61 protein-coding genes and 1 pseudogene (2 of these 62 running past the window's edge) are annotated in these 54,487 nt (G+C 60.2%); 24 read left to right on the top strand and 38 right to left on the bottom strand.

Annotated elements, in window-relative coordinates:
• From ACQY8Q_RS14330 to sppA, 3 genes and pseudogenes are all read right to left on the bottom strand, one after another.
• On the bottom strand, window positions 1-185 hold the 5' portion of the coding sequence (locus tag ACQY8Q_RS14330; RefSeq protein ID WP_428429787.1) for a DUF1049 domain-containing protein. Its footprint begins 160 nt before the window's first position; the window shows 185 of its 345 coding nt (coding positions 1-185); it begins with the start codon at window positions 183-185; its stop codon lies beyond the left edge, outside the window.
• A gap of 63 nt (window positions 186-248) precedes the next feature.
• Window positions 249-572: pseudogene (locus tag ACQY8Q_RS14325) on the bottom strand (integration host factor subunit beta); the annotation flags it as partial.
• A 114-nt stretch (window positions 573-686) separates the two neighbouring features.
• Window positions 687-1,646: a signal peptide peptidase SppA gene (gene sppA / locus ACQY8Q_RS14320; protein WP_428427184.1), complete on the bottom strand. Its 960-nt coding sequence runs from the start codon at window positions 1,644-1,646 to the stop codon at window positions 687-689.
• A gap of 224 nt (window positions 1,647-1,870) precedes the next feature.
• On the opposite strand from sppA, the gene lptC reads away from it, so the two are divergent.
• From lptC to lptB, 3 genes are read left to right on the top strand one after another with little or no spacing between them, the layout of a single operon-like run.
• Window positions 1,871-2,539, top strand: coding sequence for an LPS export ABC transporter periplasmic protein LptC (lptC, locus tag ACQY8Q_RS14315; protein WP_428427183.1), 669 nt, complete (start codon window positions 1,871-1,873; stop codon window positions 2,537-2,539).
• Window positions 2,540-2,554: 15 nt separating this feature from the next.
• Window positions 2,555-3,115, top strand: a complete 561-nt coding sequence (locus tag ACQY8Q_RS14310; RefSeq protein WP_428427182.1) for an LptA/OstA family protein — start codon at window positions 2,555-2,557, stop codon at window positions 3,113-3,115.
• Window positions 3,116-3,128: 13 nt separating this feature from the next.
• On the top strand, window positions 3,129-3,938 hold the full coding sequence (gene lptB, locus ACQY8Q_RS14305) for an LPS export ABC transporter ATP-binding protein (protein ID WP_428427181.1): 810 nt from the start codon (window positions 3,129-3,131) through the stop codon (window positions 3,936-3,938).
• Here lptB and ACQY8Q_RS14300 read toward each other — a convergent pair.
• Window positions 3,935-4,153 (bottom strand): hypothetical protein, encoded by a 219-nt coding sequence (locus ACQY8Q_RS14300; RefSeq protein WP_428427180.1) that lies wholly within the window; start codon window positions 4,151-4,153, stop codon window positions 3,935-3,937. The genes lptB and ACQY8Q_RS14300 overlap by 4 nt on opposite strands.
• A 177-nt stretch (window positions 4,154-4,330) precedes the next feature.
• Between ACQY8Q_RS14300 and rpoN the strand changes: the two genes are divergently transcribed.
• The 3 genes from rpoN to ptsN all read left to right on the top strand — a co-directional run bounded on the left by rpoN (window position 4,331) and on the right by ptsN (window position 7,416).
• Window positions 4,331-5,905: an RNA polymerase factor sigma-54 gene (gene rpoN, locus ACQY8Q_RS14295; protein ID WP_428427179.1), complete on the top strand. Its 1,575-nt coding sequence runs from the start codon at window positions 4,331-4,333 to the stop codon at window positions 5,903-5,905.
• Window positions 5,906-6,199: 294 nt separating this feature from the next.
• Window positions 6,200-6,775 (top strand): ribosome hibernation-promoting factor, HPF/YfiA family, encoded by a 576-nt coding sequence (gene hpf / locus ACQY8Q_RS14290; protein ID WP_060500852.1) that lies wholly within the window; start codon window positions 6,200-6,202, stop codon window positions 6,773-6,775.
• 176 nt (window positions 6,776-6,951) lie between these two features.
• Window positions 6,952-7,416, top strand: a complete 465-nt coding sequence (gene ptsN, locus ACQY8Q_RS14285; RefSeq protein ID WP_113246702.1) for a PTS IIA-like nitrogen regulatory protein PtsN — start codon at window positions 6,952-6,954, stop codon at window positions 7,414-7,416.
• 10 nt (window positions 7,417-7,426) lie between these two features.
• On the opposite strand, the gene ACQY8Q_RS14280 is transcribed toward ptsN, so the two are convergent.
• Window positions 7,427-8,233, bottom strand: coding sequence for a helix-turn-helix domain-containing protein (locus ACQY8Q_RS14280; protein ID WP_428427178.1), 807 nt, complete (start codon window positions 8,231-8,233; stop codon window positions 7,427-7,429).
• Between the two features lie 108 nt (window positions 8,234-8,341).
• On the opposite strand from ACQY8Q_RS14280, the gene ACQY8Q_RS14275 reads away from it, so the two are divergent.
• Window positions 8,342-9,109, top strand: coding sequence for an SDR family NAD(P)-dependent oxidoreductase (locus ACQY8Q_RS14275; RefSeq protein ID WP_428427177.1), 768 nt, complete (start codon window positions 8,342-8,344; stop codon window positions 9,107-9,109).
• 23 nt (window positions 9,110-9,132) lie between these two features.
• Entirely contained in the window at window positions 9,133-10,368 is a 1,236-nt protein-coding gene (locus ACQY8Q_RS14270; protein ID WP_428427176.1) for a D-arabinono-1,4-lactone oxidase, read from the top strand.
• Between the two features lie 139 nt (window positions 10,369-10,507).
• On the opposite strand, the gene grpE is transcribed toward ACQY8Q_RS14270, so the two are convergent.
• On the bottom strand, window positions 10,508-11,122 hold the full coding sequence (grpE, locus tag ACQY8Q_RS14265; protein WP_428427175.1) for a nucleotide exchange factor GrpE: 615 nt from the start codon (window positions 11,120-11,122) through the stop codon (window positions 10,508-10,510).
• Between the two features lie 115 nt (window positions 11,123-11,237).
• On the bottom strand, window positions 11,238-12,317 hold the full coding sequence (gene hrcA, locus ACQY8Q_RS14260; RefSeq protein ID WP_428427174.1) for a heat-inducible transcriptional repressor HrcA: 1,080 nt from the start codon (window positions 12,315-12,317) through the stop codon (window positions 11,238-11,240).
• A gap of 189 nt (window positions 12,318-12,506) precedes the next feature.
• Between hrcA and rph the strand changes: the two genes are divergently transcribed.
• The 4 genes from rph to hemW all read left to right on the top strand — a co-directional run bounded on the left by rph (window position 12,507) and on the right by hemW (window position 15,713).
• The gene (rph, locus tag ACQY8Q_RS14255) at window positions 12,507-13,226 is read left to right on the top strand and encodes a ribonuclease PH (protein WP_428427173.1); all 720 of its coding nucleotides are present in this window, start codon (window positions 12,507-12,509) and stop codon (window positions 13,224-13,226) included.
• Window positions 13,227-13,229: 3 nt separating this feature from the next.
• A complete protein-coding gene (locus ACQY8Q_RS14250; protein WP_428427172.1) occupies window positions 13,230-13,625 on the top strand; it encodes a VOC family protein in 396 nt (131 codons plus the stop codon).
• Between the two features lie 41 nt (window positions 13,626-13,666).
• Window positions 13,667-14,311, top strand: a complete 645-nt coding sequence (gene rdgB / locus ACQY8Q_RS14245) for an RdgB/HAM1 family non-canonical purine NTP pyrophosphatase (protein WP_428429786.1) — start codon at window positions 13,667-13,669, stop codon at window positions 14,309-14,311.
• Between the two features lie 226 nt (window positions 14,312-14,537).
• The gene (gene hemW / locus ACQY8Q_RS14240) at window positions 14,538-15,713 is read left to right on the top strand and encodes a radical SAM family heme chaperone HemW (protein ID WP_428427171.1); all 1,176 of its coding nucleotides are present in this window, start codon (window positions 14,538-14,540) and stop codon (window positions 15,711-15,713) included.
• A 3-nt stretch (window positions 15,714-15,716) separates the two neighbouring features.
• Here hemW and ACQY8Q_RS14235 read toward each other — a convergent pair whose 3' ends face one another.
• A complete protein-coding gene (locus ACQY8Q_RS14235; protein WP_428427170.1) occupies window positions 15,717-16,205 on the bottom strand; it encodes a MarR family winged helix-turn-helix transcriptional regulator in 489 nt (162 codons plus the stop codon).
• Between the two features lie 82 nt (window positions 16,206-16,287).
• Between ACQY8Q_RS14235 and ACQY8Q_RS14230 the strand changes: the two genes are divergently transcribed.
• Window positions 16,288-17,190, top strand: coding sequence for an EamA family transporter (locus ACQY8Q_RS14230; protein WP_428427169.1), 903 nt, complete (start codon window positions 16,288-16,290; stop codon window positions 17,188-17,190).
• Here ACQY8Q_RS14230 and ACQY8Q_RS14225 read toward each other — a convergent pair.
• The 7 genes from ACQY8Q_RS14225 to ACQY8Q_RS14195 all read right to left on the bottom strand — a co-directional run bounded on the left by ACQY8Q_RS14225 (window position 17,180) and on the right by ACQY8Q_RS14195 (window position 23,082).
• Window positions 17,180-17,968, bottom strand: a complete 789-nt coding sequence (locus tag ACQY8Q_RS14225; protein ID WP_428427168.1) for a pyrroline-5-carboxylate reductase family protein — start codon at window positions 17,966-17,968, stop codon at window positions 17,180-17,182. The two genes, ACQY8Q_RS14230 and ACQY8Q_RS14225, sit on opposite strands and share 11 nt — an antisense overlap.
• Window positions 17,959-19,206, bottom strand: a complete 1,248-nt coding sequence (locus ACQY8Q_RS14220; RefSeq protein ID WP_428427167.1) for an aminopeptidase — start codon at window positions 19,204-19,206, stop codon at window positions 17,959-17,961. The genes ACQY8Q_RS14225 and ACQY8Q_RS14220 overlap by 10 nt, the downstream gene beginning before the upstream one ends.
• A 92-nt stretch (window positions 19,207-19,298) precedes the next feature.
• Window positions 19,299-20,180, bottom strand: coding sequence for an MBL fold metallo-hydrolase (locus ACQY8Q_RS14215; RefSeq protein ID WP_428427166.1), 882 nt, complete (start codon window positions 20,178-20,180; stop codon window positions 19,299-19,301).
• Between the two features lie 10 nt (window positions 20,181-20,190).
• Window positions 20,191-20,664, bottom strand: a complete 474-nt coding sequence (ybaK, locus tag ACQY8Q_RS14210) for a Cys-tRNA(Pro) deacylase (protein WP_428427165.1) — start codon at window positions 20,662-20,664, stop codon at window positions 20,191-20,193.
• Window positions 20,665-20,667: 3 nt separating this feature from the next.
• Window positions 20,668-21,018 carry an ArsC family reductase gene (locus tag ACQY8Q_RS14205; RefSeq protein ID WP_428427164.1) on the bottom strand — a complete coding sequence of 117 codons (351 nt, stop codon included), beginning with the start codon at window positions 21,016-21,018 and terminating at the stop codon, window positions 20,668-20,670.
• Window positions 21,019-21,185: 167 nt separating this feature from the next.
• Complete coding sequence (locus ACQY8Q_RS14200; protein WP_428427163.1) at window positions 21,186-22,244, bottom strand: M14 family zinc carboxypeptidase; 1,059 nt, start codon at window positions 22,242-22,244, stop codon at window positions 21,186-21,188.
• 190 nt (window positions 22,245-22,434) lie between these two features.
• Window positions 22,435-23,082 carry a 2'-5' RNA ligase family protein gene (locus tag ACQY8Q_RS14195; protein WP_428427162.1) on the bottom strand — a complete coding sequence of 216 codons (648 nt, stop codon included), beginning with the start codon at window positions 23,080-23,082 and terminating at the stop codon, window positions 22,435-22,437.
• 225 nt (window positions 23,083-23,307) lie between these two features.
• On the opposite strand from ACQY8Q_RS14195, the gene ACQY8Q_RS14190 reads away from it, so the two are divergent.
• Together ACQY8Q_RS14190 and ACQY8Q_RS14185 are read left to right on the top strand one after the other, a co-directional pair.
• A complete protein-coding gene (locus ACQY8Q_RS14190) occupies window positions 23,308-23,805 on the top strand; it encodes a methylated-DNA--[protein]-cysteine S-methyltransferase (RefSeq protein ID WP_428427161.1) in 498 nt (165 codons plus the stop codon).
• Window positions 23,806-23,864: 59 nt separating this feature from the next.
• On the top strand, window positions 23,865-24,428 hold the full coding sequence (locus ACQY8Q_RS14185) for a methylated-DNA--[protein]-cysteine S-methyltransferase (protein WP_428427160.1): 564 nt from the start codon (window positions 23,865-23,867) through the stop codon (window positions 24,426-24,428).
• A 65-nt stretch (window positions 24,429-24,493) separates the two neighbouring features.
• On the opposite strand, the gene ACQY8Q_RS14180 is transcribed toward ACQY8Q_RS14185, so the two are convergent.
• Complete coding sequence (locus ACQY8Q_RS14180) at window positions 24,494-25,417, bottom strand: LysR family transcriptional regulator (RefSeq protein WP_428427159.1); 924 nt, start codon at window positions 25,415-25,417, stop codon at window positions 24,494-24,496.
• Between the two features lie 106 nt (window positions 25,418-25,523).
• Here ACQY8Q_RS14180 and ACQY8Q_RS14175 point away from each other — a divergent pair, with 106 nt between their 5' ends.
• The 3 genes from ACQY8Q_RS14175 to ACQY8Q_RS14165 all read left to right on the top strand — a co-directional run bounded on the left by ACQY8Q_RS14175 (window position 25,524) and on the right by ACQY8Q_RS14165 (window position 27,792).
• On the top strand, window positions 25,524-26,549 hold the full coding sequence (locus ACQY8Q_RS14175) for an NADP-dependent oxidoreductase (protein ID WP_428427158.1): 1,026 nt from the start codon (window positions 25,524-25,526) through the stop codon (window positions 26,547-26,549).
• 126 nt (window positions 26,550-26,675) lie between these two features.
• A complete protein-coding gene (locus ACQY8Q_RS14170; protein ID WP_428427157.1) occupies window positions 26,676-26,984 on the top strand; it encodes a putative quinol monooxygenase in 309 nt (102 codons plus the stop codon).
• A 121-nt stretch (window positions 26,985-27,105) separates the two neighbouring features.
• Window positions 27,106-27,792, top strand: a complete 687-nt coding sequence (locus ACQY8Q_RS14165; RefSeq protein ID WP_428427156.1) for a DUF1989 domain-containing protein — start codon at window positions 27,106-27,108, stop codon at window positions 27,790-27,792.
• Between the two features lie 26 nt (window positions 27,793-27,818).
• Here ACQY8Q_RS14165 and ACQY8Q_RS14160 read toward each other — a convergent pair whose 3' ends face one another.
• The gene (locus ACQY8Q_RS14160) at window positions 27,819-28,766 is read right to left on the bottom strand and encodes a LysR substrate-binding domain-containing protein (protein WP_428427155.1); all 948 of its coding nucleotides are present in this window, start codon (window positions 28,764-28,766) and stop codon (window positions 27,819-27,821) included.
• Window positions 28,767-28,896: 130 nt separating this feature from the next.
• Between ACQY8Q_RS14160 and ACQY8Q_RS14155 the strand changes: the two genes are divergently transcribed.
• A complete protein-coding gene (locus ACQY8Q_RS14155) occupies window positions 28,897-29,925 on the top strand; it encodes an agmatine deiminase family protein (RefSeq protein WP_428427154.1) in 1,029 nt (342 codons plus the stop codon).
• Between the two features lie 83 nt (window positions 29,926-30,008).
• Entirely contained in the window at window positions 30,009-31,118 is a 1,110-nt protein-coding gene (locus ACQY8Q_RS14150) for an agmatine deiminase family protein (RefSeq protein WP_428427153.1), read from the top strand.
• A 118-nt stretch (window positions 31,119-31,236) separates the two neighbouring features.
• On the opposite strand, the gene ACQY8Q_RS14145 is transcribed toward ACQY8Q_RS14150, so the two are convergent.
• The gene (locus tag ACQY8Q_RS14145) at window positions 31,237-32,217 is read right to left on the bottom strand and encodes a zinc-binding alcohol dehydrogenase family protein (protein ID WP_428427152.1); all 981 of its coding nucleotides are present in this window, start codon (window positions 32,215-32,217) and stop codon (window positions 31,237-31,239) included.
• Between the two features lie 11 nt (window positions 32,218-32,228).
• A complete protein-coding gene (locus ACQY8Q_RS14140) occupies window positions 32,229-32,702 on the bottom strand; it encodes a YybH family protein (RefSeq protein ID WP_428427151.1) in 474 nt (157 codons plus the stop codon).
• A gap of 110 nt (window positions 32,703-32,812) precedes the next feature.
• On the opposite strand from ACQY8Q_RS14140, the gene ACQY8Q_RS14135 reads away from it, so the two are divergent.
• Window positions 32,813-33,718, top strand: coding sequence for a LysR substrate-binding domain-containing protein (locus ACQY8Q_RS14135; RefSeq protein WP_428427150.1), 906 nt, complete (start codon window positions 32,813-32,815; stop codon window positions 33,716-33,718).
• Window positions 33,719-33,766: 48 nt separating this feature from the next.
• Here ACQY8Q_RS14135 and ACQY8Q_RS14130 read toward each other — a convergent pair whose 3' ends face one another.
• Together ACQY8Q_RS14130 and ACQY8Q_RS14125 are read right to left on the bottom strand one after the other, a co-directional pair.
• Complete coding sequence (locus ACQY8Q_RS14130) at window positions 33,767-34,237, bottom strand: RidA family protein (protein ID WP_428427149.1); 471 nt, start codon at window positions 34,235-34,237, stop codon at window positions 33,767-33,769.
• Between the two features lie 28 nt (window positions 34,238-34,265).
• Window positions 34,266-35,300: a quinone oxidoreductase family protein gene (locus ACQY8Q_RS14125; protein ID WP_428427148.1), complete on the bottom strand. Its 1,035-nt coding sequence runs from the start codon at window positions 35,298-35,300 to the stop codon at window positions 34,266-34,268.
• A gap of 111 nt (window positions 35,301-35,411) precedes the next feature.
• Between ACQY8Q_RS14125 and ACQY8Q_RS14120 the strand changes: the two genes are divergently transcribed.
• Entirely contained in the window at window positions 35,412-35,801 is a 390-nt protein-coding gene (locus ACQY8Q_RS14120; protein ID WP_428427147.1) for a winged helix-turn-helix transcriptional regulator, read from the top strand.
• A 243-nt stretch (window positions 35,802-36,044) separates the two neighbouring features.
• Here ACQY8Q_RS14120 and guaA read toward each other — a convergent pair whose 3' ends face one another.
• The 4 genes from guaA to ACQY8Q_RS14100 form a co-directional block, all read right to left on the bottom strand.
• Window positions 36,045-37,607, bottom strand: coding sequence for a glutamine-hydrolyzing GMP synthase (gene guaA / locus ACQY8Q_RS14115; RefSeq protein WP_428427146.1), 1,563 nt, complete (start codon window positions 37,605-37,607; stop codon window positions 36,045-36,047).
• A 109-nt stretch (window positions 37,608-37,716) separates the two neighbouring features.
• Window positions 37,717-38,355: a 5'-methylthioadenosine/S-adenosylhomocysteine nucleosidase gene (locus ACQY8Q_RS14110; protein WP_428427145.1), complete on the bottom strand. Its 639-nt coding sequence runs from the start codon at window positions 38,353-38,355 to the stop codon at window positions 37,717-37,719.
• Window positions 38,352-38,738, bottom strand: coding sequence for a PaaI family thioesterase (locus tag ACQY8Q_RS14105; RefSeq protein ID WP_234937238.1), 387 nt, complete (start codon window positions 38,736-38,738; stop codon window positions 38,352-38,354). Before ACQY8Q_RS14105 ends, ACQY8Q_RS14110 begins: the two co-directional genes overlap by 4 nt.
• A 116-nt stretch (window positions 38,739-38,854) precedes the next feature.
• Window positions 38,855-39,307, bottom strand: coding sequence for a TspO/MBR family protein (locus ACQY8Q_RS14100; RefSeq protein WP_428427144.1), 453 nt, complete (start codon window positions 39,305-39,307; stop codon window positions 38,855-38,857).
• A gap of 83 nt (window positions 39,308-39,390) precedes the next feature.
• Here ACQY8Q_RS14100 and ACQY8Q_RS14095 point away from each other — a divergent pair, with 83 nt between their 5' ends.
• On the top strand, window positions 39,391-39,930 hold the full coding sequence (locus tag ACQY8Q_RS14095; protein WP_428427143.1) for an N-acetyltransferase family protein: 540 nt from the start codon (window positions 39,391-39,393) through the stop codon (window positions 39,928-39,930).
• Between the two features lie 11 nt (window positions 39,931-39,941).
• Here the strand turns inward: ACQY8Q_RS14095 and ACQY8Q_RS14090 are convergent, their stop codons facing one another.
• From ACQY8Q_RS14090 to ACQY8Q_RS14045, 10 genes are all read right to left on the bottom strand, one after another.
• Window positions 39,942-41,048 (bottom strand): DUF1513 domain-containing protein, encoded by a 1,107-nt coding sequence (locus tag ACQY8Q_RS14090; protein ID WP_428427142.1) that lies wholly within the window; start codon window positions 41,046-41,048, stop codon window positions 39,942-39,944.
• A gap of 208 nt (window positions 41,049-41,256) precedes the next feature.
• Entirely contained in the window at window positions 41,257-42,246 is a 990-nt protein-coding gene (locus ACQY8Q_RS14085) for a magnesium transporter CorA family protein (protein WP_428427141.1), read from the bottom strand.
• Between the two features lie 216 nt (window positions 42,247-42,462).
• Window positions 42,463-43,590 (bottom strand): imelysin family protein, encoded by a 1,128-nt coding sequence (locus tag ACQY8Q_RS14080; RefSeq protein ID WP_428427140.1) that lies wholly within the window; start codon window positions 43,588-43,590, stop codon window positions 42,463-42,465.
• On the bottom strand, window positions 43,590-45,179 hold the full coding sequence (locus tag ACQY8Q_RS14075; protein WP_428427139.1) for a di-heme oxidoredictase family protein: 1,590 nt from the start codon (window positions 45,177-45,179) through the stop codon (window positions 43,590-43,592). The genes ACQY8Q_RS14080 and ACQY8Q_RS14075 overlap by 1 nt, the downstream gene beginning before the upstream one ends.
• Window positions 45,180-45,229: 50 nt before the next feature.
• Window positions 45,230-46,510, bottom strand: a complete 1,281-nt coding sequence (locus ACQY8Q_RS14070) for an imelysin family protein (protein ID WP_428427138.1) — start codon at window positions 46,508-46,510, stop codon at window positions 45,230-45,232.
• Between the two features lie 228 nt (window positions 46,511-46,738).
• A complete protein-coding gene (locus ACQY8Q_RS14065; protein WP_428427137.1) occupies window positions 46,739-48,028 on the bottom strand; it encodes an RsmB/NOP family class I SAM-dependent RNA methyltransferase in 1,290 nt (429 codons plus the stop codon).
• A gap of 179 nt (window positions 48,029-48,207) precedes the next feature.
• Window positions 48,208-48,600 (bottom strand): septal ring lytic transglycosylase RlpA family protein, encoded by a 393-nt coding sequence (locus tag ACQY8Q_RS14060; protein WP_428429785.1) that lies wholly within the window; start codon window positions 48,598-48,600, stop codon window positions 48,208-48,210.
• A 467-nt stretch (window positions 48,601-49,067) separates the two neighbouring features.
• Window positions 49,068-49,940, bottom strand: coding sequence for an SDR family oxidoreductase (locus ACQY8Q_RS14055; RefSeq protein ID WP_428427136.1), 873 nt, complete (start codon window positions 49,938-49,940; stop codon window positions 49,068-49,070).
• Window positions 49,940-51,100 (bottom strand): tRNA epoxyqueuosine(34) reductase QueG, encoded by a 1,161-nt coding sequence (gene queG / locus ACQY8Q_RS14050; protein WP_428427135.1) that lies wholly within the window; start codon window positions 51,098-51,100, stop codon window positions 49,940-49,942. The genes ACQY8Q_RS14055 and queG overlap by 1 nt, the downstream gene beginning before the upstream one ends.
• A gap of 11 nt (window positions 51,101-51,111) precedes the next feature.
• Window positions 51,112-51,804: a glutathione S-transferase family protein gene (locus tag ACQY8Q_RS14045; protein ID WP_113246739.1), complete on the bottom strand. Its 693-nt coding sequence runs from the start codon at window positions 51,802-51,804 to the stop codon at window positions 51,112-51,114.
• Window positions 51,805-51,982: 178 nt separating this feature from the next.
• Between ACQY8Q_RS14045 and ACQY8Q_RS14040 the strand changes: the two genes are divergently transcribed.
• Complete coding sequence (locus tag ACQY8Q_RS14040; protein ID WP_428427134.1) at window positions 51,983-52,789, top strand: undecaprenyl-diphosphate phosphatase; 807 nt, start codon at window positions 51,983-51,985, stop codon at window positions 52,787-52,789.
• 97 nt (window positions 52,790-52,886) lie between these two features.
• Here the strand turns inward: ACQY8Q_RS14040 and ACQY8Q_RS14035 are convergent, their stop codons facing one another.
• The 3 genes from ACQY8Q_RS14035 to ACQY8Q_RS14025 form a co-directional block, all read right to left on the bottom strand.
• A complete protein-coding gene (locus ACQY8Q_RS14035) occupies window positions 52,887-53,051 on the bottom strand; it encodes a hypothetical protein (RefSeq protein WP_428427133.1) in 165 nt (54 codons plus the stop codon).
• Window positions 53,052-53,300: 249 nt separating this feature from the next.
• Complete coding sequence (locus ACQY8Q_RS14030; RefSeq protein WP_428427132.1) at window positions 53,301-54,281, bottom strand: complex I NDUFA9 subunit family protein; 981 nt, start codon at window positions 54,279-54,281, stop codon at window positions 53,301-53,303.
• Window positions 54,282-54,402: 121 nt separating this feature from the next.
• Window positions 54,403-54,487 carry the 3' end of a DUF1330 domain-containing protein gene (locus tag ACQY8Q_RS14025; protein WP_428427131.1) on the bottom strand. It continues 203 nt past the right edge of the window, so 85 of the gene's 288 nt are visible here — the last part of the coding sequence; its start codon lies beyond the right edge, outside the window; its stop codon occupies window positions 54,403-54,405.

Genomic DNA, 54,487 nt, shown 5'->3' with positions numbered 1-54,487 from the left:
ATCATGCCGAAGATCACCGCGAGAAACAGAAAGACGAAGAAGGGGGCCGAGGCCGACAGGACGCTATCGGCGGGATTGAACGGATTGAGCGCCAGCGTCACCGTCTGCCGATTGGCGACCGAGAGCACGATCAAGACGATCGCGACCGGAACCAGCACCACGATATTCAACAGCTTCTTCATCACCATTCCGCGTCTCCGTCATGCCGCCTGCCCGGCGCTATCTGTTACCGGGCGGATCACCACGGCTTATTCATCATCTTCGTCATCGGCGCCAGGATTAAGGCGCTCGCGCAATTCCTTGCCGGTCTTGAAGAAGGGAACCCACTTTTCCTCGACGAACACACTGTCGCCAGTGCGCGGATTGCGGCCGGACCGCGAAGGCCGGTTTTTCACCGAAAACGCGCCGAAACCGCGTAATTCGACCCGGTTTCCGCCCGCCAGGGCATCTGTAATCTCATCGAGAACCGCATTGACGATATTTTCGACGTCACGGTGATAGAGATGCGGGTTGCGCGCCGCAACAATCTGCACCAGTTCTGACTTGATCACTGTCGCCCCCTGTTGTGAATTTGCATGTGATCTTAAAGCGTTAAGCCCCTCGAACGGCCTTGTCCACCTCTTGTGCGGGGTAGCATGCCGTTTTCAAGCCTCCAAAATCGGCATGCAAAAGGTCATCGTGTCTTTTCAGTCGCCGCCAACCTGCCAAACGGAAACCAGACCGTCAAGAAACAACTTCTCGCGGCCCAACTTTTCGAGGGCTCCCAAAGACGGAAAAGCGTCATATCCCAAGGATTTGGCCACGGCAGCAGCGGCCGATCCAAGCCCGAACGGCAAGGACGAACTCGGTGCCTTCCACTCGATAACGTCCAGTCCCTTGCCAACCTTGCGGCTATCGAGGAAGGCGCGGATCTCGTCATCGCCCCCCAGCTCATCAATAAGATTGAGCTTCAGCGCCTGGCGGCCGGTAAAGATGCGCCCGTCAGCAAGCTTGAGTGCCTCCTCGCGTGGCAATTTCCGCCGGTCGGCGACGAGATCGACAAACCAGTTGAAGCTGTCATCGATCATCGCCTGGATCACCGCCTTGGCATCGTCGCTTGGCGGATGGAACGGCGACGGCTCGGCTTTCAGCGGTGCGGATTTGATCTCCTCCAGCGAGACGCCGATCTTGTCCATCAGGTTTTTGAACTGCGGATACTGGAAGATCACGCCGATGGAGCCGGTAATCGAGCTATCCCCGGCCACGATGTGATCGCCGGCAAGTGCGATCATGTAGCCGGCAGAGGCAGCCAGGGTGCGCACGTCGGAAACAACCGGCTTCTTGGCCGCGACCTTGCGGATCGCCTTGAACAGCACTTCGCCGCCATAGGTGGTCCCGCCCGGCGAGGAAATGGTGACGACCAGCGCCTTGACCGCATCGGTCTCGGCAATGGTATTCAGCCGCTCCAGCAATTCACGGTCATCCTGGATGATGCCGGAAATGTTGACGCGGGCGATATGCGGCTGGCTAAGGCCGCCCATCCGGCCCGCACCGAAATAGATATAGGCCGCAACGCCCGCGCAGAGCACGAGAGCGATGGACACAAGCCGCCAGAAACCGAGCTTTCGCCGAAGTTGGCGCCGGTCGGCGATGGCAAGCTGATCCATGATCTTTCCTCCAGTTCAAGGGCATAGGGACACACTGCCCACGCGAAAAACGCATGGTTTAATAGCCGTAGCGCGGTCCTGTTGTAACCCGGCTTGAACAAAATTCGCGCCTCACATTGTGGTGGAACAAAAAAATCTCCATATTCGCGCTCACTCACATCGCTTGACGGACAGGGCCTAAGTGCATTTGCGCCGCGATTGATTTTGAATAATGGGTTTATTTCATGCTGAATGACGTGCAATTTTCCGGCGCCTTGCCGCATTCGGGGCCGGTCCTCACCGACGCCTACACGGTTGCAGCCCAGCATTCGCGGCGGGTCAGACGGCTGAAAATCGTGCTCCCGTTGATCGCGGTGCTGATCGGCGTCATTTTCGTTGCCGTTTCCGTGGTACGGGCCTTTTTGCCGGAAAACCTGACGATCGAAAACGCGACGATCGAGAACGGCAAGATTGTCATGCAGAACCCGGCAATTTCCGGGCGCAACAAGCAGGACATCAGCTATTCGATGAAGGCGAAACGGGCGCTTCAGGATATCGCCAATCCGGACATCATCACCCTTGAGACGATCCATGCGGAAATGCCTGTGAATGACACGCTGATGGCCACCGTTGAAGCCATCAGCGGCATCTACGACCGCGGCCGCAACACGCTGGATATGGACGCCCCTTTCACGATCACCATGAACAATGGGCTGATCGCCGACTTCGAAGCGGCCTATCTGGATATCAATGCCGGCGAGATGGAAACGAAGAAGCCGATTGCAATCAGCATGAAGGGCGGTTCCATTGTTGCACAGACGTTGAGAATGACGGATAAGGGACGCATTGTTACATTTGAAGGCATGGTGAAGGTCATCGTTGATCCCGCAACCATCCGTAAAACCGCCAACTAGAAAACCGGGGCACATATGTCGGCCACTTCAGCCTTTTCCTTTCGGCTTGCCGGAACAGTTATTCTCTTGAGCCTTTTTGCCAGCGCGTCCTTTTCTCCCGCCGCCGCCCAGGCGACGACGAGCAAGATGAAGGGTATGCAGCTTTCCAACGATGAACCGATCCAGATCGAAAGCGACAAGCTGGAAATCAAGGATGCGGAAAGCAAGGCCATGTTTACCGGCAACGTGAAGGTCGTTCAGGGAACGACGACGCTGCAGGCCGGCAAGATGGTGGTTTTCTACAAGAAGGGCGGCGGCTCGATTTCCGGCGGCAATGCCGAGATCGATCGCATCGAAGTCGACCAGAAGGTATTCCTGCAATCGGGAACCCAGCAGGCGACTGCCGACACCGGCGAATTCAACATGACGGCGCAGACACTGGTGCTAAAGGGCAAGCAGGTCGTTCTGTCGGAAGGCAAGAACGTCTTTAGCGGTTGCCAGTTGAACGTTCAGATGGATACCGGCGAGGCACAGCTCGAGGCCTGCGGCGGCCGCGTGCAGATTCAGCTCGACCCGAAGTCCCAGAAAACCAATTGATGCAGACGCCCACGTGAAAATTCCCTTTCTTCACACACGCAAACGCGGCGCCAAGCCTGAAACCGCAGCACCTGCCCGCGCCGTCGACAAGGCGCGCTATGAAGGCACGCTGATCGCGCGCGGCTTGACGAAGGCCTATCGCGGGCGCCGGGTCGTGGACGGGGTATCACTTGTGGTGCGCCGCGGCGAAGCCGTTGGCCTGCTGGGTCCCAACGGTGCCGGCAAGACCACCTGTTTCTATATGATCACCGGTCTTGTGCCGGTCGATGAAGGCTCGATCGAGATTAACGGCAACGACGTCACATCAATGCCGATGTACCGCCGTGCCCGACTTGGCGTCGGTTATCTGCCGCAGGAAGCTTCGATCTTTCGCGGCCTCACGGTGGAAGAGAATATTCGAGCCGTGCTTGAGCTTCACGACAAGAACAGCGAACGGCGCGAAAACAAGCTCAATGAGCTGCTTGGCGAATTCAATATTTCCCATTTGCGCAAATCACCGGCTGTCGCGCTTTCGGGCGGTGAACGGCGGCGCCTGGAAATTGCCCGGGCGCTGGCGACAGACCCCACCTTTATGCTGCTCGACGAGCCCTTTGCCGGCGTCGATCCGATTTCCGTTGCCGACATCCAGGCGCTGGTGCGCCACTTGACCTCGCGTGGTATCGGCGTGCTGATCACCGACCACAATGTCCGTGAAACGCTGGGCCTGATCGACCGCGCCTATATCATCCATGCCGGCGAAGTGCTGACGCATGGGCGGGCCAACGATATCGTCACCAACCCGGACGTCCGCCGCCTCTATCTCGGCGACAATTTCAGCCTTTAAAGCTCGCGTTCCAGCGGCAGAATAAACGAAACTGGCGGCGGCAGACGAAATCCTGCCGCTTCTGGGATAGGTTTTACTTGACCGGCAACAGGAATTGCGCAAGTTTTTCTTACGCAGGTAGAGTGCATCGCAACGTTCTTTCGCACTGCTGGATGGGCATATCCAGCCTGCCTTGAAGAGCCTTCGATCGGGCTAGGTTGGCGCAGTTCGCTCATATGAGGCGACCCCTGCACATAAAATGCGCCACGCGCCCGATATTCACCTTATTTGTCGTCGGCGCTTGACCAAACCCCATTAATAAGCAATTTTTGGGCCAGTTGACGAACTGGCATTTTCACCCCCTCAAAAAGATGAGAGCCGGCTCCGATCATCAAGTGGAGTTTTGCGTCAGAATGGCACTTTCAGCCAGCCTCTTCCTGCGGCAAAGCCAGACTCTGGCCATGACGCCGCAACTGATGCAGTCGATCCAGCTGCTGCAGATGACGCATTTTGAGCTGAACCAGTTCATCGAGCTGGAAGTCGAAAAGAACCCCCTTCTCGAATTCGCAGCCAATGACGACGCGCCCATCGGTTCCGACCGGAACGGCAAGGACGACCTGCATTTCAGCCAGGACGAGCGCAGCGACCGGGACAACGCAGACGGCGCGGCATTCGATCCGCTGGGTGACGTCTACGACAGCGCGACCTCTGCGACCGGCGAACGGATGAGCGAACAGCTCGACGCCAATTTCGAAAACGTCTTTCCCGACGACACAGCGCCGCAGCGCGCCGATGCACCGGAACTGCTCAGCCAGTGGAAATCCATGCCCGGCGGCGGCGAAGGCGAGAGCAGCGACGGGTACGACCTCGATGACTTCGTCGCCAACCGCGTGACGCTGCGCGATTTCCTCAACGAGCAGGTTCCTTTCAGCGTGCATGGCGCAGCGGACCTGCTGATCGCCCAGCACCTGATCGATCAGCTCGATGAAGCCGGCTACCTGCACGCCGACATCGCGGAGATGGCCGAACGTCTTGGCTGTGCAACGGTTGATGTGGCCCGGGTGCTGGACAGCCTGCAGCAGCTTGATCCGCCGGGCGTCTTTGCCCGCACGCTCAGCGAATGCCTGGCGATCCAGCTCAGGGGCCGCAACCGGCTCGACCCGGCGATGGCAGCGCTGCTTGACAATCTGGAACTGCTGGCGCGGCGCGACTTTGCCAGCCTGAAGCGGATTTGCGGCGTCGATGAGGAAGATCTCCTCGATATGCTTGCTGAAATCCGCAAGCTCGACCCCAAGCCCGGCACCGGTTTCGAGGCAAGTCCTTCGGAGGCGATCATGCCGGATATCGTCGTGCGGCCGGCGCAGGACGGCAGCTGGGCGGTCGAGCTCAATCCCGATGCCTTGCCGCGCGTTCTGGTCAACCAGACCTATTACGCCAAGGTCTCGCGTCATGCCCCGAAGAACAGCGCCGACCACGCCTTCCTGACCGAATGCCTACAGACCGCCAACTGGCTGACCCGCAGCCTCGACCAGCGCGCCAAGACGATCATGAAGGTGGCGACCGAGATCGTGCGTCAGCAGGATGCCTTCCTGATCAACGGCGTCGATCATCTGCGGCCGCTGAACCTCAAGACCGTCGCCGATGCCATCAAGATGCACGAATCGACCGTCAGCCGCGTCACTTCGAACAAATACATGCTGACGCCGCGCGGACTGTTCGAGCTGAAATACTTCTTCACCGTCTCGATCGGATCGGCGGAAGGCGGCGACAGCCACTCGGCGGAATCCGTACGTCACCGCATCCGCAACATGATCGTGCTGGAAAGCCCGCAGGCCGTTCTTTCGGATGACGACATCGTCGATCTTCTGAAAAAGGGCGGCGTCGACATCGCCCGCAGGACTGTGGCGAAATACCGCGAAGCGATGAATATCGCCTCCTCCGTTCAGCGCCGCAGAGAGAAAAAGGCGATTGCCAAGGTCTCCGCCTGACCGTTTGCAGTGCTTGACCACAACCCCGTCAATTGCCCATGTTTATCCCCGATATCCCGGCAATCTCCGGGCTTTCGGCCTCGAATTCTGGTTTTCTTAACTGTTTCGTTGACTCCGGCAACAACCAGTAGTATGAGGCGGCCGCAATGAGTACGGGCATAGAGCCTGCTTAAGCATATCCCTCCAAATCCAGGCCGTTCTGACGCAAATTTGTTTTGCGTGCGTGAAGTGCTTGGATGACGGATGCGGTTGGAATAGACTGGTTACGCAAATCACGAAAAGAGAGGAAACTCCATGAGTGTGCGTGTATCCGGTAAACATATGGAAATCGGCGAAACGTTTCGTCTGCGGATCGAAGATCAGATAGAACAAGCCGTAACCAAATATTTTGACGGAGGATATTCAAGCCAAGTCACTGTGGAAAAGTCTGGATCCCGCTTCAGCGCCGATTGCAAGATTCACCTCGATTCTGGTGCAGCCTTGCAGGCGAGCGGCGAAGCGAACGACCCGCAAGCTGCGTTTGACGCAGCGTCGGAACGGATTGCCAAGCGCATCCGCCGTTACAAGCGGAAGCTCAAGGACCACCACAATGGTAATGGCCATGCTGGATTTGCGGAAGTAGCCTACACCGTGATGGATTCTGTGCCCGACGAAGACGATGAGCTTCCGGACAATTATGCACCGACGATCGTGGCGGAGAGCTCAAAACAACTGAAGACGATGTCTGTCGCAAACGCCGTTATGGCGCTCGACATGACGGACGACCCCGTTCTGATGTTCCGTAGTCCTGGCAATGAACAGTTGAATATCGTCTATCGACGCAACGATGGAAACATTGGCTGGATCGACGCAGCCAATATAAAGAGCTAAGTGGATGATGTCCCGGGCCGGTCAGCCGGTTCGGGACAGTCTGCTTTTTCTGGTGGTTTACGCATGGAAGACCGTTGACGGTCCGCCGGTAAAGCGCCGAGAGAAAGATGGATGGGGACCGCCGCCCGGCATTTTGCCGGACGATGCGGTTTCTACCTGCGAACGAGGACAAAAGAATGGCATTGGCAGGCTTGCTGCAGCAGAATGCGATACTTCCGGCCATGAAGGCCAATTCGAAGAAGCAGTTGCTTCAGGAATTGGCGGCAAAAGCATCCAAGATCACTGATCTACCCGAACGTGAAATTTTCGACGTTATCCTTCAGCGCGAACGACTGGGCTCGACCGGTGTCGGCAATGGCATTGCCATTCCGCATGGCAAGCTTGGCCATCTGTCGTCGATTGTCGGCATTTTTGCGCGTCTGGAATCGCCGGTCGATTTTGAAGCGCTGGACGACCAGCCGGTCGATCTGGTCTTCCTGCTGCTCGCGCCGGAAGGCGCCGGTGCGGATCATCTGAAGGCCTTGTCGCGGATTGCACGCGTGTTGCGCGACCCGGAAATGGTCGCCCGCTTGCGTGCGACGGATTCCGCCTCCGCCATTTACGCCTTCCTCAGCGACGACCAGGCCTCCAACGCGGCCTGATAAGACCGCCTCAATACAGTTTGTGCTGATTGAGGTGATCGATGAAGATGCGAAACAGCTCCGCCTGGCTGGAAATGGCCAGGCGCTTGTAGATGTTCTTGCGGTGGATACGCACCGTGCCTTCCGAAATACCGATGCTTTCCCCGATCGAGCCATTGCTGTGCCCGCGCAGGATGAGCCGCACGATATTGCGCTGCTGCAGCGTCAACCGCTCGGCGCAGAGTTTTTCGAACGCCTCCTCCATCAGGTCATCGCGCCCAACTTGAGCAAGCACCGGCCTTTCTGCCGCATGCTTCCAGCTTGCACGGATGGCCGCCTGCACGATCGGCTCATAGGCCCGCAGGTTCTCCAACTCCGTATCGCTAAAACCCAAATGGCCCTTCACCCGCATCAGCGAGTAGGTGGCCGTGACGCCGCCATCCAGCGGCACCAGAAAGCCGACCTCCTCGACCAGCGACCCCGATTGCGTCGAAACACAGGGGTGAACTTCGCGTGAGGTGCTGAACTGCGTATCGAAAAAATCGTCCGGGGCCAGATCCCGCATCCGCCAAAGGCCGGCCGGATGGCGGTTGTTGCAGGCGACATAGAAGGGATCGAGCAGGTAGGCGCCGCCGAGATAGGCGGCCCAGGCCTGCGGCGCCACATGCCGCGTATAGCCGTCATGCAGAAGCAGTGGCCGTGCATCATAGGGAAAGACGAAGACGCCGGACAGATCGAACGCCGCCGCCCGGCGCAGCATCGCATCAAGCGCCGCGCCGAACCCCGGCGTCGAGAGACCATCTATCAGCGCGGCGATCTGGCAGGATTCGTCTGGCAACAAAAGGCGGCACCTCATTCTTCGGGCGATCTATCCCTTATGGGATATCGACAGCCCCCATTGCGTCAACAATAATCCTTGGAAAGCAAAATCACGAGGAGAACGGCGATGGCAGGCAGACTATCCGGAAAGACCGCGTTGATCAGTGGAGGTGCCGGCGGATGTGGCCTTGCCGCTTCCCAACTGTTTGCCCGCGAAGGCGCCCGCGTCGGCATCGTCGATCTTCCCCGCAGCAAGGGCAAAGAGGTTGCCGCCCAGATCCGCGCCGAGGGTGGCCAGGCATTCTTCGCAGCTGCGGACGTGTCGGTTTCTTCCGAGGTCAAAGCGGCCGTCAAAGCCGTGGAAGACACGTTCGGAGCAATCACCGTTCTCTTCAATCATGCCGGCATTCTGGCCGTTGGTCCGTTTCTGGAAACGGAAGAGGACGAGTGGGACCGGCTGATGGCCGTCAACGTGCGTTCGATGTTCCTGATGACCAAGGCTGTACTGCCGGGCATGCTGGCCGCCGGGGGCGGCAGCATCGTCTCGACCTCGTCGATCTCCGCCGTCGCAGCAACGCCGATGGAGGTACTCTACGACACGACCAAGGGCGCCTGCCACATGTTTGCCCGGGCGATTGCGGTGGAATTCCGCGACCGCGGCATCCGCTCCAACGCCGTCTGCCCCGGCTTCATCGCAACCGACCACGGCAAGCGCGAACTTGTGGGTCTTGCCAAATATGGCGTCGATGTTTCCGACGCAGCAATCGCCGCCCAGCAGGGGCGGATGTGCGATCCGATGGAAGTGGCGCAGGCTGCCCTGTTCCTGGCGAGCGACGAATCCAGCTTCGTCAACGGCACGCATCTGTTCGTCGATAATTGTTTTACGGCGATGTGAAGAACAAAGGGGAGAACGGGAACATGATGCAATCAGGTGGCCACTGGCGCAACTGGGTGGGAAATCAATCGTGCATCGTCCGGCATCGGGGCGCTCCGGACAGCGAGGCGGCTCTGGCGAATATGGTGCGCGAGGCAACGTCGAACGGGCTGAACGTACGTTGCGCCGGTTCAGGCCACTCGTTCACGCCGGTGGCGCTGACCAGCGGACTGCACCTGACGCTGTCCGGCCTGCAGGGCATCAGTCATATCGACACGGCGCGCAAGCGGGTCTCCGTGCATGCCGGCACGACGATCAACACGCTCGGCAAGGCCTTGAAACGCAGCGGCCTGTCGATGATCAACCAGGGCGACATCGACAGCCAGGCGCTGGCAGGCGCGCTGACCACCGGAACACATGGCACCGGCCTTACGCTCGGCAACATGGCCTCGCAGATCGTCGGCATGCGGCTGGTGCAGCCGGATGGCAGCATTCTGGCGATCGACGACAGCGAACCGGATATGCTGAACGCCGCCCGCGTTTCCATCGGCATGCTCGGCGTCATCTCCGAAATCACCCTGCAGGTGATGGACAGCTACAATCTGCATGAGAAGCTGTGGCGCTGCACCTTCGACGAATGCATGGAGCAACACGACGATCTGGCCGCCAACCACCGGCATTTCGGCTTCTTCTGGTGCCCTGTGCCAGAGAGCCGCCATTGCTACTGCCTGCCGGATACATCCTCGGTCTCGACCACCACAAGCCTCTCAGACGTCTGCGAGATGAAGACCATCGACATCACCGATGCGCCGCCGATGCAAAGCGCGTTCGAAAAGATCGCCTATTCCTCGGAAATCTACCCGATCGAATATGTGCCCAACTTCCACGAGCTGGAATATGCGGTGCCGGTCAAATACGGCAAGCAGGCCTGCACCGAAGTGCGCAAGCTGATGCTGGAGAAGCACCCGACCTGCATCTACCCGATCGAATACCGCTTCACGGCCGGCGACGGTGGCTGGATCAGCCCGTTCTTCGAGCAGGATTCGATCACGCTCTCGGTGTCGGGCCAACCGGGCACGGACTACTGGAACTACCTGAAGGATGTCGACGATATCCTGCGTCAGTTCGGCTCCCGCCCGCATTGGGGCAAGCTGCATTTTCTGGGCAGCGAGGATGTGACGGCGCTCTATCCACGCGCCGGAGATTTCCGGACGCTCAGGAACAAGCTCGATCCGGAAGGGCGATTCCTGAACGATCACCTGAAACAGTTGTTTGGATAAAGGTGCGGCACGCTCGGGGCTAACCCTCCCCCTTGTGGGGAGGGTCGGAGCGCAGCGACGGGGAGGGGTTTCTCTTAAAAAAAGTCCCCTCCCCAACCCTCCCCACAAGGGGGAGGGAGCGATTCAGTGCAAGCTCAAATCAAGCCGCCGGTGTTTCGTCCGCAGCAACGATCTTCGGGCCGCCCTTGGCGACGCCGACCATGGCCGGGCGCAGGACGCGTTCGCCGATGGTGTAGCCGGCCTGAACGACCTGGACGACGGTGTTGTTCGGAACTTCCGGGTTCGGAACTTCAAACATCGCCTGATGGAAATTCGGGTCGAACTTCTGGCCGACCGGCTCCAGCTTCTGCACGCCATGACGCTCCAGCGCCGACAGCATGGCGCGCTCGGTCATTTCGACACCTTCGATCAGCGCGTTGAAGCCGACATCACCGGCCTCGCGGGCTTCTGCCGGAATGGCATCGAGCGCACGGCGCAGGTTGTCGGACACGGCCAGCATGTCGCGGGCAAAGCCAGCGACGGAATAGGATTTTGCATCCTTGACGTCGCGGGCGGTGCGGCGGCGCAGGTTGTCCATTTCAGCGGCAAGGCGCAGGTAGCGGTCGCGCATGTCGGCAGCTTCCGCCTTAGCAAGCTCCAACGGATCCGGCTCGGAAACGGCGGTATCGACCTGATCATCGGCGGCTTCTGCATAGGCGGCAGCTGCTTCGTCCGCGTTCACTTCAGCACCGTGTTTGTTTATATCGTCGGTCATGACGGTCTCCGGAATGTCAATATGTCTAGGATTTGGTGTCGATATCGAGCTTTGAAGCCGAAAAATCAAGGGTACAATCGAAAGCTGCTGGAAAAACCGGCTGCTTGCCGGCCGATTATCGCGACAAACGCGACATCAGCTGCGCCGTATAGTCCACCATTGGCACGATGCGCGAGTAATTCAGCCGCGTCGGCCCGATGACCCCGACGGCGCCGACGATCTTGTCGTCGCTGTCCCGGTAAGGCGCAACAATCAGCGACGAGCCCGACAGCGAGAACAGCTTGTTTTCCGACCCGATGAAGATCCGTACACCCGGACCGCTTTCGGCCAGATTGAGGATTTCGATCAGGCTGTCCTTCTTTTCGAGATCATCAAACAACATGCGCAGGCGGTCGACGTCCTCGGCACCGGCCAGGCCCTCCAGCAGATTGGCACGGCCGCGCACGATCAGCTGTGTCGGTTTGTCATCCGCCTCGCTGCCCGACCAGATGGCAAGGCCACGCTCGACCAGATCCTGACTCAGCGTATCGAGTTCGCGCCGGACCGTTTCCTTGACCTTTTCGAGCTGGCTCCGCACCTCGGGCAGCGTTTGACCGGCGAGATGGGCGTTGAGGAAATTGGCGGCTTCCGTCAGCTGCGAGCTGGTGACACCGGCCGGCAATTCGATGATGCGGTTCTCCACCTGGTCGTGCTCGCCGACGAGCACTGCCAGCGCCTTGGTCGGTGCCAGCCGGACGAACTCGACATGGCGGAGCACCGGATCGTTCTTGGCGGTGATGACCAGCCCTGCCCCGCGCGACATGCCCGACAGCATCTGGCTCGCCTCGGTTAGCAGTGTCTCAACAGGCTGATCGCGATCGACACGGCGCACATGCCGGTCAATAGAGGCGCGATCCTCGGGTGATAAATCGCCCACCTGCATGAAGGCATCGACAAAGAAGCGCAGGCCATTCTGTGTTGGCAGGCGCCCGGCGCTGATATGCGGAGAATAGATCAGGCCGAGGTCTTCGAGATCGCTCATGACATTGCGAACGGAGGCCGGCGACAGCGACATCGGCAGGATGCGCGACAGGCTGCGCGAACCGAGCGGCTCACCGCTTTCCAGATAGCTTTCCACGATGCGACGGAAGATTTCGCCCGACCGCTCGTCGAGCGCCGAAAGCCTTTCCCGCATTGCAGATTTATCCAGCACCATTCGAACGCAAAAACCCATGTTGTTGAAGTCAATTGGAATATAGTGATCCCGGCCCGGATAGCAAAAGGGAAATTGGCTGGAAAGCCCGCCGTACAAAGCCTTTTGCCCCTCCTCCACTCTTTTAGAGCAAATGATTTCCCTTCCTCCCAAGTTAGGTTAGAAGGCTGACAAACATCACAGGAGTTCATGATGCGGCCTTCCGGCAGAAAAACCGACCAGATGCGCAAGGTTTCCTTCGAGCGCAATGTTTCCAAACATGCAGAAGGATCCTGCCTGGTGAAGTTCGGCGACACGCATGTGCTGGTCACGGCGAGCCTGGAAGAAAAGACACCACCGTGGCTGCGCAACAGCGGCAAGGGCTGGGTTACCGCCGAATACGGCATGCTGCCGCGCGCCACCGGCGAGCGCATGAAGCGCGAGGCAGCCTCGGGCAAGCAGAGCGGCCGCACCCAGGAAATCCAGCGGCTGATCGGCCGTTCGCTGCGCGCGGTGGTCGATCTGAAGGAACTCGGCGAGCGCCAGATCTCGATCGACTGCGACGTCATCCAGGCCGATGGCGGCACCCGCACCGCCTCCATCACCGGCGCCTGGATTGCGCTGCGCGATTGCCTCGCCTGGATGGAAGCCCGCAACATGATCAAGGTGGAAAAGGTCCTGAAGGACCATATCGCCGCGATCTCCTGCGGTATCTTCGCCAATCAGCCGGTGATCGACCTCGACTATCTCGAAGACTCGGCGGCTGAAACCGACGCCAATTTCGTCATGACCGGCTCGGGCGGCATCGTCGAAATCCAGGGCACGGCCGAAGGCAAGCCTTTTTCCGAAGAGGAATTTGGTACGCTGCTCGGCCTTGCCAAGAACGGTATTGCCGACCTGGTGGGCATGCAGAAGCAGGCAATCGGGGGCTGAGCCATGGCCGCACCGTTCGAAGGTATTCTGGAGACGGCGCTCTATGTTGACGATCTCGATGCGGCGGAGGCGTTTTACGGCTCCGTTCTCGGTCTTGAGAAAATCAGCCGCGCCGGTAACCGGCATGTTTTCTTTCGCTGCGGCCCAGGGATTCTTTTGATCTTCAATCCGGTTGAGACGCTAAAACCGCCGCTACCGCATGGGACGCAGGGTCCTGGCCATATGTGCTTTCGGGTCGCTACCGGGGATTTGGGCGCTTGGAAAAAGAAGCTGTCGGAAGCAGGGATTGCGATTGAATCCGAGGTGATTTGGCCGTCGGGCGCAAACTCCTTCTACTTCCGCGATCCCGCCGGAAACAGCCTGGAATGCGCTGAGGCCAGCCTCTGGGCTATCGACTAAAAACGAATGGGCGGAATGCTCGCCGGATGAGAAAGACGCAGATGCGCAAGCTTGAAGACAAGACCCTGATCGTTGCCAGCCACAATGCCGGCAAGATCCGCGAAATCCGTGACCTGATCGGCCCGATGGGCTTTGAAGCCAAATCGGCGGCCGATCTCAATTTTGTCGAACCGGACGAGACCGGCACGACCTTCGAGGAAAACGCCACGATCAAGGCGCTGGCCTCTGCGAAAGCCTCCGGCCTGCCTGCGCTTTCGGACGATTCCGGCCTTGTCGTTGATGCGCTGAACGGCGATCCGGGCGTCTACACCGCCAATTGGGCGGAGACTGCCGACGGTACGCGCGATTTCGCCATGGCGATGGAGAAGGTCGAAACCGCCATCCAGGAAGCCGGCGCTACCGCCTTCGACCGGCGCACCGGCCGCTTCGTCTCGGTGCTGTGCCTCGCCTGGCCGGATGGCCATGTCGAACTGTTCCGGGGTGAGGTCGAAGGCCATATCGTCTGGCCGCCGCGCGGGGACCAAGGATTTGGTTACGACCCGGTCTTTCAACCGCTCGGCTACAACACCACATTCGGCGAAATGAGCGGTGACGAGAAGCATGGCTGGAAGCACGGCGATACGGACGCGCTGTCGCACCGCGCCCGGGCGTTCAAGCTTTTTGCCGAAACGTGCCTGAGTGCGTGAAGTGGAAATCGACGGGGAACTCATTCTCCCTCATCCCTGTGCTCGTCACAGGGATCCAGTGGCGTCGCGTCTGCGACGCTAGAGACTCTTTCACGCGACGGACGTCGCGTGGCTGGATTCCTGCGACGAGCACAGGAATGACGGTGTGGTAAAATTCCGCGCCAAGCAACAAGTATTGCCTAACCTAACGACATCGCGCCCGAGCGCCTGAAAGACCCTGAACAGAATGGCCACTTTTTCTTCCATCGGTGACAGCAAGGAGCCCGGTTTCGGGGTCTATGTGCATTGGCCCTTCTGTGCTGCCAAATGTCCCTATTGCGACTTCAACAGCCATGTCCGGCATCAACCGGTCGATCAGCCACGATTCGTCACGGCGTTTCTGACAGAAATGGCGGCGATGCGGCATATGTCGGGCCCACGCACCGTCACCAGCATCTTCATGGGCGGCGGCACGCCGTCGCTGATGAACCCGGCGACGGTCGAGGCCATCCTCGATGGCATCGCCAATCTCTGGCATGTGCCGGATGGCATCGAAATCACCATGGAGGCCAACCCCTCCAGCGTCGAGGCGACCCGGTTTCACGGCTACCGCGCTGCCGGGGTCAACCGGGTTTCGCTCGGCGTCCAGGCGCTGAACGACCGGGACCTCAAATTCCTCGGGCGGCTGCATAATGTCGAGGATGCGCTGAAGGCCATCGGCCTTGCGCGCGACATCTTTCCGCGCATGTCGTTCGACCTGATCTATGCCCGTCCGAACCAGACCGTCGACGCCTGGGAACAGGAGCTGAAGCAGGCCGTCTCCTATGCCGTCGATCACCTGTCGCTCTACCAGCTGACGATCGAGGAAGGCACGCCGTTCTATGGCCTGCACAAGGCGGGCAAACTGATCGTGCCGGACGGCGAGCATTCCGCCGTGCTCTACGAGGCGACGCAGGAGATCACCGAAGGTTTCGGCATGCCGGCCTACGAGGTTTCCAACCATGCCGCTCCGGGCGCCGAGAGCCGCCATAACCTGACTTACTGGCGTTATGGCGACTATGCCGGCATCGGCCCGGGCGCCCATGGCCGCCTGACGCGCGGCCGCAACAAGATCGCCACCGCGACGGAGCGCAAGCCAGAGGACTGGCTGCAGCTGGTCGAGGAACACGGCCACGGCATGGTCGAGCAGGAAGTGCTTGGCTATGACGAACAGGCCGACGAGCTGTTGCTGATGGGTCTGCGGCTGAAGGAAGGCATCGACCTCGTGCGCTGGCAGGACCTGTCCGGCCGCGAGCCCGACCCGGACCGCGAACAGTTTCTGATCGAACACGGCTTCATCGAGCGGCTGGGCAATTCCCGCCTGCGCTGCACGCCGGCCGGCATGCTGATCCTCGACGCGGTGGTTGCCGATCTCGCCTGCTAAATTTTATTCGAACGCAGCCAGATATTTTTTGGCGATCGCATCCAGTGCCGCCCGCTCGTCCGGGTCCAGCAGCGCCGTCAACCGGTGCTGGTTGGCGACATGGGCGGTCACCGCGCGTTCGACCAGAGCGAGCCCTTCCGGCTTCAGCGCGATCAGCACACTGCGGCGATCCTCCGGATTGGTCAGCCGTTCGACGAGCCCTGCCTTTTCCAGCTGATCGATCCGGTTGGTCATCGTGCCCGACGTGATCATCGTGGTTGCCAAGAGGTCGCCCGGCGACAACCTGTAAGGTTTGCCGGAGCGGCGCAGGGCCGCCAACACATCGAAGCTCGCTGACGACAGCCCAAACTCTGAAAAGGTCTTCTCGACCTCGCGGCCAAGATAGGTCGATAGCCGCGCCAGCCGGCCCAGCAACCCCATCGGCTCGACATCGAGGTCCGGGCGCTCCTTGCGCCACTGCGCCAGAATTCTATCGACGTGATCTTCATCCATGGCTTCGTGCTACGCAGAATTCATCTTGACGTCAAGATAATCACTGCTATCCTGATTTTATCTTGAAATCGAGATACTTCAAATGAAGATAAAATCCACCGCCCTCACCGACATCGGCCTGACCGCCATTGCGCCCGCCATCTGGGGCAGCACCTATGTGGTCACCACCGAATTCCTGCCGCATGGGTATCCCCTCACCGTCGCCATGCTGCGTGCTTTGCCGGCAGGTCTCATCCTGCTGCTGACCGTCCGGCAGTTGCCGCAGGGCATCTGGTGGGCGCGCAGTTTCATCCTCGGCGCGCTCAATTTCTCGTTCTTCTGGGCGATGCTGTTCGTTTCGGCCTACCGCCTGCCCGGCGGTGTCGCCGCGACCGTCGGCGCCATCCAGCCGCTGATCGTCGTCATGCTGGCAAGAATGCTGATCGGAACGCCGGTGAAGACGATGGCGATTGTCGCGGGTATTGTCGGCATGGGCGGCGTCGGCCTGCTGGTGCTGACGCCCGGAGCAACTCTTGATCCGATCGGCATCATCGCTGGACTGGCTGGCGCAGTCTCCATGGCGTTTGGGACGGTGCTGACACGCCACTGGGCACCACCAGTGTCGAGCCTGACCTTTACCGCGTGGCAACTGACCGCCGGCGGCCTGCTGTTGCTGCCGGTGGCTCTGCTGTTCGAACCGGCCCTGCCAATGCCTACCATGGCCAATGTGCTTGGCATGGCATGGCTGGGGTTGATTGGCGCCGCCTTCACCTATCTCCTGTGGTTTCGCGGCCTGTCCAAGCTCGAACCTGCAGCCGTCGCCTCGCTCGGCTTTTTCAGCCCGCTGGTGGCAACCCTGCTCGGATGGGGCGTACTCGGCCAGAACCTGACGCCGCTGCAGATTGTTGGCATGGCTACCGTGCTGGTCAGCGTCTGGCTCGGACAACGGGCGCAGATGGCGCCGCGTCCCGTTGCAACGGTCAGCGCGAAAACCGTCAGCCCTTAGCGGCCTTGTCCCTTGCTGCTGCCAACCCTTTGGAGATTGGTCCAGCGATACCCGCTGACAGCATCGCCGTCAGACCGGCGGCGGTGGTTCCACCATAGTTAGTGAAGACTTTCACCGTTTCCGCCGGCGTTTCCGAAGCGGCTGCCATCCAGGCGCCTGAGCCGTGGAAAAGCTGGCGGACCGCCGCATCCGCAAGATCGGCCGCCACGCCGTTTTCGATCGCATCGCGGATCATCGCATCGGCAAAAGCGGCGATGAAGGCGGGACCGGAACCGGTCAGGGCGGTAAAATAATCCAGCTCGCTTTCCGTGGACAGTCTGGTCGTCTTTCCAGAACAGGCAAAGAAACTGTCAGCAAAGTCCGCGTCCGCCGCACTTGCGCCTGGTGTCGAAAGCCAAGGGGTAAACGACAGCCCCTGCTCGGCGCAGGCATTCGGCATGGCGCGGATGACGCGTTCGCTTTTGAAGCGCGCAACCAGCGCTTCTGCCGGAACGCGGGCCATGACGGAGATGACCAGCTTGCCGGACAGATCGAGGTTCAGCGCATCAAGATCTTCCGGCCGCACCGAGAGGATGACGATATCCGACTGTGCCGCCAGAAACTGGTTGTCGGTGACAAAGCGGATATCCGGCCACGCCTCAAAACCCGCCGTCTTGCCGCTGCGCGACGACAGGATCAAATCGGCGGCAGCGACGAAACCCTTGGCGAGCGCTGGGCGAAGCAAAGCTCCACCCAGCCAACCGGTTCCGCCGATGACGCCGAGCGTCGTCAAGCCCATTCGCCCTTGCGCATGACCGGAACCTTGGCGCCATCAGCGCGAACGCCGTCGATATCGACTTCGCCGGAACCAATCATCCAGTCGATATGGATCAGGCTGGAATTGCCGCCCTGCGCGGCGATCTGTTCCTGGCTGAGCGAGGCGCCATCAAGGAAGCATTTCGAATAGCACTGGCCGAGCGCGATATGGCAGGAGGCGTTTTCGTCGAACAGCGTGTTGTAGAACAGCACGCCGCTGGCCGAGATCGGCGAGGAATGCGGCACCAGCGCCACTTCGCCGAGGCGCCGCGCACCTTCGTCGGTATCCAGCACCTTGTTCAGCACCTCTTCGCCCTTCGACGCCTTCGCCTCGACAATACGGCCACCTTCGAAGCGAACCTGGATATTGTCGATCAGGGTACCCTGATGCGACAGCGGCTTGGTGCTCGACACATGGCCCTCAATGCGCAGCGCATGCGGCGTGGTGAAGACTTCCTCGGTCGGGATGTTTGGATTGCAGGTGATGCCGTTCTTTGCTGTCGAGGCGCCGCCATGCCATTCATGACCATCGGCGAGCCCGACTGTCAGGTCGGTGCCGGGGCCGGTGAAATGCAAGGCGGAAAAACGCTCGCCGTTCAGCCAGCCAGAGCGCTTGGCGAGATTGGCGTTGTGTTCGGTCCAGGCGGCAATCGGGTCGGCGACATCGACACGGGAGGCGGCGAAGATCGCATTGGCAAGTTTTTCGACGGCGACGGCTTCGGCATCGTGCGGGAACATCTGCCTGGCCCAGGCGGGGTTGGGATAGGAGACGATGTTCCAATTGATGTCGAAATTGGAGATTTTCTCCAGCGCCGGCTTGTAGGCCATCGACATCGCCTTGTTGGCGCGCGCCACCTTGGCCGGGTCCTGCGCCGCCAGCATCATCGGGTTATCGCCGGAGATGGCGAGACGGGCGGTGTTGCTACCGAAGGCCTTGGCCATGCCGTCATAGAGCCAGCCGGTGGCCTTGTCGAAGCTCTCGTCCGGTGCATGGGCGTAGCGGGCGAGCGTCGTTTCCTCGTCGGAATAGAACGTCGTTACCAGCCCGGCCCCGGCAATATAGGCATGCTTGGTGATCAACCGCACCAGCGGCAGCGCCGCGATCGGCGCGGTAATCAGCAGATCCTGCCCGCGCTGCAACTGCAGCCCCACCTTGATGGCGACTTCGGCGAGTTTGTCCAGTTTGACGGGATCGATGGCTTGATGGGCGGGGGAGGTCATGGGGGTACCTGTCTGCTGAATTGACATCACACGAAAGACTTAGTGCGCTTTGCGGCGAAATTGAAGGTGCATTTGCGCGACTGAGCCGATCATCACATAGCAGCGGTGACGGCTGCGATATTGCTCTGGTGGACCGCCTCATAGGGCGGAAAATAGAGGATGGCCCCCGACGCGATATCAGCGGCGGCAAAATCCTTCAGCGGCGGGATCGCGGTTTCGCCTCGCGCAATCGCGGCCGCCAGACGCTCCAGATAGCTTCGGTTCGCGTCGATCAGCGACGGTGCATACCCGCCTTCGGCGATGCGCGCCTTGTCACCATGGCTCGGCAGGATCCTGTCGATCGGCCATTCCCGCAGACGCTGGAGTTCGCCGATATGCGTAGCGATCTGCTTGGGCTCGGCAATGTAGGTGACGGTATCCTCCAGGGTATCGCCGGCCAGCAACAGTTTTTCGTCCGGCAGCCAGATGACATTGCCATCCGCGCTATGGATCGCGAAATGATGCAGTTCGACGCGGCGCTGGCCGACAAAAAGCTCCAGCTTTTCATCGAACATCCGTGCCGGCATGATCAGCGGTGCAATCGGCGGGGTGGCGGCTTCGATCCTATCGCGGTTCTCCTGCAGTTTCTGCGCCGTCAACGTGAGGGCGATTATCTCGCAATCGGCAAAGACGGCGTTACCGGCAATATGGTCCTTGTGCCAGTGGCTGAGCACGACGCAGATCGTGCGGACGCCAAGGCTCTTGAGATGTGTACGGATGGCGGTCGCGTGCGCCAGCGAGATATGCGTGTCATAAACCAGCGCTTCGTCACCATCGACGACGGCATAGGAGGCAACGCCGAGGGAGTAGGCGCCATCATCCAGCCAGTTCGGGCCTTCGGCATGCAACCGCCTGCCCTCAACCCGGCCGTCATAATAGGCGAAGATGCCGGGATACGGTTCAAGGGTCGAAAGCGTCTCGGTCATCTTGGACATTGTGTTTCTCTCAGGCGATCAGGGGAACTGCGACCGCGTTCAGGGCCTTGCGCGCATCATCCGGTGCAAGCCGCACCTGCAGGCCACGCTGGCCGCCATTGATATAGACCAGCGGCTCGGCAAGGGCCGCCTCCTCGATCGCTGTCGGCACCGGCTTCTTCTGCCCGAACGGGCTGATGCCGCCGACGTGATATCCGGTCAACCGCTCGGCCTCGGCCGGTTTCATCATATTGGCCGACTTGCCCTGAAACGCCGCCGCCAGCTTCTTCATGCTGACTTCGCGATCGGAGGGAACGACGACACAGACCGGCTTGCCATCGACCTCCGCCATCAATGTCTTCAACACGCGGTGCGGCTCTTCGCCCAGCGCCTCGGCCGCCGCCATGCCGATCCGGTCGGCGGACGGATCGTAGTCATAGGTATGAACGGTGAAGGTTGCTCCGGCCTTTGTCAGCGCAAGCGTCGCACGGGTGCTCTTCGACATGGTCTATCCCTGGAAAAGGCCGCTGTAGATTTCCGGCTTGAAACCGGCAGTCAGTTTTCCGTCGCGATCCAGAACCGGGCGCTTGATCATCGACGGCTGGGCGAGCATCAGCGCAATCGCCTTGTCTTCATTGAGATCCTGCTTATCGGCATCCGGCAGCGCACGAAACGTCGTGCCGGAGCGGTTTAGAACAGTCTCCCAACCCAGCGCTGCCGTCCAGCGCTGAAGCGCTTCGCGCGAGATGCCCGAGGCCTTGTAGTCGTGGAAATCATAGGCGATGCCCTGGCTTTCCAGCCAGGTCCGCGCCTTCTTCATCGTGTCGCAATTCTTGATGCCGTAAAGGGTCACGCTCATGCTTCAAGCCATCCATTGGTCGTAGGCAAGCCGATAGCATGACGCAAAGAGGCTGCAAATACGCAACGCGACGCGCCTCTTCATGCAAGCGGCATATTCATGAGAGGCACGGCGCTGCAGCGGTTTGCCGGGGCCTTGCATAACAAGCCCCGGCCGTTCTTTAGACATCAGGCTTCGAGCGCACCCGGCTTGCGCACGGCCTTGGTCTGCTCGTCGCAGGCGATTTTCATCAGGTTGTCGCGGCGGCGGGCGAAACGCTGCGAGGTGCGCGTCGCGACGAGGCCAGCCTGCGGCGCATGGATATCGATAGAGCCGCCTTCCATGCCCGGCGCGGTGATGATCGTTGCCAACAGATCACCGGCAACAACGGTATCGCCGATGGTGCGGTGAAACAGCACGGCACCGGCCTGCGGCGCCCGGATCATCTCGATATTATCAAGCGGCGTCACCTTGCCCTTGAAAGGCTGAAGGGCTTCGACGGTACCGCCAACAGCGCCGCGCGCGGCCAGGAAGCGCCAGAGACCGTCAGCATCCTTGCGTGCCATGTCCGGGTAGACGTCGCGCGTGCCACGAAGCTCGACCGTCACCGCGAGGCGGCCGGGCAGCCGCTTTGCCTTTTCGGCCGTCTCGTGCTTCCAGGCGTAACCGACAGCCTCTTCGAAGGCGCTGCTTTCGCCGTCGGCGAGGAACACGGCTTCCATATCGAGTGCCGATGCCAGATCGGCAGCTTCCGGCCAGAAGGCTTCGTCGACATAGGTGTATTGCACCGATTCATCGTCGCAGTGCAGATCGAGCATCAGATCGGCACCCAGCGCCATGTGCAACAATTGCCGCTTCAGCTGTTCGACTGCCGGATAACGCTCGAGATCCTCGATCAACGTTTCGCGCTCACCGACCGGGATCAGCGGGAACTCGCGGTTGAAATTGGTGCGCGAGCCGAGATCGAAACGGCCCTGCAACTCGCCGAAATGCGATTGCGCCGTGCCAATCGGATTGGCCTGCGGGACGATGGTAATATCGCTGAGGATCGTGCCATCGGCATCCGCCTGACGCAGCTTTTCACACAGGAAATGCAGGAGAGCGGTGCCCGGAAGTTCATTGGCATGCAATGCTGCCTGGATGTAGATTTTCGGCGCCTTGGCGTCGCTGCCCTTGAACCGGATCACCGGAAGCCGCCATTCGGCGCCCGGCGTATCTCCCTTGATGACGATTTCAGAAATGTCCATGCACGTGCCTCCCATTTTGCAATTTCAGGGCTTATGCGGGTTCCAACTGGCGGGCGCAAGACGCCAAAAATGCGGCTTGTCCGGAGCTGCGGCAGCAACATCCTGCCCAAAAAAGGCCGGATTGCCGCATCTCTGAGGAAAAGACAAACGTTTGGCCTGCAGCGCGACAGACTAAACGTATGACGGAACGTCAATCCAGCAACGGCCAGCGATCGAGATATTCATATTCGCTCTTGCCAATGAGGCTGCGGATGAGCACGAACTCGCGCGCAACCCAGCGGACAGGCTCTGCCAGCACATGTTCCGGCACCGGGGTTTCATCATAGAGCACCGTCATGTGCGGCATGAAGCGTGGATTGTAGGTGAAGTTCAGACCCACCGCCCACATTTCCTTGGCGAGCTGCACATGCAGGTCCATCATTTCCTCGCTGCGGATCGCATTGGCCAGGACGACGGCCTTGGCGCTGGCGAAATGCATGGCGCGATCAAAATTCACCTCGAAAGGTGCCGCCTTGACGGTGGCCATCGCCGCCGAGACGGCGAAAACGATATCGTCCGGGAAATCCGGATATTTGCCGATGCCATTCAGCGAGACATGCATCAGCTCATGCGGACGCGGGGTTTTCGACAGACTATAGCGCTTGGCGATGTCCCGTCCCGTCTCGACGGCCTGTAACGCCACCTCCCGCTCGGGCACGAGGGCCAGGAAGAGATTGCTTTTTCCAAGCTCGCCGGCATGTCTCTGGTGGGTCCGGAGCGCCGCAGCACCCCCGCCATGACCGTATGAAAATGACTTCTGTTCACTGCGCGCAATTGCATTCCCGGCTTTTCCAAGCATGGCAGACCTCATCTCTTTTTGGATGTCGCCACTATACCCGAGTCGGGTTTAAGATCAAGAACAAAACGGGAACAATATGAATTTATTCCCACACATCTGTGATGGATGAGGGCGGGAATTGCACCAATTTGACCCTACACCACGAACGGAAATATCACCCTGGACAGGACATTCCAGAGCAAGAAACGGGTGGCGGGATGCTGAAAACTGCGCGAAACTGCGGCCATGATCTACGTTCACAAAATCATCGCCTCGCCCGTCGGCAGACTTGAACTGGTTGCCCGGGACGAGGGTTTGGCTGCCATTCTCTGGGAGAACGATGACCCGAAACGGGTACGGCTCGGCGAACGGTCAGAGAGCCCGGATCACCCTGTTCTGCTTGAAACGGAACGGCAGTTGGGAGAATATTTCGCAGGCGGCCGGACGGACTTTACTGTCCCGCTTGATCTGGCCGGCACCGATTTTCAGAAGGCGGCTTGGCACGCACTGTTGACGATACCCTTCGGCGAAACCCGGACCTATGCTGACATCGCGAGGCAGATCGGTCATCCCACGGCATACCGGGCGATGGGAGCGGCCAATGGCAGAAATCCGGTGTCGATCATCGTGCCCTGCCACCGCGCCATCGGATCGGATGGCCAGTTGCATGGTTTTGCCGGTGGGCTGGATGCCAAGCGATATCTGCTGGCACTGGAGCGCAACCGATTGAACGCGGCGGCCTGACGGACGCCAGTGTATGTTTGACCCCGCCGCCTTGCGCGGGGAACGGAAGGAACGGAACGATGGCAGAGAAAGCACAAACCTATCACGTCTTCAAAACGGCCGGCGGCTATTGCGGTATTGCCTGGAACGATATCGGCATCACCCGGTTCCAATTGCCGGCGCAAAGCGCTGAAGCCACCGAACGCAACGTGCTGCGCCGTGTGCCGGGCGCCGACCCCGGGGCACCGAGCCCGGCGATCAGCGAGGTCATCACTGCCATCAGGCGGTATTTTGACGGCGAGACCATCGATTTCTCGGATGTAGCCGTCGATCTTGATGGTCAGGACGAATTTTTCCGGCAGATCTACCATGCGCTGCGCCGCGTCGGCTGGGGGCATACGACCACCTATGGCAGCCTCGCCAAGGAGCTTGGCGCCGGACCGCAGGCCGCCCGTGATGTCGGTCAGGCGATGGCCAAGAACCCGGTGCCTTTAATCATTCCGTGTCACCGCGTGCTCGCCGCCGGCGGCAAGGTCGGCGGCTTCTCCGCCCCTGGCGGCGCAACCTCCAAGGTCCGCATGCTGGAACTGGAAGGCGTCCATGCCGGCACGCCGGAGCCGGCGCAGCAATCGCTTTTGTTGTGAGCGGCCGGGTTCACCGCTGAACATCCGTTTCGCCGTCCATGCACCGGTGGCGGAAAAGCCAAAGCTCAGGGCGCCTGAAAGTCCGTGCCACGCTCTTGCGCCGCTGCCTCCTTCAGGAGCGCACCGAGCCGGCGTGCGCCCGGTCCCGCGCCGTCCGGGTCGGGATAGACCAGATAGAGTGAGCCCCAGCGCTCGGCACCGGCAATCATCGGCAAGGGAAGCAGCTGGCCGCTCTCCAGCTCGTCGCGGATCCAGTCCTCGACATACCACGCAAAGCCAAGCCCCATGCAGGCGGCACGCACCGAAGTTGATTTATGGCTGACGGTGAGGCGCTGTTCGGCAACGTTCCAGACGCTGGCGCGCTGGCGCTGCTGGCCGCTGTCGCGGATGACCAGATGACGGTGAGCCCGTAGATCCTCCACCGATAGATCGCGCTGTAACTGATGCAGTGGGTGCGACGGAGCAGCCACTGCCAGTGCGCGATATCTCAGCAGCACATCGCCGGTGTAGCCCTGCGGCACCCCATCCGCAAAGATCGCCAGATCCACATGACCGCCCAGCAGCAGCTCGTCGGTGCCGCCGACCACCGATTCGAACAGCTCAATACGGGTTTCCGGAGATTCGTCAGCGAAGCGCTGCAGGCAGCGCAGCAACAGGTCCGTGGGAAAGAGGCTTTCCACCGCCAGACGCAGTTCTTTCTCTCGGCCCTGCGCCAGATTGCCCGCCGCCCGTTCCAGCCGTGCGGATTCGTTCACCAGCGATTTGCCACGCCGGTAGAGCACCTGGCCGGCCTCGGTGAGCTGCGCCTTGCGGCCCTGAACTTCAAAGACGCCGACACCGAGACGTTCCTCGATCTGGCGCACCGCATAGCTGATGGTGGACTGCGTCTTGTTGAGATGGTCCGCCGCCCGGGCATAGCCGCCCTGCTCCACCACGGCCACCAGGGCCTGCCATTGCTCCAGCGATATCCGCATGCGCCCTCCACACATTCAATAGATCGATCATTATCGTCGAAAAATTGAGATTTTTATCCGATCAATTCGAACATAACATCCAATCATTCGATACAGAAGCATCCCAACAGAGAAGATCGTCATGCACAGTCCAGCCCCCCTTGCCCAGGAAATCCATTTGAAGAGCCGCCCCGCCGGTTTGCCTACCCTTGGCAATTTCGAACAGGCCGAAACCCGCCTTGCTCCACCCCAGCCGGGACAGGCGCTGGTGCGAAACCTGTGGATCTCGGTCGATCCCTATATGCGCGGCCGCATGGTGGACCGTGAAAGCTACATCCCGCCTTTCCAGCTGGGACAGGCGCTTGATGGCGCCGCTGTCGGCATCGTCGAACAGTCGGCCGACCCTGCGCTGAAGGCTGGCGACCTGGTGGCGCATTTTGCCGGTTGGCGTTCGCACGCACTGATTGATGCCGCCACTGCCATGAAGATCGACGCCGATCCCACCGGCAAGATCCCTGTCCAGGCCTATCTCGGCGCTCTGGGCTTTCCCGGTCTGACCGCCTATGCCGGCCTCAAGCGGATTGCAAAACTGCAGCGTGGAGAGACTGTGTTTGTTTCTGCCGCCAGCGGCGCGGTCGGCAGTCTGGTCGCGCAGATCGCCAAGCTCATGGGCGCCCGCGTCATCGCCACGGCCGGATCGGCCGACAAGGTCCAGTGGTTGAAAGACGAGCTCGGCGTCGATGTTGCCATCAATTACCGCGACAATCCCGACCTCGGCGCGGCACTGGCGGCGGCTGCGCCCGAAGGCATCGACGTGTATTTCGACAATGTTGGCGGCAACCATCTGGAAGCCGCGCTGACGGTCGCCAACCCGAAGGCACGGTTCATCCTCTGCGGCATGATTTCCGGCTACAACACCGGCAGCGCGCCGGTAGGCCCTGCCAACATCTTTCTCGCCGTGGAAAAACGCATCACGTTGCAAGGCATGCTGGTATCCGACCATGTCGATCTGATGCCGGACTTCCTGCGCGACATGTCCGGCTGGATCAGCGGCGGCCGCGTCAAGCTGCGTGATACCATCGTCGATGGCCTGGAGAACGCACCGGAGGCTTTTATAGGTCTCTTTGAGGGAGCAAATGTCGGCAAGATGCTGGTGCGCCTCGGTTGAGACGACCCCGAAGGCTTTCCCGCCCGCAGTTATGCGGCTGGCTGAAGCATCGGATGAAGAAAATTGGCTTGAACGTTTTTCAGAAACCCGCGAATTGGCCCTGCCTTTTCAATCAATGGAGACCCCATGACGTCCTTTGCAGTGATTATCAAGCACAAGACCCAACCCGGAAAACGGGACGAAGTCCAGAAAGTATGGGAAAACCACATGGCACCCGCCATTGCGGCCAATCCGGGCCATATCGCCTACTTCTATTGCTTCGACAACGCCGATCCGGATTCGATCTGTGCATTCCAGCAATATACCAGCGCCGAAGCGGCCCAGGACTTCCTGAAGACGGAGAGCTATGCGGCCTATCTGAAGGACGTCGAACCTCTCCTGTCCGGCCCGCCACAGGTCACGGCATTGACCCCGATGTGGTCGAAGGGCGCCTGACACGAACGTGAGCGCCAGTGCCGTTTCATGGCACTCAAGAATCGTCAGGCCTTCCCAAGAGAGGCCTGACAGGCATCGTCATGACCGGCGATCCACTCTGATCGGGGCTCGAAATTTAAGTGTGCTGCAGCTGGAATGTCGAGCATCAAACGTGATGCAAATCGAGGCAGCAGGGGCGTGGACGACAATGGACGAAAAATCAGAACCATCAGATCACAGCTCGGTCCGCATTGCGCCCTACTCCGGCCAGGCTATCCGCGTCTCCGCCGGCGAATTTATCCGCATTATCGATCCGAAGGGACAGCAGGTCTCTGATCTGTGGGCTTTTGTGGTGGGGGATACACTGGATTGGCTGAGCACGTCGCAGACGCGCGATATCAATGAAAGCCTGTTTCCCGCCGTCGGAGAGAGTTTTTACAGCGACAAAGGTCGACCTCTGCTGACGCTGGTTGAAAACGGTTCGCCCGGCCCGCACGACATGCTGTTTCCGGCCTGCAATGCCGCCTTGTTCGAACGGGCAGGCCTGCCTGGCCATGCCAACTGCCGGGACAATCTGTTGAAGGCGATGCAGGAAGAGAACATTTCTCTTCCCTTCGTCCCCGACCCCGTCGATTTCTTCCAAAACTCACTGCCATCGCCCGATGGCAAGCTGGACGTTTTCGCGTCAATCAATCCGCCCGGCGGATTTGTCGTGCTGCGGACGGAGTGTGATCTTTTGCTGGTCATCACGGCGTGTTCCGTGGACTTCCATCCCACCAACGGAGATTGCTGCACCGAGATCGACGTCTCTGTTTCTGCAAACCAATAGCGACGACCCCCGACATGGGGCTTATCCTATTCCAACGCCAACGCAGACGGGTTTACTTGAGTCTGACTGTTTTCCGTTGGCCTTGATCGATCAGCCTCTGCCACCAGCCAATCCCAGAGTGCTGTTACCACCGGGTGCCGCAGATTGCGGGGATGGGCTGCCAGCATGAAGGGTTTGGCCGAGGCCATTCCCCTGTCACCGGCGAGTACCAGTTCGCCCTTCGCCAACCGTTCCGACGCCAGGTTGACGCTGCCGAGACAGACGCCGAAACCGCGCGCGGCGGCATCAAGCATGACGCCGGAATCGGAGAAGTTAAGGCCTTTGACGAGGGCGCCGCCATCAAGCCCACCGGCCAGAAACCATTTCTGCCAGTCGTCCTCCGTCTCGTCATGCATCATTGGAAAATCAAGGAGTACTCGTCCGTCCGGATTGGCGGGCATCGTAGATCTTAAGGACGGCGCGCACATCGGCCATACCGTGTCGGTAAACAGGGCAACCGATACCATGCCGTCCCAATTGCCGCGCCCGTGCTTCACCAGGATGTCGATTTCGGATTCGGCCAGGTTCACCTCCTCTTGCGTCGTCACCAGCCATGGTTCCATGTCCGGATGGTCGGCCTTCAGTCTTGCCAGCCGCGGCATATACCAGCCGGAGGCAAGGGATGGCGGCATCGCCAGCACGACCGACCCGGGCTTGGTGTAGAAGCCAAGCCTGCGAACGCCCAGCCGCAGTGTTTCCAGCGTGGCAGCGACGGTGTCGTGGAAATCCCGCCCGGCATCGGTCAGTTCGACGCGCCGGTTGAGGCGCAGGAACAGCGGCTGCCCGAGATGCTCTTCCAATGCGCGGACCTGATGGCTGACTGCCGATTGCGTCATGTTCAGCTCTTGTGCTGCCAGCGAGAAACTGGATAGCCGGGCGGCGGCCTCAAAACCCGCCATCGCCGCCATCGGCGGCAGGTTGCGATATGGGTTCACATGAGAGTTTTTCATCCAACCCCTGAAGGATTCGCGTTTGTGGACCGATTGCAGAGCTTTTACCATCAGGATCACTCTCAATGAGCTTCTGCAGTGTCATTGATGAATAATTTTAATCCTGAGGTCAATAATGCAAAACACCAATGGCACCGCCACGCCAAAACAGTCCGGGTTCCGCATGCCGGCGGAATGGGAGCGTCACGAGCGCAGCTGGATGATGTGGCCGGCAAGAGCCGGGTTCTGGGACGATATCGCCGCCACCAAGCGCGACTATGCGGCGGTCGCCCATACCATCCGTGCATTCGAACCGGTCACCATGGCGGTGCGGCCGGAGGATGCGGCAGAAGCCCGCGCGATGCTGGGCACCGACATCGAGCTGGCGATCATCCCGATCGACGATTCCTGGGCGCGCGACGCTGGCCCCTGTTTTCTCGTCGATGATCACGGCGCGCGGGCCGGCGTGAATTTCAGGTTCAACGCCTGGGGTGGAGCATATCACCCGTATGACAAGGACGACGCTTTTGCCGGCTATGTGCTTCAGCAGGCAAAAGCCCGCACGTTCAATTCGCGCCTGGTCGCGGAAGGCGGCGGCGTGTCGGTGGACGGTGAAGGCACCATCCTCACCACAGAAAGCTGCTTTCCCAACATCAATCGCAATCCGGACTGGACGCGGGACGAGATCGAGCAGGAACTCAAAGAGATGCTTGGCGGCGACAAGGTGATATGGTTGCCTGGCAATCCGGAAGAAATCGAGACGGACGGCCATGTCGACGGTATTGCCACATTCGTTGCACCCGGTACTGTCCTGATCGAGGGTGCCGGAGATCCACAATCCCCGTGGCACGCCATCAATCTGGCCAATATCCGGGTGCTCGAAGGCCAGACGGATGCCAAGGGAAGGCGCATCAAGCTGATCACCATTCCCGAGGCGGCGGAAGTCGAGGCTGTTGGTGACAGATTCTGCCGGTCCTATGTCAATTCGTATCTGGTCAATGGCGGCGTGATCATGCCGCGCTATGGCGTGCGCAGCGACGATCTGGTGCGCGAGACGTTCGAAGCGCTGTTTCCCGGCCGCACGGTGCGCCAGGTTCCCATTGCCAACATCGCCGTCGGCGGTGGTGGTATCCATTGCATCACCCAGCAGCAACCGGCGGCGTGATTGTAGCAGACAATACAAAACTGCGGCTGGGCGCTGGTCACCGCTGAAACACCGCATCCACCCATTCGCGTTAGGAGTTCTTGATGATGAAACGGCGTAATTTCTTGAAGCGGAGCCTGCTGGTTTCCGGAGGCGCGCTCGCAACGGGCGCGTTTGCCAACGGCCTCAACACGACGGCTCTTGCTCAAGACAGCGCGTGGACGATGCCCGATGAAGGGGCGACCCATGCCGCGACCTGGATGGCCTTTGGACCCAGCGCGGATGTCTGGGGCCGCAAGCTGCTTCCCGTGGCCAGAGAAAACCTGGCCAGCATAGCCAAGGCGATTGCGGCGCACGAACCTGTGAAGATGCTGGTGCGCGAGGAGGAATACGATATCGCGGCACGCCTGTGCGGCCCCTCGGTGACGCTGGTGGTGCAGCCGATCGACGACCTGTGGATGCGCGATACCGGGCCGGTGTTCGTCAAGAATCAGGCTGCGCAAGTGGACGCGGTCGGCTTCAACTTCAACGGCTGGGGTGACAAGCAGGAGCACGACGATGATGCCGAGGTCGCCGGTTTCATCGCCAAAACGGTCAAAACCGAATTCATCGAGACCAACCTGGTGCTCGAAGGCGGCGGTATCGAGGTGGATGGCGAAGGCACAGCCATCATCACCGAAAGCTGCGTGCTCAACGCCAACCGCAATCCCGGCCTGAGCAAGGCAGAGTGCGAAAAGGAACTCTCCCGCCTGCTCGGAATACGAAAGGTTATCTGGCTGCCGGGCATTGCCGGCATGGACATCACCGATGGCCATACCGACTTCTATGCGCGATTCGCCACCCCGGGTGTGGTCGTGGCCGGGCTGGATATGGACCCGGAATCCTATGACCATGCCGTCACCAAACGCCACCTGGACATCCTGCGGCAATCAACGGATGTCAACGGACGCAAACTGGATGTGGTGGTCATGCAGGGGCCGTCAGCCGTGCGCAGGAAATATGAAAACAAAGAGTTCGCTGCCGGCTACATCAATTTCTACGTTTGCAACGGCGCCGTCATCGCCCCCGAGTTTGGCGACCGCACGGCGGACAACAATGCCCTCGACATTCTCCGGGACCTGTTTCCGGGGCGTGAAATCATCCAGCTGAACATTGACGGCATCGCTGCAGGCGGCGGTGGAATTCACTGCACGACACAACAGCAACCGGCTTAAACGCCTGCATCCGGGGCATGTGGCGATGGGGTGCAGGATGAGCGATCGAAAATGGCCGGTTGCCCGCGGCATTCGCGGCCAGTCGGCCATTTTCCCCTGAGATTGCCCGTCGCATTATTCAGGTCAGAACAACGATCTTCCCGCCGGCCATGTTCGTCTCCATCGTGCGATGCGCTTCGACGATGTCGTCAAGCTTGAATACGCGGCCAATGTTGATGCGAAGGATGCCCGCCGCGACCTGATCGGCCAGCAACTGTAACGGGGTTCGCATGAAATCCTCTGACCCGCCTGCATAGGTGGTCAGCGACACCGCCGTCGGGATGGCCTCCATCGGGCTGAACTGATCAAACGACCATTGGTCGCCGACCATTCCCGTCATACAGACAACGCCATGTGGGCGGGTGGCGCGCAACGAGTCCCTCAAAGTCGTCGTGCCAACCAGTTCGAGCACCTTGTTGACGCCATTTGGGCAGATTTCGCGGACCTGTCCCGCGATGTCGCCGCTGTCGATCAACACCTGGTCGGCGCCGTTCTCGCGCAGCAAGCGTTCGCGGGCAGGATTGCGCGTCGTCGCCAGCACAAACGCGCCGTGCTTCTTGGCGATTGCCGCTGCGGCCAGGCCCACGGATGTGGTTCCGCCGCGAATAAGCAAACGATCGCGCGCCTTGAGCTGCAGCGCGTTGAACAGCGATCCCCATGCCGTTTGCAGCATTTCGGCCATTGCGCCGAGCGTCTCCCACGGCAATGCCGTCTTGAGTTTCTGTACCTGGGTGGCGGGCACGCAGACATACTCGGCATAACCGCCATCGAACTCGCGCCCCATTCCACCCATCGCAGTGGCGACGATATCGCCGGGGGCAAACATTCCCCCTGGCGCCTCCACGACGATCCCGACCGCTTCGATCCCTAAAATACGCGGGAAGGCGACGGTCGGCGAAAGGCCCCGGCGGGTGAACAACTCCGAGCGATTGAGCCCAAAGGCTTTCACCTGGATCAGCACCTGCCCTTTTCCCGGCACGGGCACCGGCCGTGTTTCAAGTCCGAGCGCTTCAGGGCCTCCTGCCTCGTATATGACGGCTGCCTTCATTGTTGCGGGCATTGTCCTCATCCTTACTGACGTGGCGGGTTGGTGGTGGAGAAGCCGTAGCGGGCGATTTTCCAATCGGCAGAACTGAGTTTCTGCAGGACAAACAGCTCCTGATTGGCCTCTGCAGACGTCTGGCCGTTGGCCAGAATGGTAACGGTGCCGGACGAGTTGGTCCGCGCGAAGGCCCATTCGGGCGCCACCTGAACGATTTCGGCGATGTCGAAACGAACCGACAGCCGGATCGCACCGAACACGTTCTGATAGGCTGTCCGCACTGCGTCGGCGCCAACGCTCGACGGGCTATGCTGCGGCATGAAGACACCGTCGGGAGCATAAAGCTGCATAACAGCGTCGGTATCCGAGCCATTGAGCGCCTTTTCATAGGTGCGCAGCACATGCTCGATGGCAGCCGCGTCGCCGGTCCGTTCTGCAGCTTTCGCTGCGGGCGCCAGGGCCAGCGCGGCGCCAGCCAGAAGGGTGGTTGTGATCTTGGTCATCGATAGTTCCCTGAATGTCGGCGGAATTGCCATATCGACACAATGGACCATTTCCATTTTTGGGATTAGATACGTTTATTGGTAATAATTTTCCCGAATTTGAGAAAATCATGATCGACCTGAACGACCTGGTGATCTTTGCCCGCGTCGCCGAAACCGGTAGCTTTTCAGAGGCAGCCCGGCGTTCGGCCATGCCTGTCTCGACCGTCAGCCGCAGGATCGCCGAATTGGAGAACCAGCTCGACGTCCGCCTCTTCGAGCGTTCGACACGCAGCCTGCGGCTGACGGATGTTGGCGCGGAGATTCTCGAGCAGGCACAACGCGGCGCGGAGGTCAGCGAGGCTGTCGACAGCATCGTCTCCAACCGGCTTTCGCAGGTACGCGGCACACTGCGGCTGTCGGCGCCGCCCAGCATCTCCGAAAACCTGCTGGCGCCGCTCATCGGCGCCTTTCGGGCAGCCTATCCGGCGGTCGAGGTGCATGTACTCGTCGCCGACCGCCATGTCGATCACATCTCGGAGGGGATAGATCTGGCGTTGCGTCTTGGCCCCTTCGCGGATTCCAGCCTGGTCGCGCGCCCTGTCCTGCGCTATCGCCATCGCCTGGTGGCAAGCCCGGCCTATCTGGAAGGACGGCGCGCGCCTGAGCATCCCGGCGAGCTGTCCGATCATCAGCTGTTCGCCTTCGCCTACTGGTCGCAGCAACACCGCTGGACCCTGGAACGGGACGGCGTGCGCGAGACCGTCAGCTTCAAGCCGCAAGTGACGATGAACGACTTTACGGGGCTGGCAGCCTTGCTGGCGGCGGGCGGGGGAATCGGCGAGTTGCCGCCGATCGTCTCGCCCGCTCTGTTCGCAAGCGGGCGGCTGGTCGAAGTCATGCCACAATGGCATTTCCCGACGCGCGATCTATCGATCGTGCATCTCGGCAATCGCCACATCTCCCGGCCGGTACGGATGTTCATGGACTTCGCAGTCCAGATGCTGCCGAGGCTCGCCGGCGACCTGCCCGTCTGAAATCGGATCAAGAAGCAGGAGTTTGTGTGCTCTCGCTGCCGAGCCGCCTTAGCTGGGATAGAGTTCTGCGGTCAGAGTGATCGCGATCGGGACATTTCCCGGCAAATTGCGAACCCCTACCACTGAGCGGGCATGCCCCGCCCTTTCCGCGAACGCGGCGGCCAGCAGTTCGGACGCACCATCCAGTACGAGCGGATGACTGAAGAAGTCATCCGCGCAGGCCACCTGCCCTTCCAGCCGCACGATCTGCCGGATCCGGTCAAAGCTGCCAAGATGGGCGTGAATTTGACCCAAAGCATTCAGGACCGAAAGCTTCGCTGCCTCGCGGCCCTCCTCCACCGACAGGTCGCGCCCGAGCAGGCCCGTATAGGCGAAGCGCCCATCCAAAAGCGGCCCTTGCATCGATACATGGAGCATCGAGCCAGCCTCGACCACCGCACGATAGGCGCCCAGCGGCCGGGGCGGTGATGGAAGCGCCACACCGAGCGCCTCCAACCTGTGCATGACATCGTCAGTCATCACGTTCACTCCCGTATATCGGCCGTTCCTAGGCAGCCCATGGCATGAGGATGATGCTGCCCTGCGCTTCGTTGGCAGCGATACGGCGATGGGCTTCGGCCGCCCCCGACAACGGCAGGATGCTGTCGATCACCGGCTTGATCTGGCCTGCCTTGATCGGATCGAGCCAGGCCGCGAAGTCCTCAATGTCGCCAACCAGCGTACCGCGCAACTGCTTCTGCGTGAAGAAGAAGTTGCGGATGTCGAAACTCACCTCGGTGCCGGCCATGAAGCCCATCGCCACGATGATGCCCTGCGGTTTGACGGCTGCTATGGTGCGCGCCAGAACATCCCCACCGAGATTGTCGATAGCGACGTCGGCGCCCCGTCCGCCGGTCCACTTGTTCACCGCTTCAACGAAATCCTCAGTTTCGCTGTTGATCACCAGTTCCGCGCCAAGGCTGGCCGCAAGCTTCGCCGAAGGCTCGTTCTGCACGGTCGTTGCCACCCGCGCACCAAGGGCGCGCGCCACCTGGATGCTCATCATGCCGGTGCTCGACGCGCCTGCATGGACCAGAACGTGGTCGCCCTGCTTCACCTCGCCGACGAGTTGCACTGCGCGGATGGCGATCAACAGGGAAACCGGCAGCGCGGCGATCTGTTCGGCAGGCAGGCCCGTGGTGTCACGCAGGAGCCAGCGCTCCGGTACAACGATGTATTGGGCGTAGGTTCCGGATATCTGGATGCCGGGAATCGCATAGCTCGCTGCAGCGGTCACCGGCCGGATGTCAGCTTCCGCAGCATCGGTCGGGTATCCCGGCATGGCAATGACGCGATCGCCGAGATTCAAGCCGGAAACATCGGTCCCGAGGCCAACAACCTCGCCGACTGCGTCTGAACCCAAGATATGCGGAAACGCAAGCTCGGGGGTGATGTGTCCGAGACGGACATAGTGATCCAGACGGTTGATGCCGACCGCCTGGACCTTGACCAACACCTCGCCCCGACCCGGGGACGGGGTTGCGACATCCTCTACCTGGATCTGTTCGGGTCCGCCAAAGGCTCTGATAACCGCTGCTTTCATTGTCTTGTCTCCAAAATCGGCCCGGAGGCCAAACCAGGGGCAAAATGCCTCTGTTATAGAGCCCATATATGATGTAGGGTTTTTTCTGTAAGTAGGGACTAAATGGTAACCATGAAAAATAATGACGAGCCCACGCGCGCCAAGGACTTCATCCTGCGGGAAAACTGTCCCCAGCGCCGCATTCATTACATTCTGAATGGCAAATGGACGTCGATGGTCCTCTACGCGCTCAGCCACGGCACCATGCGTACAGGGCAGTTAGAGCGGGCGCTGCCGGGCGTATCCAAGAAAATGCTGACTCAGACACTCAGGGAGGTAGAAGCCAGCGGACTGGTCAGGCGCAACGTGTTCGACGTGGTGCCGCCGAAGGTGGAATATTCGCTCACTGAACTCGGCCAGACCTTCGTCGAGCCGCTGCGCGCGCTCTACGATTGGGCGGAGACCAACTCTTCTGCGCTGGATGAACTCGACCGAAACCAAGCCGGAAGCCAGGCCGGATAATCGTCAGCCAGAGCCCTGGACACATGCTGGTGCCCACGGCTCTCCCAGTTTTGGCACTATCGGGTGCTGCGCTTACCAGTTTATGGCGGCCTTGGCACGGCTTCATACGTTCCGCACCGTAGATTCCGGCGCAAGCCGGCCGGGTGAAGGCCAATACCATTTTGCAGGAGTGAGAACCAATACGATGGTGGCACCCCGGCAGCGAAAACCGCTGCCGAATTTACGACATCGCCACCGGTCGCGTTATTCCCACTCGATCGTGCCGGGCGGCTTGCTGGTCACGTCATAAACCACGCGGTTGATGCCGCGGACTTCGTTGATGATGCGGGTGGCGGCGCGGCCGAGGAAGTCCATGTCGTAGTGGTAGAAATCGGCAGTCATGCCATCGACCGAGGTGACGGCGCGAAGGGCGCAGACGAATTCGTAGGTGCGGCCATCGCCCATGACGCCGACGGTCTGGACCGGCAGCAACACGGCAAAAGCCTGCCAGATGGCATCGTAGAGGCCAGCCTTGCGGATTTCGTCGAGATAGACGGCATCGGCCTCGCGCAGGATTTCGAGCTTTTCGCGGGTGATGCCGCCCGGGCAGCGGATGGCAAGGCCCGGACCCGGGAACGGATGGCGGCCGATGAACGAGTCAGGCAGGCCGAGCTCCTTGCCGAGAATGCGGACCTCATCCTTGAACAGTTCGCGCAGCGGCTCGACCAGCTGCATGTTCATACGATCAGGCAGGCCGCCGACATTGTGGTGCGACTTGATGGTGACCGACGGACCGCCAGTGAAGGAAACGCTTTCAATCACATCCGGATAGAGCGTGCCCTGGGCAAGGAAATCGGCGCCGCCGAGCTTCTTGGCTTCCGCCTCGAACACGTCGATGAACAGGCGGCCGATGGTCTTGCGCTTGGTTTCCGGATCGCTCTCGCCTTCGAGCGCATTGATGAACATGTCCGATGCATCGACATGCACCAGATGCAGATTGTAGTGCTCCTTGAACATGGCAACGACATCGGCCGCCTCGTTCTTGCGCATCAGGCCGTGGTCGACGAGGATGCAGGTCAGCTGGTCGCCGACTGCTTCATGGATCAGAAGAGCCGCTACGGACGAATCCACGCCACCCGACAGGCCGCAGATGACGCGCTTGTCCCCAACCTGCGCCCGGATATTGGCAACGGCCTTGTCGCGATAGGCGGCCATCGACCAATCACCTTTGAGGCCGGCGATCTTGTGGACGAAATTGGCCAAAAGCTTGGCGCCATCCGGCGTGTGCACGACTTCCGGATGGAACTGCACGGCGTAGAATTTCTTCGCCTCGTTGGCGATGAAGGCAAACGGCGCGTTCGGCGAGGTGGCGACGACCTCGAAACCATCCGGGATCGCGGTAACGCGATCGCCATGGCTCATCCAGACCTGATGGCGGGAGCCGACGGTCCAGATGCCGTCAAAAAGCGTGCATTCCTTGTCGATCTCGATAAAGGCGCGGCCGAATTCGCGGTGATGACCGGCCTCGACCTTGCCACCCAACTGCTCGCACATGGTCTGCTGGCCGTAGCAGATGCCGAGAACCGGCACACCGCTATCAAACACCAGCTGCGGCGCACGCGGCGAGCCGATGTCGAGCGTCGAAGCCGGGCTGCCGGACAGGATGATGGCCTTCGGGTTGAGGCGCTTGAAGCCTTCTTCGGCCGACTGGAAGGGGACGATCTCGCAATAGACGCCGGTCTCGCGGACGCGCCGCGCGATCAGCTGGGTGACCTGGCTGCCGAAATCGACGATGAGAACGGTATCGGGATGGACTGTCGCTGTCATGACGCGCTTCCGTTGGCTTGGTATCATTTGATGGGGAACTATGGCGAGCCTTTAAATAAAGGCAGCCCCAAGCGCAACGATTACATTGCACCCGGACAATTTTGCGGCCTCAGACGGCGATTTCGCCGGTTTTGACGGCTTTTTCCAGTGCATCCACGGCGCTCGCCAGCTTCTCGTCGATGACGTGCAGATATTCCGTCCAGTCGCCGATATGCTTGAGTTCGGCCTTGCCATCGGAAATCCCGCGCAGCCCGATCAGCGGCAGGCTGAACGACTGGCAGGCACGCAACACGGCGAAGGTTTCCATTTCGACCATATCGGCAGCAATGGTCTCATAGGCAGACCCCGAGACGATGTTGGCGCCGGTCGAAAGGCTGGCTGTCTTCACGCCAGGAATTCGCAAGGGCAGATCGACCGTTACAGGAAGATCCAGAAACGGTGTCGCGCCCTTTTTAAAGCCGAGCGGCGAAGCGTCCATATCGCGATAGGCAACCGAGGTAGCCTGATAGACTTCGGCCTGTTCCAGCCGGGCAGAACCGGCCGAGCCGAGCGAGATGACGAGACCGGGCAGGCTGTTGCGGTGAGACAATTCGGCCAACGTGCGGGTCAACGTCACGGCCGCCTCGACCGGGCCGACGCCGGTCATCAAGGGCGAAATGCGCTCGCGCAGGTGCACGCCGTATTCGGCATCGACGGCCATCACGTAGAGCAGGCTCTTATCCGCCACATGCTTCAGTTCAAACATCATCCTTCGATCCCCTCGCGGCCACGGATCACCATCATCGTTCCGGTCATCGAGGCGATCAGCTTGGCCGGGCCATCCTGCGAAATCGCATAGCCGCGCCCGTCGGAAACGATGATCGTCGTGCCGGGTTTGGTCACTTCGCCGCGAAACAAAAAACGTTCGCCGCGGCCTGGCGACATCAGGTTGACCTTGAATTCGATGGTGAGGATCGAGGCATCGGGATCGATCACCGAATAGGCGGCATAGGTGCCTGCGGCATCGAGTGCTGCCGAGATGATGCCCGCATGCAGGAAACCATGCTGCTGGGTCAGCTTCTCATCGAACGGCAGCTCGATCTCCACCGACCCCTGCTCCACCCGCGTCAATTCTGCCCCGATGGTTGCCATGGCGGCCTGCCGATCGAAACTCTTGCGGATGCGCTCGCGAAATTCCACCGTGTGCTCTCTATTGCCTAGGTTGCTGGTGCGCAGACAGTCGCATGGTGGAAAAACAAGGACAAGCCTCAATTCATGAGGAAAATCGACGTGTTGAGCAATGTGGCAAAGGCGACCCAGGCGAGATAGGGCGTAAACAGCAGCGCCGAGAGATCATCCTGCTTCCGGCTGACGACGATGAAACCGGTGATCGAGATCAACAGCGCGATGATGACGATCAGCGCCATGGCAATTTCCTGAAACCCGAAGAACAGCGGCGACCAGGCAAAATTAAAGATCATCTGCGCCACCCAGAAACGCATGGCGGTGGTGCGGCGATGATTGAGAAAGGTGCGAGCGCCGACAACACCGATGATGACATAGAGGATCGACCAGGCCGGTGCGAAAATCCAGTTGGGTGGATTGAAGGATGGCTTGACCAGCGACTGGTACCATTCGCCGGGAATATTGTTGATGCCGATCAACAGGCCGCAGCCGAGAACGATGACAATGAAGAGGATATGGATCAGGATACGGTTCATGCGGCGGACATAGGGCGAGCTTGAACCAAGCGCCAGATGGACCGGACTTTTAATTTGCCACCTGCAATCACGATGTCGCTTTGATGGATGAGCACAGACCTTTTGCGATCAGGCCAGGCACCGGCGATGATCTGTTCATGATCGCCGGGGTGCTGGTCGATACATGGCGATCGACCTTTCGCGGCTTGCTGGCAGACGATTTTCTCGACGGTATGTCCCGCGAGGAGCAGGCTATGCGCCACGCCCGCAGGATGGGCGCTCCGGGTGTCGGCTATCTCGTCGCGGTGGAGCCTTCGACGGAAGAGATCATCGGCTTTGCCAATTTCGGTCCGGGGCGCGGCACCGCGCCCGACACTATCCACGAGATCTATGCGCTCTATGTCCGGGCTGAACATCAGGGGTTTGGGATCGGCACGGCGCTTGTCTGTTCGGCAGCGAGACATTGTGTGGAACAAGGGGCAAAATCGCTGTTTGCCTGGGTTCTGGCCAGCAATCCCAACCGGCAATTCTACGAGCGACTGGGTGCAACAGCGGTCGAAACGACCAGTATCTGGCTTGATGACAGGCACTACGAGCAGGTTGCCTATCTCTGGGAGGATATTGCTCCTCTCTTAAAGCGCTGATCGGCCTGTGATCAGAGCGTGCCGACCCTGACGATATGCTGGTCCCAGGCGACCCGGCTTTGGGTTTCGCCGAACGCGCCCGAATAGGACGACGCGATGAAACCTTGCGCCGATGGCGCGATCCCGGCCGCATCGGCAAGGCTGTCCTGCCGCACGACCCGGCCGGTCTTTGCATCGACCGTCACCTCAACGCCTCCCTTCGGCGATGTCAGGCCCACCAACCCTTCGCGCCGGTTGACGGCGATGGCGCCGACATAGTTTGCGAGCGCCAGTGTCGTTTCTTCCGGCAGCGCGAGAAAGCGTAGGTCCTCGCCGCGCGCAAAGGAACCGGCGAGCGGCGGCAGGTCGTTGCGGGCGCCCTCGTACTGGCAGGCGAACCAGACCTTGCCATTCGCATCGATATCGACATGGCGGGTCGAGAGCTGACGCAGGCTATCCGGCATCGCGTGACGTTCGATCAGTGCGCCGGTGGCCGTATCGATCAGCGCCAGAGACGGTTCCATGTGGTCGAGATTGAGTTTGGTGCGGCCAAAATCCGGATGGGTCTCGATGCCGCCATTGGCAACGACGAGCATCCGCCCATCCGCCGACAGCGTCATGTCGTGCGGGCCGATGCCATAGGAAGGAAACTCGCCGATGCGGGCAAAGCTGTTGGTGCCGTCATAGACGCCGATCATGCCGCGATTGCCCGAAAAATCGTTTTCCGTGGCATAGAGCAGACGGCCATCGGCGGAAAAGCAACCATGGCCATAGAAGTGCCGGCCTTCGACAGAAGTGATGACGATCGGCTTCACGCTGTCATCCGGCGCAAAGATCATCGCATAGGTGCCGGGACGGCGGGCAAAGGCGACGGCGCGGTTGGTGACCGGCGACCAGGTCATCCCATGGGCGCGGGCCGGCAGCGGCACCCGCTCGATGATCGCCCCTTCTTCCGTCAGTGTCGCAACACCATAGGACCCATCGGGCGCCATGAAAGCGGAGGCATAGATGGCGTCAGTGCGTGACAGGGCGAAGGCGGCTGTCGGGGCAAGGGTCGCTGCCCAGGCGGCACCGGCCATTGTCAGGAAGGTGCGGCGGTCGGTGAGAATTTGGCCTGTGAAGATGGTTTGGTATGCCATGAGGTTTCCGTCAGCATCGATTGCCGTTGACCGGCTTGGCCCTTCCCCTCCGTCATTCCTGTGCTCGTCACAGGAATCCAGCCACGCGACGTCCGTCGCGTGAAAGAAGTCTTTCGCTCACGGACGTGAGCGGGCTGGATCCCCGCCACAAGGGCGAGGATGACGGCAGAGTGGAGCAATTGCTCGGCATCATCATAAAATTCTCGGCTTAAAGCCAGCCCCGCCGCTTGAAATAGAGGAACGGCAGGAAGGCCGACAGCACCATGATGAACAGCGCCAGCGGATAACCGAACTGGAATTTCAGCTCCGGCATCGCATCGAAGTTCATGCCGTAGATCGAGGCGACCAGGGTCGGTGGCAGGAAGACGACGGAGGCCACCGAGAAGATCTTGATGATCTGGTTCTGCTCGAGATTGATCAGGCCCAGCGTCGCATCGAGCAGGAAATTGATCTTGTTCGACAGGAACAGGGCGTGGTCGCCGAGCGATGCCGCGTCGCGCTGGATCAGCTTGATCCGCTGGCGGCTTTCCTTGATCGCCTTGCGCGTGCCGATCCCATCCAGTGCCGTATGATAGGCAACGAGACGTCCGACGCTGACGAGGCTTTCGCGGATGACGCTGAGGAAATCGCCCTTCTGGCCGATCTGCTCGATCAGCGACTGCAGGTCGCGGGTCTTCTTGGTGACGCTCGAATGGTTCTTGCGAAACACTTCCCGTGAAATCCCGTCGATCTCGTTGCCGATCCGCTCCAGCGCATCCGCCGTGCGATCGATCATTGCTTCCAGCAGCCCGAGCATGACCAGTTCGCCGCTTTCGCAAGACACGCCATTCAGGCGCTGCATGCGTGCGGCATAGAGATGAAACGGTTTTGGATCGGCGTGGCGGACCGTCACCAGTGTCGCGCCCTTCAGGATGAAGGTCACCGGCACCTTGATCGGGTTGTCGCCATCGAGTTCGGTGGCCGCCGTCATCGTCATGAACTCGGCGCCGTCCTCCTGATACAGGCGGTCGGAAAGTTCGATCTCCTGCATTTCATCGCGCGTCGGAATTTCGATGCCGAGATGCTGCTCGACAATACGGGTTTCATCCTGAGCGGGATTGAACAGGTCGAACCACACGATCGGGGTGGCTTCAGCCAGTTCCGGGATGGCATCGATAAGGGCAAGGTGATTGTTCTGGCAGGAATAAATGCGCAGCATGTCGGGTTCCAATCTGGCAAGTCATCGACCGCCAGCGGACACCCCTTGTGATCAGGGCCTGACGGTCGAAAAAATCGAAGCTCTACTTCGACTGTCGGGGTTCATGATCCGTTGATCCTTGTTTGGCCGTGCTCACAGGTGAACACGGCCGATCCATTGCGCCAATGTGCGTTTGTTGTCAACCGCTTGCTAGATGCCAAAACGGGTCTTTTCTGCTCAGTCGCCATCGGCAAAAGAGAAGCCGGAGCTCAGCCCGATCGCGGCCCCGAAATCCAGGTTCAACCGTTGCAGGACATCATTGGTGTTCTGCAAAATGCGGTTCAGCCTGCCGCGCTGTTCGTCGCTGGCAATCGCCTCTTCGACCGGCAAATCGATCTCGTCGAGATCATCGACGATCGCCTGCAGCAGATAGTTCACGGCACTCACCACATCGGCATTGCCATCCGGCAGCAGCGCCTTCATGTCAGCCGTGTTGAACAAGGCCTCCAGCGCCGTAAAATTCGCCGAGAGCGCCGGCATCGTATTGCCGGAGCGCCAGTAGATCGCCATTTTCGGATGGCCCTTGTCGGGCTCTCCCTTGATGATGCCGGCATAGAACGGCCGCATCCGCTGATCGCGGATGGCTTCGACACCATGAACGAGGATACCGAGCAGTTCGGTGGCGGCTTCCTTGCCATCGCGGTAGACCGGATTATCCGGGCCGGGGTTCTTCCAGGCGGACTGGATACCATCGGGCTTTTCCCATTCGGCATGAAGTTCGCCCGCCACCGCTTTCAGGTTGTCGGCAATGGCTGCGCCATAGCGGCAGCGAAAACCGTTCTTTTCGGTCGGCAGCACTTCGGCTCCAGTGCCGTAGAGCACATATTCCAGCGCGCCCAGCCCCTGGGCTGCAACGCTCTTACCTTTCAGGCTTTCCGCCGAGGTGGCGGTTTCGTCATTGGTTGCCAGAATGCGCTGGACCTGCTTCAGGCCGGTGCTCTTGCGATCGGGGAAAAACAGGAAGCGTTCGAAGCGGTTGCCTTCGATCACCGGCCCGACGCGGACGATCTCGATCGTCGACCATTGCTGAACGACCTCGTCAAAGCTCATCTGCACGTCGCCGAGCGTCTCGGCCGATGGCTTTTCACACAGCGTGTGCGCGGCCTCAGCCAGCGTTTCCGTACCCTCCAGAAGATCGCGGTAGCCGGGACGGATGAAATCGTCGACAGCCTTCTGCATGACGCCCGGTACGGCATCCAGTTTCAGCCCGGCGCGTGTCGCTACCGCCTCTTCATCTTCCGCCATGACAGCGAGTGGCAGGAAGGCAAGGCTCAAACCGAGAAGCAGGATATGCCGGTGGCGCATCAGAGAGACTCCAGAAATGTGATCAGGGCTTGTCTATCGGCTTTTTCCAACGCGGCAAACCGGTCGCGGGCTTTTGCCGCCTCGCCGCCATGCCAGAGGATGGCCTCCGTCAGGTTACGGGCGCGGCCATCATGCAGGAAAAACGTGTGGCCGCTCACTGTCTTGGTCAGGCCGATGCCCCAGAGCGGCGGCGTGCGCCATTCGCTTCCGGATGCGACACCCACCGGCTGGCCGTCGGCCAGACCTTCGCCCATGTCATGCAACAGGAAATCGGAATAGGGCCAGATCAGCTGGAACGCATGTGCCTTGTTGGCGGCATCGCGGCGGGTAACGAATTTCGGCACATGGCAGGACGCGCAGCCGGTATTGTAAAACACCTTCTTGCCCGCCAGCGTTTCGGCAAAGCTCGCCTTGCGCCGGGCCGGAACGGCGAGGTTTTCCGAATAGAAGGTGATGAGACCGAGGACCGGATCGGGCGCTTCCGTATCGCCGAGCCGCAGCTGCACGCCGTCAGGCATCGCCATGCAGGCCGTCTGGGCGGGCGTGCAATCGCCGTGGCTGCGCCGGGCATCCGGCGATGAAATACCGATATCGCCCGCCAGCGCGTCGGCTGCCTGCTGGCGCACCGTCGCACTCTGGGCCTTCCAGCCGAAGCGGCCGAGCGCCAGCGTGCCGGATTGCGGATCGCGGACCACTGGCAGCTTGCCACTGATGCCATCGCCATCCGCATCGTCCGGATCGGCATTCGCGATGATATCGGCAGGGTGGATGGCTTCGATCAGTCCAAGGCCGGACATTACCTGCGTCACCCGTGGCGAAAGCGTGGTTGTCGGATCGAGCGGCCCGTAACCGGGCTTATCGACCGAATAACTTGGCTTGCGCAGGGAGACGATTTCCTCGCCCGCCAGCGTCACCGGCATTTCGACGTAGCTAATGCGCATATGGCCTTCGGCAGGAAGACCGGGAACAGCGCTATCCTGCAACTGCTGTCCATAGACCGGATCGGGGAAATTCAGCACCTCATGTGCCGCGATCGCGGCGCGCTCCGCATCGGTCTTCGGCGCACGGGCAAGACGCAGGAACATCGAGGTCGCATCATCGGAGTCTTCCGGCGGATGACCGCGGCCGTCCTTCAGATGGCAGGTCTGGCAGGCACGGGCATTGTAGAGCGGCCCCAGACCATCCGATGCCTGGGTCGACGACGGCGATGAGACCCAGAGCTTGCGGAACAGCGCATTGCCGAGCTTGAAGCTTTCCTCCTCGGCAAAAGTGATATTGGCGGAGAACTGCGAGAGAATGTCCTGATTGACGGAGGCGATCGACGTGCCCGCCCCGCCGGACATGGCTTCGAACTTTTCCGCCTTGGAAAAATCGGTGGCCGGGCGGGTGACGGCCTCGACACGTAGTCGGTCCGCGTCGGTCAAATCATCGCGGATAGAAGACAGCGGGAGAGTTTCCGCAAGACTTTCTGTCTTGGCAACCGGCTCTCCGGCCAGGATATTGCCGCCAAAAACGGAAAAGCCGCCCGCCGCTGTCAGAAACAGAACGGCAGACGGCACAATCAGGCGTCGGACAAGCCAAGTGCGCATTCAGAAAAAACCGGGCCGCGCACCGGAAGCGACGGCCCGCCTTTGCTTTCTCATTGGAAGACAGCGTTAGGATTATCCAGGCTGTCGGAACCTTCAAGCTCGATCGTGCCAAGCTCCAGCGACGCAATGACGCGCTCGACCGTCTTGGCCTGCGCAACGAGGCCATCGATGGCAGCCTGAATGACGGCGTTACCCTCGGTATTGCCTTCGCCGATCATCTGGTCGTACTTTTCCACGATCTCGCCGCGCTTGGCCATGGCCTGCATCGCAGTGATCGTGGTTGCCAGCTTTTCCTTCATTTCCTTGTCGAGCGCCGGATCCTTGGCGGCGACGAGTTCGGACAGCGACGGGCCGGTCACCTTGGTGCCGTCGACCCTGGTATAGTCGCCTGTATAGGCCGACTGGATGCCGATCGCGTCGTGAAGATGCGAGTTGTAGGTGTTGTCGGAGAAGCAATCATGCTCTTCTTCCGGATCATGCAACAAAAGGCCAAGCTTCATGCGCTCGCCAGCCAGCTCGCCGTAGGACAGCGAGCCCATGCCGGTCAGTATGGCACCGAGGCCAGCCTTCGGATCGGCTTCGACATTCTTGGTTGCAGCGCCATCCGGCGTCCAGTTGGCAACCATGTCCTTGAGGTCGGAGACCAGAAGATCGCTGGCAGCCTTCAGGTAAGCGGCGCGGCGGTCGCAATTGCCGTTGGTGCAGGCCTTGGTGTCATAGTCGGTGTACGGACGATTGCCGGCGCCCGGGCCGGTGCCGTTCAGATCCTGGCCCCAGAGCAGGAATTCGATGGCGTGGTAGCCGGTGGCCACATTCGCCTCGATGCCGCCTGCTTCCTGCAGCGTGCCTGACAGGAATTCCGGGGTGATATTGGTCGCATCCACATCCTTGCCGTCGATCTTGATCGACTTGTTGGCAATAACGTTCGCGGTGAACAGCGCGTTCTCGTCGCTTTCCGCGCCGTAGCTCGGATCGACATAATCGATCAGGCCTTCGTCCAGCGGCCAGGCGTTGACCTTGCCTTCCCACTCATCGACGATCGGGTTGCCGAAACGATAGACTTCGGTTTCCTGATAGGGGTTGCGGGCGGCAAGCCAGGCTTCGCGGGCGGCCTTCAGCGTTGCTTCGCTGGGGGTGGCGATCAGCGCGTCAACGGCCTTGTCGAGCGTTTCTGCGGTCGAAAGAGCATCCGAAAATTTCGCGTGAGCCACATCGGCATAGTGCTTGACGACTGCGGCAGCATCGGTTGCAGCATGCGCCGACTGCAGCGCCAGCATCGATGTTGCGGTAGCAAGCGCCAGCGCGGCGCCGCGAAGGAATGATTTGGTCATGGCCTCTCCTGATATCTTTCCCGAATGAATCCGGTGTTCCCGCCGCCCGGTATCGCCGGTCGCGCAAGCCGCGCGGCCCGTGATAGGCGTCGCTGTTCAGCCGGGTTTTCATGAACCAAAACCAAACTTGTGTCAAAGTGTATAGTTTAGAATGTTTTCAATGAGGGGTGCGGCAGAAAAGCCCGCCGCGACTGCTGCGACGAGCCTATCTGAAACCTCAATCAGGGCTCAGTTCTTGCGGCCCATCACACAGAAGAAGAAGCCATCGGTATCGGTCGATGCTGGCGTCAGTGTCACGGTCTTCATATCTGCAGACCACGGCTGCCTCTTGTCGGTGCCATAGAGATCGGCCCAGGCGTCGGCGGCAGAGAGGATTTCGAATTCGGGATTATCCTCGCAGAACGCGTAGACCTGCGCCTCGTTTTCCTCCGGCAGTACCGAACAGGTCACATAGATCAGATGACCACCGGGACGCACGAAGGATGCAGCGCCTGCAAGGGCTTCCTGTTGCTGACCAAGCCGCTCTTCGAGGTTCTTCTGCGTCAGCCGCCATTTGGTATCCGGGCGGCGGCGCCAGGTGCCGGTGCCGGTGCATGGCGCATCGACCAGAACGCGATCGAACTTGCCGGTAAACGGCATCAGGCCGTCCAGCCGGTCATGGACCTGCACGTTGCGGGTGCCGGCGCGCTTAAGACGCTCGATGATCGGGGCCAGACGCTTGCGGTCGGTGTCGTAGGCGTGGATCTGGCCCTTGTTGTTCATCGCGGCTGCCATGGCCAGCGTCTTGCCGCCGCCGCCGGCGCAATAGTCAAGAATCTGGTCATTTTCCTTCGGCATGACGAGATCGGCGACAATCTGCGAACCCTCGTCCTGAACCTCGAACCAGCCCTTCTCGAAGGAGATTTCGGCGGTGACGTTGGGAAGGCGCGAGGCGCCCTCGCCTGCCTTGACGCGGATACCGTTGCGGGCAATCGCCGTCGGCTCAACCGCGCTGCGATCCAGCGCCTTGAGCACCTTGTCGCGTGTTGCCTTCAATGTGTTGACCCGCAGGTCAAGCGCCGGACGGCCGGCCAAAGCCTGTGCTTCCTCAAGCCAGTCTTCGTCAAAATTTTCTTCAAACGACGGCTGGACCCATTCCGGGATATCGCCCTGAACATGCAGCGGCGCATCTTCGAGCTTGCGGCTGGCAAACGCAGCAACCATCTCCGCAGACAGAGGCTCGGGCGCGAACTTGTCGCCTTCCAGTTCACCAGCCAGCTGTTCGGGCGAAACGCCCCACTGGCGAAACATGACGGCGTGGCCGAGCGCCGTGGCGCTATCGCTGTCCATCAGATAGGCATGGGAGAGTTTCATCCGCAGCGCGTCATAGACGATATTGCCGATCGCAGCACGATCGCCGGACCCGGCGAAGCGGTGCGCCAGCCCCCAATCCTTGAGGGCATCGGCAACGGGACGCTTGCGCGTTTCGATATCGGCAAGAACCTCAATGGCTCCGGCGAGCCTGCCACCCAGTCGCATCTTTAAAACTCCATTTTCCGCCGTGGTAGCGGTGATGGCCGTCAAGAGCAAGCCGGGAGGTGCTGGCGTATGACGAATGCTGACCAGATGGGAGGCTGTGGGTTACGACGGACGGCAGCGCCTTTCCGTTAAACCCGTATCAAATCCATCCGGAACAATTTCCGGACAGGTGTGTTTTATCAGCTGACGACGCGATAACAGATGCTGGCGGTACCGGAGCTGACCATGCCGATATGCGAAGCGGCGGCCTTGGAGAGATCGAGCACGCGGCCGCGAATGAAGGGGCCACGATCATTGATGCGAACGACGACAGTCTTGCCGTTGCGCTTGTTGGTGACGGCGACTTTGGTGCCGAACCTGAGATTGCGGTGAGCAGCCGTGAGATAGCTGGCATTCATCCGCTCACCGGACGCTGTGCGCGACGTCAGAGCATACCAGGAAGCGCCGCCACAGTTACCGGCCGTGGCTGGTGTTACCTTCGACTGACCAGGTGCTGCCTGGCTTGGCGTCACTGCTGTGACAGTTGCCCCCAAGGTAAAAACTGCCGCCAAAGCAACAGACATGAATTTCATCTTGATCAAAAGATGACCCCTTCACTCGAAATTTAGTTAAGCCTTACGTAGGTTCGGGTTGTCGGGGCGAAAAATGGCGAAAAAGTGCTTCAACCTTTAACGTTGCATTAGGACCTATTTGACGATCTACGAAAAATTCAAATTACGAAATTTTGAAATTCCGTCATAAAGCTGCAGAAATGCTTTGGATTCAGTCGTTAGACTGGAAAGACACGTTCACGTCAGCGTGAACGTCTCTTGGCCCAATAAAAAGGATTCAATTTTTTGAAATTGGCAGAATTTAACCAATTTCCGAGAAGAATAATCTCACATTCCCGTTATGGGTGCATGAAATTAAGGCGTGCCCGGAGCTCTTCTTGCCATCTTTACAGATCAGCTGCGCTGTTTCAGAACGATATTTGAAGATTGTTAACCATACCTGCCGGGGACGCAGCATAGACTTTCAAGAGAATTCGTTACTTGAAAGATCAGTCGCGCCAGCGGCCCTCGCTCCATAAATCCGCTAGCGAAATCCGATAGTCCGGGAAGCGAAAGACGAATCCGAGATCACGCAGACGTGTATTGGAGACGCGCTTGTTCTCTCCGTAGAACGACCGCGCCATCGGCGAAAGTTCAGCGGTTTCGAAGGGCATTTCGGGAGGCGGCTCCACGCCCATCAGCCGAGCGGCCTCTGCAACGATATCCTGTGGCGGCGCGGGCTCGTGATCGGTGATATTGAAGACACCGCCGATCGACCGCCCGGAGAGAAAGACGGCGGCACCGGCAATATCCTCGACACGGATGCGGTTGAAAACCTGATTGGGCTTGATCAGCCGGCGCGCTGTCCCGGCCGCAAGATTGCAGAACGCATTGCGGCCGGGGCCATAGATGCCCGACAGACGCAGCACCGCCACGGGAATGTCATGACCCCGGCCAAATTCAAGCCAGGCCTCTTCAGCCGCCACCCGCTCGACGGAACGGGCGGAGACCGGCTCCAGAGACGCATCCTCCGCCACCCAGGCACCGCCATGGTCGCCATAGACGCCAACCGTCGACAGATAACCCGCCCATTCCAGATTGGGCATCAGCTCGGCAAGAGACGGTGCCCCGGGACGCATCATCGGGTCGCCATCACGGCCCGGCGCAATCGACTGAATCAGATGGGTCGTGCGCTTCATGACGGCAGCGAGCTCCGGTGAGATCACCGAACCGTCATAGATAAGGGCATCGATGCCGAAAGTGCGTAAACCCGCAAGCTTGTCCTCGGAGCGTGTCGTTCCGGTCACCGATTGCGCCAGCGGTAAAAAAGCCTTGGCGATCGCCGAGCCGGAAAAACCGGCGCCCAGAACCAGAACATGCATCAGACAACTCCTGCCAGTTTCCATTCGGCGAGAACCCCGGAATCGGTCTCGTCTTGCCGTCTTGCCGCAAAATCAGAGAAATCGCCAGCCGTCATCAGCCGTGACAACGCCCAGACGGCCATGCCCCGCACCGTCGCCGAGGCATCGCCGGACAAGGTAAGACAGAGTTCGATCAGCCTGGTCTCACCGGAATTGCCGGCAGCGATCAGACAGTTGCGAACGAACCGGTCGCGGCCGATGCGCTTGACCGGAGAGCCGGAAAAGAACGTGCGGAATGCCGGATCATCGAGCGTCAGCAGAAACGATAGCGGCGGCTCCTTCAGATCCTCACGTGCCTTCAGCTTCATCTCGGAGGCAGCGGCTGCAAACTTGTTCCATGGACAGGCGGCCAGACAGTCATCGCAGCCATAGATGCGGTTGCCGATCTGTGGGCGAATAGCGGGGTCGATCGGCCCCTTGTGCTCGATCGTCAGGTAGGAGATGCAGCGGCGGGCATCGATCCGGTAGGGGGCGGGAAACGCATCGGTCGGACAGGCATCAAGACAGGCGCGGCAGGAGCCGCAGTGATCGCGCTCCGGCATATCGATCGAAAGTTCGGCCGTGGTGAACAGGCTGCCGAGAAACAGCCAGGAGCCGAACTCGCGGCTGACGAGATTGGTATGCTTGCCCTGCCAGCCGAGGCCCGCCTGCTCGGCAAGCGGTTTTTCCATCACAGGTGCGGTATCGACGAACACCTTGACGTCCTCGCCTGCCCTTGCGGCAAACCGTGTCGCCACCTCTTTCAGCTTGCCCTTGATCACGTCGTGATAATCGCGATTGCGTGCATAGACCGAGATGGCGCCGAGTTCCGGCCTGTCGAGAAGATAACGCGGATCTTCGCCCGGCCCATAATTCATGCCGAACAGCACGACGGAGCGCACATCGCTCCAGAGGACGCGGGGATCGGCGCGGCGGTCGGCCGTTTCGGCCATCCAGTCCATCGTGCCGTGATAGCCTTCAGCGAGGAAATCGGCGAGGCGCTCCGGTGCTTTCGGAATGGTATCGGGGAGCGTCACCCGGCAGACGTCAAAACCCTTGTCGCGAGCCTCGTCCTTCAGGAAGCTGGTGAGCGTCCGGCGCCGCTTGTCATGCTTCTCCTCAAGGAGCGCATTGCCGGGCACAGGACCGCTCCTTAAAAATCGAGGTCGGCGTAATGGGAAACCGGCGTGACGCCACGTACACGCTCAGCCAGCAGTGGGCGGAACGATGGGCGCGACTTCAGACGCTGGTACCAGTCCTTGACGGCTGGCGCTTCCGACCAGTCGATTTCACCGAGATAATCCAGCACCGAGACAGCAGCCGCAGCGGCCAGATCGGCATAGGACAGCCGGTCGCCGGCCAGATAGGTGCGCGATCCAGCAAGCCAGGCCAGATACTTCAGATGCTGACGGATATTCGAGCGCGAGGTGCGCAGCATTTTCGAGTCCGGTGCACCGCCACCCTGATCAGGCGTCATCTGCAACTTGAAGATGCGCTCCCGCACCAAAGGCCGCGTCACGTCGGCTTCCATCTTCTGCAGGAACCATTCGACCAGCCGGCGGATTTCCGCGCGCTGGAAGGGGTCTTCCGCCAGAAGCCGGCGATCGCGCTTCAGCACGCCATGGGTTTCGTCGACATATTCGGAAATGACCATCGCACCGCAGAGCGCCCGCATGCTGTCATCGACATAAACCGGCAATGTGCCCGCCGGATTGAGCGTCAGGAAATCCCGCCGCTTCTCCCAGGGCTGCTCCTCCGCCAGTTCCGTCTGATAGCCGTATTCCGACAGGATCAGGCGGACGAACCGGGAGGATGTGGACATTGGGTGGTGATAAAGTGTCGGCATAAGCTATCGGATTTCGTCAGTTCGGTTGGGAGGGGATGGGTGTGTCATGGCGGTTTCGTCTGGCCACGGTGTGTTAGAAAAAGCTATAGGAACTTGCTGCCGCAAACACAAGCGAATCAGCCAATGCCCTTCGTTGGCCCCAGAGCCTAACCTCCAATGCTTCAGGGAAGCTTAATTCATGGCCGATCAATCGATCATCAGTGCGCTTATCCTTGGCCTTATTGAAGGCCTCACCGAATTCATTCCGGTATCGTCAACCGCCCATGTCCTGCTCGCTGGACATTTCCTTGGCTTCAAGTCCCCCGGCAATACCTTTGCCGTTCTCATCCAGCTCGGTGCGATCCTTGCCATCCTGCTGGTCTATTTCCAGCGGCTCCTCTCCATCGCCCTTGCCCTGCCGTCCAGCGCCAAGGCCCGGCGTTTTGTTCTCTCGGTCCTGCTCGCCTTTTTGCCGGCTGCCGTGATCGGCGCCATCGCGCATGACTTCATCAAGGCCGTTCTGTTCGAAACACCGGTGCTGATCTGCATCGTCCTGATCGTCGGCGGCGTCATTCTCTATGCGATCGACCGCATGCCTCTAAAGCCGATATATCGCGACATCATGGATTATCCACCCTCGCTGGCGTTCAAGATCGGTCTTTTCCAGTGCCTGGCGATGATCCCCGGCACCTCGCGCTCCGGCGCAACGATTGCCGGTGCGCTTCTGATGGGAACCGACAAGCGTTCGGCTGCCGAATTCTCGTTCTTCCTGGCGATGCCGACGATGCTCGGCGCCTTCACGCTCGATCTCTACAAGAACCGGGATGCACTCAACTTCGACGACGTGACGCTGATTGCCGTCGGCTTCATCGCCGCCTTCGTCTCGGCGCTGCTGGTGGTGCGGTCGCTTCTGAACTTCGTCTCGAACCGGGGCTTTGCACCCTTTGCCATCTGGCGCATCCTCGTCGGAACGGCCGGCCTCATCGGCCTCTGGCTGTTCGGCTAAGCCCAATAAAAAACCGCATGCACCTCATTGAAGAGGATGCATGCGGCCCCTGGCCCCCGCCATAGTCCGTGCCGCCTTCATCAGAAGGCGGAAACTCTTATTCTGCTGCGAGCGTGCCGATCGACGCGGTCGTGCAAGGATCGACGCCATACGCCGGGGCGCAGCCGCTGTGATTGCTGGCGACCGTCTTCGGTGCAACGAAGGATCCAGCCAGGACGATAAGTGCCGCGCACGCAAAGAAAATCGCGATCGACTTGCCCATAAAAATGTGCCTCTCAAGATGATGTGACGGCGCCGGTTATTCCTTGGGTGAACAATGCGGCGCGGCTGCTGTGTATGTGCTGGAACTGTCGTTATCAATATCGATACATGTTGAATCGACGGTAAAGACCAATCGCTTTTTTAAGTGAGGCAGAACTGCAACGTTTTATTCTGTGACGGTCAAAAAGAAACCGCCGGTGGGTACCGGCGGCTTGTTCAACAACGGATTTTCAAGCTGTAGGCCGCGAGATCAGGCAGCGCTGCCGGAACGGGTATACTGGCCCTGCGGGCGATAGCGCACCACGTAGGAGGGCAGCACGGCCTCGACCGAGGTCGGCTCGATGCCGAACGCCTCAAGCGTGCGTCCTTCGGTCTGCGCCTTGGCAGAGACGATATTGTCGCTCTTCAGCAGCGTGACCTGATCGACGGTCAGCGGCGGCGTGATGAGCGGGATCATCGAGGCGACGGAACCGATCAGGGATGCGATGCCGAAGGGGATCGGCAACAGGGTGCGCTTGCGATCGATGGTCTTCAGGAGAATTTCGAGACAGTTCTTGAAGGTCAGAACATCCGGCCCGCCGATCTCGTAGATCCGGCCCCTGGCAACCTTGCCTTCGACGGATTTGGCAACGGCTTCGGCAACGTCGGTGACATAGATCGGCTGGAACGCCGTATTGCCACCACCGACCAGCGGCAGGACCGGCGAGAAGCGCGACATTTCGGCAAACTTGTTGAAGAAGCCGTCTTCCGGCCCGAAGACGATCGACGGCCGCAGAATGACGGCTTCAGGAACGATATCGAGGATCGACTTTTCCGCGCGGCCCTTGCTGCGGGCATACAGCGATTGAGCATTGGCATCGGCACCGATGGCGGACACATGCGTCAGTGTTGCGCCGACGCTACGCGTGGCCTCAGCCACGGCGCGGGCGCCAAAATCCTGGACCGAGTCGAACGTGTTGCGCCCGGCCTCAAACAGGATGCCGACGCAGTTGACGACGTGATCGGAACCGTGAACGGCCGCATCGACCGACTTGCGGTAGCGCAGGTTGGCCTGAACGAAGGAAATCTGGCCAACATTGCCCAGAGGCTGCAGGAAACCTGCTAGATCGGGGCGGCGAACGGCGACGCGAATGCGAAAGCCGCGCTTGGCCAGGGCCCGCACGACATGCCGGCCGACAAACCCGGAACCGCCGAAAACGGTGACGAGCGGCGGGAGATTGGACAAAGTCATGGCACAGGCACTCCTGATCTGCAGTATGGCGTATATGAGCTACATAACCCAATCATCGGGCAACGGAAAGGCTTATCACCATGGCTTTGCTGCCGCTTTCCGCCGCAGTTGCTGCAGCGCATCAGACGCCTTCGACAACGACCATTTCAGCATCGGCGACCTGCTGGCGGATTGCGGCAGCGATCTGATATTCCGGGGAGTGATAA

It is taken from the genome of Pararhizobium sp., from assembly GCF_965279435.1.
Lineage (GTDB): Bacteria > Pseudomonadota > Alphaproteobacteria > Rhizobiales > Rhizobiaceae > Pararhizobium.
Note: the sequence above shows the minus strand (reverse complement) of the source record. Positions and strands in the feature narration are given on the sequence as shown.

Bases quoted from the DNA above. Each gene is read 5' to 3' on its own strand.
- ACQY8Q_RS14095 (WP_428427143.1), top strand. From the start codon at position 39,391: ATGGATGAGCACAGACCTTTTGCGATCAGGCCAGGCACCGGCGATGAT.
- rpoN (WP_428427179.1), top strand. From the start codon at position 4,331: ATGGCACTTTCAGCCAGCCTCTTCCTGCGGCAAAGCCAGACTCTGGCC.
- hpf (WP_060500852.1), top strand. From the start codon at position 6,200: ATGAGTGTGCGTGTATCCGGTAAACATATGGAAATCGGCGAAACGTTT.
- ACQY8Q_RS14230 (WP_428427169.1), top strand. From the start codon at position 16,288: ATGAAGATAAAATCCACCGCCCTCACCGACATCGGCCTGACCGCCATT.
- ACQY8Q_RS14215 (WP_428427166.1), bottom strand. From the start codon at position 20,180: ATGTCCAAGATGACCGAGACGCTTTCGACCCTTGAACCGTATCCCGGC.
- ACQY8Q_RS14185 (WP_428427160.1), top strand. From the start codon at position 23,865: ATGGCAGAGAAAGCACAAACCTATCACGTCTTCAAAACGGCCGGCGGC.
- ACQY8Q_RS14135 (WP_428427150.1), top strand. From the start codon at position 32,813: ATGATCGACCTGAACGACCTGGTGATCTTTGCCCGCGTCGCCGAAACC.
- ACQY8Q_RS14300 (WP_428427180.1), bottom strand. From the start codon at position 4,153: ATGAGCGAACTGCGCCAACCTAGCCCGATCGAAGGCTCTTCAAGGCAG.
- lptC (WP_428427183.1), top strand. From the start codon at position 1,871: ATGCTGAATGACGTGCAATTTTCCGGCGCCTTGCCGCATTCGGGGCCG.
- ACQY8Q_RS14105 (WP_234937238.1), bottom strand. From the start codon at position 38,738: ATGGCAACCATCGGGGCAGAATTGACGCGGGTGGAGCAGGGGTCGGTG.
- ACQY8Q_RS14085 (WP_428427141.1), bottom strand. From the start codon at position 42,246: ATGCTGCGCATTTATTCCTGCCAGAACAATCACCTTGCCCTTATCGAT.
- ACQY8Q_RS14075 (WP_428427139.1), bottom strand. From the start codon at position 45,179: ATGCGCACTTGGCTTGTCCGACGCCTGATTGTGCCGTCTGCCGTTCTG.
- ACQY8Q_RS14175 (WP_428427158.1), top strand. From the start codon at position 25,524: ATGCACAGTCCAGCCCCCCTTGCCCAGGAAATCCATTTGAAGAGCCGC.
- ACQY8Q_RS14205 (WP_428427164.1), bottom strand. From the start codon at position 21,018: ATGAGCGTGACCCTTTACGGCATCAAGAATTGCGACACGATGAAGAAG.
- ptsN (WP_113246702.1), top strand. From the start codon at position 6,952: ATGGCATTGGCAGGCTTGCTGCAGCAGAATGCGATACTTCCGGCCATG.
- rph (WP_428427173.1), top strand. From the start codon at position 12,507: ATGCGGCCTTCCGGCAGAAAAACCGACCAGATGCGCAAGGTTTCCTTC.
- ACQY8Q_RS14190 (WP_428427161.1), top strand. From the start codon at position 23,308: ATGATCTACGTTCACAAAATCATCGCCTCGCCCGTCGGCAGACTTGAA.
- guaA (WP_428427146.1), bottom strand. From the start codon at position 37,607: ATGACAGCGACAGTCCATCCCGATACCGTTCTCATCGTCGATTTCGGC.
- ACQY8Q_RS14200 (WP_428427163.1), bottom strand. From the start codon at position 22,244: ATGGACATTTCTGAAATCGTCATCAAGGGAGATACGCCGGGCGCCGAA.
- ACQY8Q_RS14080 (WP_428427140.1), bottom strand. From the start codon at position 43,590: ATGCGCCACCGGCATATCCTGCTTCTCGGTTTGAGCCTTGCCTTCCTG.
- ACQY8Q_RS14040 (WP_428427134.1), top strand. From the start codon at position 51,983: ATGGCCGATCAATCGATCATCAGTGCGCTTATCCTTGGCCTTATTGAA.
- sppA (WP_428427184.1), bottom strand. From the start codon at position 1,646: ATGGATCAGCTTGCCATCGCCGACCGGCGCCAACTTCGGCGAAAGCTC.
- hemW (WP_428427171.1), top strand. From the start codon at position 14,538: ATGGCCACTTTTTCTTCCATCGGTGACAGCAAGGAGCCCGGTTTCGGG.
- ACQY8Q_RS14125 (WP_428427148.1), bottom strand. From the start codon at position 35,300: ATGAAAGCAGCGGTTATCAGAGCCTTTGGCGGACCCGAACAGATCCAG.
- ACQY8Q_RS14035 (WP_428427133.1), bottom strand. From the start codon at position 53,051: ATGGGCAAGTCGATCGCGATTTTCTTTGCGTGCGCGGCACTTATCGTC.
- grpE (WP_428427175.1), bottom strand. From the start codon at position 11,122: ATGACCGACGATATAAACAAACACGGTGCTGAAGTGAACGCGGACGAA.
- ACQY8Q_RS14030 (WP_428427132.1), bottom strand. From the start codon at position 54,281: ATGACTTTGTCCAATCTCCCGCCGCTCGTCACCGTTTTCGGCGGTTCC.
- ACQY8Q_RS14100 (WP_428427144.1), bottom strand. From the start codon at position 39,307: ATGAACCGTATCCTGATCCATATCCTCTTCATTGTCATCGTTCTCGGC.
- hrcA (WP_428427174.1), bottom strand. From the start codon at position 12,317: ATGGTGCTGGATAAATCTGCAATGCGGGAAAGGCTTTCGGCGCTCGAC.
- ACQY8Q_RS14170 (WP_428427157.1), top strand. From the start codon at position 26,676: ATGACGTCCTTTGCAGTGATTATCAAGCACAAGACCCAACCCGGAAAA.
- ACQY8Q_RS14130 (WP_428427149.1), bottom strand. From the start codon at position 34,237: ATGACTGACGATGTCATGCACAGGTTGGAGGCGCTCGGTGTGGCGCTT.
- ACQY8Q_RS14220 (WP_428427167.1), bottom strand. From the start codon at position 19,206: ATGACCTCCCCCGCCCATCAAGCCATCGATCCCGTCAAACTGGACAAA.
- ACQY8Q_RS14250 (WP_428427172.1), top strand. From the start codon at position 13,230: ATGGCCGCACCGTTCGAAGGTATTCTGGAGACGGCGCTCTATGTTGAC.
- ACQY8Q_RS14155 (WP_428427154.1), top strand. From the start codon at position 28,897: ATGCAAAACACCAATGGCACCGCCACGCCAAAACAGTCCGGGTTCCGC.
- rdgB (WP_428429786.1), top strand. From the start codon at position 13,667: ATGCGCAAGCTTGAAGACAAGACCCTGATCGTTGCCAGCCACAATGCC.
- ACQY8Q_RS14070 (WP_428427138.1), bottom strand. From the start codon at position 46,510: ATGACCAAATCATTCCTTCGCGGCGCCGCGCTGGCGCTTGCTACCGCA.
- ACQY8Q_RS14195 (WP_428427162.1), bottom strand. From the start codon at position 23,082: ATGCTTGGAAAAGCCGGGAATGCAATTGCGCGCAGTGAACAGAAGTCA.
- ACQY8Q_RS14310 (WP_428427182.1), top strand. From the start codon at position 2,555: ATGTCGGCCACTTCAGCCTTTTCCTTTCGGCTTGCCGGAACAGTTATT.
- ACQY8Q_RS14180 (WP_428427159.1), bottom strand. From the start codon at position 25,417: ATGTGTGGAGGGCGCATGCGGATATCGCTGGAGCAATGGCAGGCCCTG.
- ybaK (WP_428427165.1), bottom strand. From the start codon at position 20,664: ATGTCGAAGAGCACCCGTGCGACGCTTGCGCTGACAAAGGCCGGAGCA.
- ACQY8Q_RS14065 (WP_428427137.1), bottom strand. From the start codon at position 48,028: ATGCGACTGGGTGGCAGGCTCGCCGGAGCCATTGAGGTTCTTGCCGAT.
- ACQY8Q_RS14055 (WP_428427136.1), bottom strand. From the start codon at position 49,940: ATGCATGTTCTGGTTCTGGGCGCCGGTTTTTCCGGCTCGGCGATCGCC.
- ACQY8Q_RS14145 (WP_428427152.1), bottom strand. From the start codon at position 32,217: ATGCCCGCAACAATGAAGGCAGCCGTCATATACGAGGCAGGAGGCCCT.
- ACQY8Q_RS14110 (WP_428427145.1), bottom strand. From the start codon at position 38,355: ATGATGTTTGAACTGAAGCATGTGGCGGATAAGAGCCTGCTCTACGTG.
- ACQY8Q_RS14140 (WP_428427151.1), bottom strand. From the start codon at position 32,702: ATGACCAAGATCACAACCACCCTTCTGGCTGGCGCCGCGCTGGCCCTG.
- ACQY8Q_RS14120 (WP_428427147.1), top strand. From the start codon at position 35,412: ATGAAAAATAATGACGAGCCCACGCGCGCCAAGGACTTCATCCTGCGG.
- ACQY8Q_RS14275 (WP_428427177.1), top strand. From the start codon at position 8,342: ATGGCAGGCAGACTATCCGGAAAGACCGCGTTGATCAGTGGAGGTGCC.
- ACQY8Q_RS14270 (WP_428427176.1), top strand. From the start codon at position 9,133: ATGATGCAATCAGGTGGCCACTGGCGCAACTGGGTGGGAAATCAATCG.
- ACQY8Q_RS14235 (WP_428427170.1), bottom strand. From the start codon at position 16,205: ATGGATGAAGATCACGTCGATAGAATTCTGGCGCAGTGGCGCAAGGAG.
- ACQY8Q_RS14225 (WP_428427168.1), bottom strand. From the start codon at position 17,968: ATGGGCTTGACGACGCTCGGCGTCATCGGCGGAACCGGTTGGCTGGGT.
- ACQY8Q_RS14060 (WP_428429785.1), bottom strand. From the start codon at position 48,600: ATGAAATTCATGTCTGTTGCTTTGGCGGCAGTTTTTACCTTGGGGGCA.
- ACQY8Q_RS14045 (WP_113246739.1), bottom strand. From the start codon at position 51,804: ATGCCGACACTTTATCACCACCCAATGTCCACATCCTCCCGGTTCGTC.
- ACQY8Q_RS14090 (WP_428427142.1), bottom strand. From the start codon at position 41,048: ATGGCATACCAAACCATCTTCACAGGCCAAATTCTCACCGACCGCCGC.
- ACQY8Q_RS14150 (WP_428427153.1), top strand. From the start codon at position 30,009: ATGATGAAACGGCGTAATTTCTTGAAGCGGAGCCTGCTGGTTTCCGGA.